The sequence below is a fragment of the Streptomyces sp. NPDC058701 genome (assembly GCF_042715295.1).
In the GTDB taxonomy this organism is placed as follows: Bacteria; Actinomycetota; Actinomycetes; order Streptomycetales; family Streptomycetaceae; genus Streptomyces.
This window is the reverse complement of the sequence record NZ_JBHXSY010000024.1, coordinates 1-49,379: the sequence shown is the minus strand read 5'-3', so window position 1 is coordinate 49,379 and position 49,379 is coordinate 1. Positions and strand designations below refer to the sequence as shown.

The 49,379-nt window shown below is 73.0% G+C and carries 47 protein-coding genes and 1 pseudogene; 22 read left to right on the top strand and 26 right to left on the bottom strand.

Annotated elements, in window-relative coordinates; all coding sequences use genetic code 11:
* Both ACFWW8_RS24020 and ACFWW8_RS24015 read right to left on the bottom strand, forming a co-directional pair.
* Nucleotides 1-3,130: helix-turn-helix domain-containing protein (locus ACFWW8_RS24020; RefSeq protein WP_386531123.1), on the bottom strand; the 3,130-nt coding region annotated here is incomplete at its 3' end.
* A gap of 162 nt (nt 3,131-3,292) precedes the next feature.
* Complete coding sequence (locus ACFWW8_RS24015; protein ID WP_386531121.1) at nt 3,293-3,655, bottom strand: hypothetical protein; 363 nt, start codon at nt 3,653-3,655, stop codon at nt 3,293-3,295.
* A 302-nt stretch (nt 3,656-3,957) separates the two neighbouring features.
* Between ACFWW8_RS24015 and ACFWW8_RS24010 the strand changes: the two genes are divergently transcribed.
* Together ACFWW8_RS24010 and ACFWW8_RS24005 are read left to right on the top strand one after the other, a co-directional pair.
* Nucleotides 3,958-5,025, top strand: a complete 1,068-nt coding sequence (locus ACFWW8_RS24010) for a nitrous oxide reductase family maturation protein NosD (protein WP_386531119.1) — start codon at nt 3,958-3,960, stop codon at nt 5,023-5,025.
* Nucleotides 5,026-5,071: 46 nt separating this feature from the next.
* Nucleotides 5,072-6,172, top strand: coding sequence for a methyltransferase (locus tag ACFWW8_RS24005; RefSeq protein WP_386531117.1), 1,101 nt, complete (start codon nt 5,072-5,074; stop codon nt 6,170-6,172).
* 99 nt (nt 6,173-6,271) lie between these two features.
* Here ACFWW8_RS24005 and ACFWW8_RS24000 read toward each other — a convergent pair whose 3' ends face one another.
* Both ACFWW8_RS24000 and ACFWW8_RS23995 read right to left on the bottom strand, forming a co-directional pair.
* Entirely contained in the window at nt 6,272-6,529 is a 258-nt protein-coding gene (locus tag ACFWW8_RS24000; protein ID WP_386531115.1) for an acyl carrier protein, read from the bottom strand.
* 11 nt (nt 6,530-6,540) lie between these two features.
* Complete coding sequence (locus tag ACFWW8_RS23995) at nt 6,541-7,701, bottom strand: SchA/CurD-like domain-containing protein (protein WP_386531113.1); 1,161 nt, start codon at nt 7,699-7,701, stop codon at nt 6,541-6,543.
* Between the two features lie 229 nt (nt 7,702-7,930).
* Here ACFWW8_RS23995 and ACFWW8_RS23990 point away from each other — a divergent pair, with 229 nt between their 5' ends.
* The 5 genes from ACFWW8_RS23990 to ACFWW8_RS23970 all read left to right on the top strand — a co-directional run bounded on the left by ACFWW8_RS23990 (nt 7,931) and on the right by ACFWW8_RS23970 (nt 11,805).
* Nucleotides 7,931-9,562 (top strand): FAD-dependent oxidoreductase, encoded by a 1,632-nt coding sequence (locus tag ACFWW8_RS23990; protein WP_386531112.1) that lies wholly within the window; start codon nt 7,931-7,933, stop codon nt 9,560-9,562.
* A 183-nt stretch (nt 9,563-9,745) separates the two neighbouring features.
* Nucleotides 9,746-10,174: a hypothetical protein gene (locus ACFWW8_RS23985; protein WP_386531110.1), complete on the top strand. Its 429-nt coding sequence runs from the start codon at nt 9,746-9,748 to the stop codon at nt 10,172-10,174.
* Nucleotides 10,168-10,401, top strand: a complete 234-nt coding sequence (locus ACFWW8_RS23980; protein ID WP_386531108.1) for a helix-turn-helix transcriptional regulator — start codon at nt 10,168-10,170, stop codon at nt 10,399-10,401. Before ACFWW8_RS23985 ends, ACFWW8_RS23980 begins: the two co-directional genes overlap by 7 nt.
* Nucleotides 10,398-11,378, top strand: a complete 981-nt coding sequence (locus tag ACFWW8_RS23975; RefSeq protein WP_386531106.1) for an NAD(P)-dependent alcohol dehydrogenase — start codon at nt 10,398-10,400, stop codon at nt 11,376-11,378. Before ACFWW8_RS23980 ends, ACFWW8_RS23975 begins: the two co-directional genes overlap by 4 nt.
* Before the next feature lie 100 nt (nt 11,379-11,478).
* The gene (locus tag ACFWW8_RS23970) at nt 11,479-11,805 is read left to right on the top strand and encodes a putative quinol monooxygenase (RefSeq protein WP_386531104.1); all 327 of its coding nucleotides are present in this window, start codon (nt 11,479-11,481) and stop codon (nt 11,803-11,805) included.
* 234 nt (nt 11,806-12,039) lie between these two features.
* Here ACFWW8_RS23970 and ACFWW8_RS23965 read toward each other — a convergent pair whose 3' ends face one another.
* Both ACFWW8_RS23965 and ACFWW8_RS23960 read right to left on the bottom strand, forming a co-directional pair.
* On the bottom strand, nt 12,040-13,290 hold the full coding sequence (locus tag ACFWW8_RS23965; RefSeq protein WP_386531102.1) for a serine hydrolase domain-containing protein: 1,251 nt from the start codon (nt 13,288-13,290) through the stop codon (nt 12,040-12,042).
* A 161-nt stretch (nt 13,291-13,451) separates the two neighbouring features.
* Nucleotides 13,452-13,961, bottom strand: a complete 510-nt coding sequence (locus tag ACFWW8_RS23960; RefSeq protein ID WP_386531100.1) for an NUDIX hydrolase — start codon at nt 13,959-13,961, stop codon at nt 13,452-13,454.
* A gap of 131 nt (nt 13,962-14,092) precedes the next feature.
* Between ACFWW8_RS23960 and ACFWW8_RS23955 the strand changes: the two genes are divergently transcribed.
* On the top strand, nt 14,093-14,626 hold the full coding sequence (locus ACFWW8_RS23955) for an SRPBCC family protein (RefSeq protein ID WP_386531098.1): 534 nt from the start codon (nt 14,093-14,095) through the stop codon (nt 14,624-14,626).
* 22 nt (nt 14,627-14,648) lie between these two features.
* On the opposite strand, the gene ACFWW8_RS23950 is transcribed toward ACFWW8_RS23955, so the two are convergent.
* Together ACFWW8_RS23950 and ACFWW8_RS23945 are read right to left on the bottom strand one after the other, a co-directional pair.
* The gene (locus ACFWW8_RS23950; protein ID WP_386531096.1) at nt 14,649-15,743 is read right to left on the bottom strand and encodes an amidohydrolase family protein; all 1,095 of its coding nucleotides are present in this window, start codon (nt 15,741-15,743) and stop codon (nt 14,649-14,651) included.
* A gap of 28 nt (nt 15,744-15,771) precedes the next feature.
* The gene (locus ACFWW8_RS23945; protein WP_386531094.1) at nt 15,772-17,127 is read right to left on the bottom strand and encodes a cytochrome P450; all 1,356 of its coding nucleotides are present in this window, start codon (nt 17,125-17,127) and stop codon (nt 15,772-15,774) included.
* Nucleotides 17,128-17,428: 301 nt separating this feature from the next.
* On the opposite strand from ACFWW8_RS23945, the gene ACFWW8_RS23940 reads away from it, so the two are divergent.
* Complete coding sequence (locus tag ACFWW8_RS23940) at nt 17,429-17,995, top strand: hypothetical protein (RefSeq protein WP_386531092.1); 567 nt, start codon at nt 17,429-17,431, stop codon at nt 17,993-17,995.
* A gap of 13 nt (nt 17,996-18,008) precedes the next feature.
* Here the strand turns inward: ACFWW8_RS23940 and ACFWW8_RS23935 are convergent, their stop codons facing one another.
* The 4 genes from ACFWW8_RS23935 to katG all read right to left on the bottom strand — a co-directional run bounded on the left by ACFWW8_RS23935 (nt 18,009) and on the right by katG (nt 23,012).
* Nucleotides 18,009-18,896, bottom strand: a complete 888-nt coding sequence (locus tag ACFWW8_RS23935) for a hypothetical protein (protein WP_386531090.1) — start codon at nt 18,894-18,896, stop codon at nt 18,009-18,011.
* Nucleotides 18,893-19,420, bottom strand: coding sequence for a SigE family RNA polymerase sigma factor (locus ACFWW8_RS23930; protein WP_386531088.1), 528 nt, complete (start codon nt 19,418-19,420; stop codon nt 18,893-18,895). Before ACFWW8_RS23930 ends, ACFWW8_RS23935 begins: the two co-directional genes overlap by 4 nt.
* Nucleotides 19,421-19,590: 170 nt before the next feature.
* A complete protein-coding gene (locus ACFWW8_RS23925; RefSeq protein ID WP_386531086.1) occupies nt 19,591-20,556 on the bottom strand; it encodes a hypothetical protein in 966 nt (321 codons plus the stop codon).
* A gap of 224 nt (nt 20,557-20,780) precedes the next feature.
* The gene (gene katG / locus ACFWW8_RS23920; protein WP_386531084.1) at nt 20,781-23,012 is read right to left on the bottom strand and encodes a catalase/peroxidase HPI; all 2,232 of its coding nucleotides are present in this window, start codon (nt 23,010-23,012) and stop codon (nt 20,781-20,783) included.
* Nucleotides 23,013-23,289: 277 nt separating this feature from the next.
* Between katG and ACFWW8_RS23915 the strand changes: the two genes are divergently transcribed.
* The gene (locus ACFWW8_RS23915; protein WP_386531082.1) at nt 23,290-23,700 is read left to right on the top strand and encodes a Fur family transcriptional regulator; all 411 of its coding nucleotides are present in this window, start codon (nt 23,290-23,292) and stop codon (nt 23,698-23,700) included.
* 52 nt (nt 23,701-23,752) lie between these two features.
* Here the strand turns inward: ACFWW8_RS23915 and helR are convergent, their stop codons facing one another.
* Both helR and ACFWW8_RS23905 read right to left on the bottom strand, forming a co-directional pair.
* Nucleotides 23,753-25,936, bottom strand: a complete 2,184-nt coding sequence (gene helR, locus ACFWW8_RS23910; RefSeq protein WP_386531080.1) for an RNA polymerase recycling motor ATPase HelR — start codon at nt 25,934-25,936, stop codon at nt 23,753-23,755.
* A 373-nt stretch (nt 25,937-26,309) separates the two neighbouring features.
* Nucleotides 26,310-26,675: a YybH family protein gene (locus ACFWW8_RS23905; protein WP_386531078.1), complete on the bottom strand. Its 366-nt coding sequence runs from the start codon at nt 26,673-26,675 to the stop codon at nt 26,310-26,312.
* Nucleotides 26,676-26,786: 111 nt separating this feature from the next.
* On the opposite strand from ACFWW8_RS23905, the gene ACFWW8_RS23900 reads away from it, so the two are divergent.
* Nucleotides 26,787-27,686 (top strand): LysR family transcriptional regulator, encoded by a 900-nt coding sequence (locus ACFWW8_RS23900; RefSeq protein WP_386531076.1) that lies wholly within the window; start codon nt 26,787-26,789, stop codon nt 27,684-27,686.
* Between the two features lie 125 nt (nt 27,687-27,811).
* On the opposite strand, the gene ACFWW8_RS23895 is transcribed toward ACFWW8_RS23900, so the two are convergent.
* A complete protein-coding gene (locus tag ACFWW8_RS23895) occupies nt 27,812-28,219 on the bottom strand; it encodes a hypothetical protein (protein WP_386531074.1) in 408 nt (135 codons plus the stop codon).
* 252 nt (nt 28,220-28,471) lie between these two features.
* On the opposite strand from ACFWW8_RS23895, the gene recQ reads away from it, so the two are divergent.
* Nucleotides 28,472-30,490, top strand: coding sequence for a DNA helicase RecQ (gene recQ / locus ACFWW8_RS23890; protein ID WP_386531072.1), 2,019 nt, complete (start codon nt 28,472-28,474; stop codon nt 30,488-30,490).
* Between the two features lie 59 nt (nt 30,491-30,549).
* Here the strand turns inward: recQ and ACFWW8_RS23885 are convergent, their stop codons facing one another.
* Both ACFWW8_RS23885 and ACFWW8_RS23880 read right to left on the bottom strand, forming a co-directional pair.
* Nucleotides 30,550-30,744 carry a hypothetical protein gene (locus ACFWW8_RS23885; RefSeq protein ID WP_386531070.1) on the bottom strand — a complete coding sequence of 65 codons (195 nt, stop codon included), beginning with the start codon at nt 30,742-30,744 and terminating at the stop codon, nt 30,550-30,552.
* A 225-nt stretch (nt 30,745-30,969) separates the two neighbouring features.
* A complete protein-coding gene (locus tag ACFWW8_RS23880; protein ID WP_386531068.1) occupies nt 30,970-31,293 on the bottom strand; it encodes a hypothetical protein in 324 nt (107 codons plus the stop codon).
* 498 nt (nt 31,294-31,791) lie between these two features.
* Here ACFWW8_RS23880 and ACFWW8_RS23875 point away from each other — a divergent pair, with 498 nt between their 5' ends.
* Genes ACFWW8_RS23875 through ACFWW8_RS23865 form a run of 3 tightly spaced genes read left to right on the top strand, consistent with a single transcriptional unit; the run spans nt 31,792 to nt 35,778 of the window.
* Nucleotides 31,792-33,015: a hypothetical protein gene (locus ACFWW8_RS23875; RefSeq protein WP_386531066.1), complete on the top strand. Its 1,224-nt coding sequence runs from the start codon at nt 31,792-31,794 to the stop codon at nt 33,013-33,015.
* Nucleotides 33,016-33,051: 36 nt separating this feature from the next.
* The gene (locus ACFWW8_RS23870; protein ID WP_386531064.1) at nt 33,052-35,184 is read left to right on the top strand and encodes a tetratricopeptide repeat protein; all 2,133 of its coding nucleotides are present in this window, start codon (nt 33,052-33,054) and stop codon (nt 35,182-35,184) included.
* A 9-nt stretch (nt 35,185-35,193) separates the two neighbouring features.
* Complete coding sequence (locus ACFWW8_RS23865) at nt 35,194-35,778, top strand: flavin reductase family protein (RefSeq protein WP_386531062.1); 585 nt, start codon at nt 35,194-35,196, stop codon at nt 35,776-35,778.
* A 130-nt stretch (nt 35,779-35,908) separates the two neighbouring features.
* Here the strand turns inward: ACFWW8_RS23865 and ACFWW8_RS23860 are convergent, their stop codons facing one another.
* The 4 genes from ACFWW8_RS23860 to ACFWW8_RS23845 all read right to left on the bottom strand — a co-directional run bounded on the left by ACFWW8_RS23860 (nt 35,909) and on the right by ACFWW8_RS23845 (nt 39,440).
* A complete protein-coding gene (locus ACFWW8_RS23860; RefSeq protein ID WP_386531060.1) occupies nt 35,909-36,874 on the bottom strand; it encodes a Gfo/Idh/MocA family protein in 966 nt (321 codons plus the stop codon).
* A gap of 87 nt (nt 36,875-36,961) precedes the next feature.
* Nucleotides 36,962-37,363 carry a VOC family protein gene (locus tag ACFWW8_RS23855; protein ID WP_386531058.1) on the bottom strand — a complete coding sequence of 134 codons (402 nt, stop codon included), beginning with the start codon at nt 37,361-37,363 and terminating at the stop codon, nt 36,962-36,964.
* 86 nt (nt 37,364-37,449) lie between these two features.
* The gene (locus tag ACFWW8_RS23850) at nt 37,450-37,782 is read right to left on the bottom strand and encodes a VOC family protein (protein ID WP_386531056.1); all 333 of its coding nucleotides are present in this window, start codon (nt 37,780-37,782) and stop codon (nt 37,450-37,452) included.
* Between the two features lie 146 nt (nt 37,783-37,928).
* Nucleotides 37,929-39,440 carry an MFS transporter gene (locus ACFWW8_RS23845; RefSeq protein ID WP_386531054.1) on the bottom strand — a complete coding sequence of 504 codons (1,512 nt, stop codon included), beginning with the start codon at nt 39,438-39,440 and terminating at the stop codon, nt 37,929-37,931.
* 62 nt (nt 39,441-39,502) lie between these two features.
* Between ACFWW8_RS23845 and ACFWW8_RS23840 the strand changes: the two genes are divergently transcribed.
* From ACFWW8_RS23840 to ACFWW8_RS23825, 4 genes and pseudogenes are all read left to right on the top strand, one after another.
* Nucleotides 39,503-40,486 carry a helix-turn-helix transcriptional regulator gene (locus ACFWW8_RS23840; protein ID WP_386531052.1) on the top strand — a complete coding sequence of 328 codons (984 nt, stop codon included), beginning with the start codon at nt 39,503-39,505 and terminating at the stop codon, nt 40,484-40,486.
* 162 nt (nt 40,487-40,648) lie between these two features.
* Nucleotides 40,649-40,969: pseudogene (locus ACFWW8_RS23835) on the top strand (VOC family protein); the annotation flags it as partial.
* A 148-nt stretch (nt 40,970-41,117) separates the two neighbouring features.
* A complete protein-coding gene (locus ACFWW8_RS23830) occupies nt 41,118-41,525 on the top strand; it encodes a VOC family protein (RefSeq protein WP_386531050.1) in 408 nt (135 codons plus the stop codon).
* 143 nt (nt 41,526-41,668) lie between these two features.
* Nucleotides 41,669-42,991: a sensor histidine kinase gene (locus tag ACFWW8_RS23825; RefSeq protein WP_386531048.1), complete on the top strand. Its 1,323-nt coding sequence runs from the start codon at nt 41,669-41,671 to the stop codon at nt 42,989-42,991.
* An 86-nt stretch (nt 42,992-43,077) separates the two neighbouring features.
* On the opposite strand, the gene ACFWW8_RS23820 is transcribed toward ACFWW8_RS23825, so the two are convergent.
* Both ACFWW8_RS23820 and ACFWW8_RS23815 read right to left on the bottom strand, forming a co-directional pair.
* Nucleotides 43,078-44,316: an MFS transporter gene (locus ACFWW8_RS23820; protein ID WP_386531047.1), complete on the bottom strand. Its 1,239-nt coding sequence runs from the start codon at nt 44,314-44,316 to the stop codon at nt 43,078-43,080.
* A 6-nt stretch (nt 44,317-44,322) separates the two neighbouring features.
* Nucleotides 44,323-45,690 carry an NAD(P)-binding domain-containing protein gene (locus ACFWW8_RS23815; RefSeq protein WP_386531045.1) on the bottom strand — a complete coding sequence of 456 codons (1,368 nt, stop codon included), beginning with the start codon at nt 45,688-45,690 and terminating at the stop codon, nt 44,323-44,325.
* A 99-nt stretch (nt 45,691-45,789) separates the two neighbouring features.
* Here ACFWW8_RS23815 and ACFWW8_RS23810 point away from each other — a divergent pair, with 99 nt between their 5' ends.
* Together ACFWW8_RS23810 and ACFWW8_RS23805 are read left to right on the top strand one after the other, a co-directional pair.
* On the top strand, nt 45,790-45,969 hold the full coding sequence (locus tag ACFWW8_RS23810) for an NAD(P)-binding protein (RefSeq protein WP_386531043.1): 180 nt from the start codon (nt 45,790-45,792) through the stop codon (nt 45,967-45,969).
* Between the two features lie 225 nt (nt 45,970-46,194).
* Nucleotides 46,195-46,560 (top strand): ArsR/SmtB family transcription factor, encoded by a 366-nt coding sequence (locus ACFWW8_RS23805; RefSeq protein ID WP_386531042.1) that lies wholly within the window; start codon nt 46,195-46,197, stop codon nt 46,558-46,560.
* Nucleotides 46,561-46,694: 134 nt separating this feature from the next.
* On the opposite strand, the gene ACFWW8_RS23800 is transcribed toward ACFWW8_RS23805, so the two are convergent.
* The 3 genes from ACFWW8_RS23800 to ACFWW8_RS23790 all read right to left on the bottom strand — a co-directional run bounded on the left by ACFWW8_RS23800 (nt 46,695) and on the right by ACFWW8_RS23790 (nt 48,523).
* The gene (locus tag ACFWW8_RS23800) at nt 46,695-47,591 is read right to left on the bottom strand and encodes a DUF1206 domain-containing protein (RefSeq protein ID WP_386531040.1); all 897 of its coding nucleotides are present in this window, start codon (nt 47,589-47,591) and stop codon (nt 46,695-46,697) included.
* Nucleotides 47,592-47,701: 110 nt separating this feature from the next.
* Nucleotides 47,702-48,094, bottom strand: a complete 393-nt coding sequence (locus ACFWW8_RS23795) for a hypothetical protein (RefSeq protein WP_386531038.1) — start codon at nt 48,092-48,094, stop codon at nt 47,702-47,704.
* 207 nt (nt 48,095-48,301) lie between these two features.
* On the bottom strand, nt 48,302-48,523 hold the full coding sequence (locus ACFWW8_RS23790; RefSeq protein WP_386531036.1) for a hypothetical protein: 222 nt from the start codon (nt 48,521-48,523) through the stop codon (nt 48,302-48,304).
* A gap of 358 nt (nt 48,524-48,881) precedes the next feature.
* Here ACFWW8_RS23790 and ACFWW8_RS23785 point away from each other — a divergent pair, with 358 nt between their 5' ends.
* Nucleotides 48,882-49,160, top strand: coding sequence for a GlsB/YeaQ/YmgE family stress response membrane protein (locus ACFWW8_RS23785; RefSeq protein WP_386531034.1), 279 nt, complete (start codon nt 48,882-48,884; stop codon nt 49,158-49,160).
* The last annotated feature ends 219 nt before the right edge of the window (nt 49,161-49,379 follow it).

The following is a 49,379-nucleotide window of genomic DNA, read 5'->3' as shown; positions in this document are numbered from 1 at the left end:
CGGTCTCGCCGTGCCCGGTGAAGGTGGCCACGACCCGGCGCCCCGCCACGTCCCACAGCCGCACCGTGTGGTCCGCCTGCGCGGTGGCCAGCAGCTTTCCGTCCCGGCTGTACGCGGCGTGCCAGATCTCCGTGAACGGGCGCGCGGTCAGCACCGGCCCCCGCAGGTCCCACAGCACCACCGACTGGTCGAATCCGGCCGTGGCCAGCAGCGTCCCGCCGGAGTCCACGGCCACGCCGAGCACGTAGTCGGTGTGCCCCGCGAACGTCGCCGTCGGCCGGCCGCCGAGCACGTCCCACAGCCGGGTCGTCCCGTCGCCGCCCGCGCTGACCACGGTCGTCCCGTCGGGCGTGTACGCGACCCCGTTGACGTCGTCGCTGTGCCCGCTCAGCGTCGCCGTCGACCTGCGGCCGGCCACGTCCCACAGCCGTACGGTCCGGTCGACGCCCCCGGTGGCGACCGACCGCCCGTCCGGTGCGAACGCCGCCCCCAGCACCTCGTCGGTGTGCCCGGACAGGACGGCCGCCCCGCGGGGGTCCGACCGCTCCCGTTCGGGGTCCGGGGCCGGGTCCCACAGCCGTACGGTCCGGTCGGCCCCGGCCGACACCAGCGTCCGGCCGTCCGGCGCGTACGCCAGCGCGTTGACCCGCCCGGTGTGTCCGGTCAGCATTCCCACGACCCGGTGTTCCCCGCCGGTCTCCCAGAGCAGGACCGTCCCGTCGGAGGCCGCGACGGCCAGGGTCCGCCCGTCGGGCGCGAAGGCCAGGGCGCGGGCGCCCGCGGTGACCGCCGGGAGCACCGCGGGCGCCGACCGCCCGGTGGTGTCCCAGACCCGGGCGGGCCCGTCCGTGGACGCGGCCGCGAGCGTGCGGCCGCCGGGGCCGAAGGCGACCGCGCGCACCCGTCCGGGCAGCGTGTGGGTTTCCGTCGTCCGGCGGTCGGACAGCCGGCGCACCACCACCCGGCCGTCGGAACCGGCCGTCGCCAGGAGGGAGTCGTCGGGGGAGAACGCCAGCGCGTTGACCGGACCGTCGTGCCCGCCGAGACGGGCGACGAACGGCTGGGACTGCGTGCTCAGCAGCGCACCCCGGGCCTCGGCGGTGTGCTCGGTCCGGTACGCCTCCCCGGCCAGCAGCATCGACCCCTCCGGCTGCCCGGCGGCGAGCGCCGTGGACTGCAGGGCCAGGGCCCGCGAACGGGCCACGCGCTCCTGGCCGAGCGCGGCCGTCCGCTCCTGGTACGCCAGGCCTCCCGCGCCCACCGCGAGGACCAGCAGGACCAGCAGCGTCGCCAGCATCCGCTGCCGCAGCCGGACCTGACGCCGCGCCTGCCGCAGCCGGCCGTCCTCCACGTCCTGGCTGGCCCGCAGGAAGGCCTCCTCCGGGGGGCCCAGCAGGCTCCGGCCGTCCAGGTCGTCCGCCCAGGAACGCGCGGTGTCCAGCCTGGTCCCGCGGTAGAGGGCGGAGGCGTCGCGCCCCTCGCGCTCCCATTCGGCGGCCGCGTGGGCCAGCTGCTGGTGGATCAGCAGGCCGGCCCGGTCGGCGTGGATCCAGCCGCGCAGCCGCGGCCAGGCGTGCAGCAGGGCCTCGTGGGTGATCTCCACGGTGTCCCGGTCCATGGTGACCAGCCGGGCCCGGACGAAGGGGTCCAGCGCGGCCGCCGCCCGGTCCGCGCCGTCCGGCGGCCCCAGCAGGGCGGTCCGGGCGACCCGGCGGCGCGTCGGGCCCGCGCCGTCGGCGACGTGCACCAGGCGGACCAGGACGCGGCGGATCGTCTGCTGCTCGGCCGGATACAGCCGGGCGAACACCGTCTCGGCCGTGCGCGCGACCGCTCCCTGGATCCCGCCGGCCTGTTCGTATCCGGCGACGGTCAGCGTGTCGCCCGTCCGCTCCTGCCAGGTGGCCCTCAGCGTGTGGGAGACCAGCGGCAGCACGCCGGAGGGGGTGCGGTCGGAGGCGTCGCCGCCCAGTCCGGCGTCGCGCAGCACCAGCGGGACCAGGCCCGGCTCCAGGGTGACCCCGGCGAGCTCCGCCGGGCGCGTGACGGACTCCCGCAGCTCCGCCACGGACATCGGGGGCAGGACGAACAGGCCCTCGGTGAAGACCGGTGCGAGCTCCGGGAGGTCCATGCAGCTCCCGGAGAAGTCGGCCCGTACGCCCAGCACCACGACGGCCGGGTCCTGCCCGGCGGCCGCCGCGCGGGAGGCGGCCGACACGACGGAGAGCACCCGTACGAAGGCCCGGCGCTCCTCCTCGTCGGAACAGAGGGTGAACAGCTCCTCGAACTGGTCGACGAGCAGCACCGGCCGGACCGGGCTGACCGGTCCGACCTGACGTGACGGGGAATCACCCGCACGGGAATCACCCGCACGAGTGTCTCCCGTCAATCGGCTGACGGCCTCCAGCAGCGCCTCGGGCCGCTCCCGCACGTCCCGTACGGTGATCCCCGGATCGCCGCCCAGCACCTTCGCGGCGCGGTCCAGCAGCTCCTGCAGGGGATGCGCGGTCGGCGTGAACCGGATCACCGGCCACGCGTCGGCGCCCGGCATCGGGAACCCCCCGACACGCCGGAAGGCCGGTACGAGACCGGCGTTGAGCAGGGAGGACTTGCCGGCCCCGGAGGGGGCGACGAGGAGGAGCGGCCCGCTGCCGACGCGCTCGAAGACCCGCTCGACGAGCTCCGCCGTGGCGCGCTCCCGGCCGAAGAACCACTCCGCGTCCCGCGCGGTGAAGGCGGGCAGCCCCCGGTAGGGGCAGTCGCCGGCGGACTGCGGTCCGGCTGCCCCCGCGGGCCGCGGGCCGGGCACGGCACCGGGCGGGCCCGTCGTCTCCCGGGCCAGCCGCAGCAGTTCGCCCCCGGCCCCCAGCACCTCGTCGCAGCGCCGCGCGACGTCGGGGGTCGCGGGCTTCGCACCGGTCTCGATCTTGCTGAGGTAGCCCTTGCTGTAGTGCGTCCGCCGGGCCAGATCGGCGAGCGACAGGCCGCGCTCCCCGCGCAGGCTCCGCAGCCGGGCGGGGAAGGCGGAGGCGTCCCCGCCGGTGGCACCGCCGGTGGTCCCGGTGGTGTTCGTGGTGTTCGTGGTGTTCGTGGTCTCGGTGTTCCGCCGGTGGTCCGGATCCGGATCCCCCAAAACATCCCCCATGGCAGAGCGCGCCCAGGCTGCGAGATGGCAGGGCCCAGGCTACAGCGGGGGTGTGACGGGGAGCCGGTCCGTTCTACCGGTACGACGAGCACAGGAACGTCCGGAGCCGCGGCCGGGCGGCTCCGGAACCTGTCCTTCCGGGGTGGGGTGCTACGGGTTCAGCCGGATCGAGTTGATCGGTCCGAGGTCGGCGTAGACGCCGGTCTTCGCCGCGATGGCGCCGCCGCAGCCCGCGCCGTTGTAGCCGGTGCAGAGGTTCGCGGTCGCACCGCCGTACTGGTTGTTGAGCACCCAGTGGCGGCCGAACTGGTTGCTCAGGTTGTGGGCCCCGTACTTGTAGAAGACGTGGGTCGGCTTCACGGCCGGGTTCTGGTCCTGGGGGTAGATGCAGACCGCCCCCTCCGGGCAACCCGCCCACGCGTCGGCGGGCTTCGCCTCGACGGTCCCGCCGAGCGCGATCACGGCAACGGCGGCAGTGGCGACGGCGGCGGCGCCGCGGATCATCTTGCGCATGTTCTCCCCTTGTGGGTCTTGCCTCGTGCTGACGCCTTCAGCCTGTCCCGGCAGCCCGCGGGGGTCGACGGGTTTCCCGTTGCCCTCCGGCCGGCCCCGCCGGGAAACCCCCTGCGACCAGGCCCGTACCCGACGTACGGTCAACGGCCCCGGGCGTACGCCGGCTGCCCCTGCGGGGGGAGGGCGCGGCCGTTCCCCGGGCCACTCCTCCGGGCGTCGAAATGGAGCCGTTTGCCCGCTCCGTGTATCCATACGCCTACCCGGTGTGGCGGGCGGCGGTGATCGCCCCTAGCTTCGGCAAGGTGACGAACCGACAGTTCAACAGCCTCGCATGCATCACCGTCGTCATGGCCGCGGGCCTCGGGGTGGTCGCGCCGCCCGCGGCCGCCGCCGGCCGTACGACGGTGCATCCGGGCGAGTCGATCCAGGAAGCGGTGGACGCCGCACGGCCGGGAGACAGCATCCTCGTGCTGGCCGGCACCTATCGCGAGAGCGTGAACATCACCAAGCCCCTGACCCTGCGGGGAGAGGGCGCCGCCACGGTGATCGCGCCGCCCGCCCCGGGTACGGCCCGCGCGGACCATGTCTGCGCGGCGTCCGGCAACGGCATCTGCGTCATAGGAGCGGCCGAGAAGACCGTCGACCGGGTGAGCATCCGCTCCCTGACCCTGACGGGCTTCAAGAAGAGCGGCATCTGGGCCTCCCGCACCGACCGGATGCGCGTCGAGCGGGTCACCGCGGAGAGGAACGGCACCTGGGGCATCGCGCAGGAGCGCTCCACGCGCGGGGTGTTCCGCTCCAACACGGCGCGGGACAACGCGGAGTCCGGGATCTTCCTGGCGAACACCATCGACCGCGAGGGCGGCGCCACCGACACCCGGGGCGCGGTGGTCCGCGACAACACGCTGACCGGCAACCGGATCGGAGTGACCGTCAGGCGGGTCCGCAACCTCTCCGTCAACGACAACGTCCTCACCGGCAACTGCGGCGGCGTGTTCGTGGTCGGCGACGAGGGCGACCCCGGCGCCGGCGACATGACCATCCGCGGGAACCGCATCCACGCGAACAACAAGTTCTGCCGCGGCAACAGCCGCCTCCCGGACATCCAGGGCGCGGGCATCGTCCTCACCGGAGCCGAGGAGACCGTCGTCCGGGGCAACTCCATCCGGGACAACGTGGGCACCGCGCCGATCTCCGGCGGAATCCTGCTGTTCAAGAGCTTCGTCGGCGCCCAGAACACCGACAACGTCGTCAAGGACAACGTCGTGACGGGGAACAAGCCCGCCGACCTGGCCAACCAGGGAACCGGAAGCGGCAACAAGTTCCTCGGCAACCGCTGCCAGGTCTCCACCCCCGCGGGCCTGTGCTGACCCGCCGTTTCCCGACGCTTCCCGTTCCCCCGAGGATCGAGGCCCAATGACCACGCTGAGCACCACCCCCACCACCCCCACCACCCTCACCGCCACCACCCTCACCGCCCCCGCCACCGTTCCGGCCCCCGCCCACACCCCCCAGCCGGCCATGCGCCTGCGGGAGCTCGTCTTCGGCGCCGCGCCCGCCGCCGCCGTGCGCGCGGCGACCCGCCTCGGCGTCGCCGACGCCCTGGGGGACGAACCCGCCACCGCGGCCGGGCTCGCGGCGGCGGTGGGCGCCGAGCCGCAGCCCCTGCACCGCCTGCTCCGCGCCCTGACCTGCTACGGGATCTTCGCGGAGACGGAGGACGGCGGTTTCGTGCACACCGAGATGTCGCGGCTGCTGCGCGAGGACGACCCGCACAGCCTGCGCTACATCTCCCTGTGGTGCACGGAGCCCTGGACCTGGGAGGCCTGGCCCCGGCTCGACGACGCGGTGCGCTCCGGCGGGAGCGTCTTCCTGGACCTCTACGGCAAGGGGTTCTTCGAGTACCTGCACCAGGACGCGCACGATTCGGCCCACGTGTTCAACCGGGCGATGACCACCTCCAGCAAGCAGTCGGCGCTGGACGTCGCGGAGCTCCTCGACCTCACCGGCGTCTCGGTGGTCGCGGACATCGGAGGAGGCCAGGGACACGTCCTGGCGAGCCTGCTGGAGAAGCACCCGGAGGTACGGGGCGTCCTGCTCGACCTGCCGGGCGTCGTGGCCGGGGCCGACCCCCGGCTGCGGGACGGCGGACCGCTCGCCGGCCGGGCCGGCATCGTTCCCGGGGACTGCCGCGAGGCCATCCCGGTCGAAGCCGACCTCTACATCATCAAGAACATCCTGGAGTGGGACGACGAGAGCACGCGCAGGACCCTGCGCAACGTCCTCGGCGCGGCCCGGCCGGGCGCCAGGGTCGTCGTCATCGAGAACCTCGTGGACGACAGCCCGTCGATGAAGTTCACCACCGCCATGGACCTGCTGCTCCTGCTCAACGTCGGTGGTGCCAAGCACACCAAGGAGAGCCTGGTCGCGCGGATGACCGAGGCCGGCCTGGCGGTCGGCGAGGTCCGTCCGGTCAACGCGTACCTGCACGCCTTCGAGTGCACCGTGCCCAAGTAGGACCCCGGGCGGGCACCGGCCGCCGCGGCCGCCGCCACGCCCCGGGACCGGCTGCGCGCCGGTCCCGGGGCGTGGCGGCACGTGGGCCGGCCCGATGGGTCAGCTCCCCGCCACCAGGGAGCTGTTGACCAGGTCGATGAACTCCCGTGGCGACGTGCAGCGGTCCGCGTCGGGCGGCAGGGGCCGGCCGTGCCGGTTCTCCAGTTCGCCGACGATGCCGAGGAGCCCGAGGGAGTCGAGGCCCCACTCGTCGAAGCCGGAGTCGGGGCGCTCCGCCATGGCGACGGGGTCCACCGTGACGCCCGCGCCCTTCTTCATCAGTACGGCCAGTTCCTCGATGGTCAGTTGTACGGTCATGGCGTCTCTCCTCAGCAGTGCGCCGGCGGGCGCCGGTCGGTGATCAGGCGCATCTCGGAGCGCGCCAGGAATCGGGAGATCTCCTCGTCGGTGGTGGGAACGCCGTCCGTGGCGCTGTCGAGGAGCCGGGCGAGGACGGCCGCCTTGTGGCTGCCCTGGACGCCCAGCGTGTGGGCGGGCCGCGCGCCGATCGGGCCGCTCAGATCGACGAGCCGGACGACGACGTCGTCCCGCTGGAAGACGGTGCTGGCCTCGATGGGGCTCGCCGGATCGTCCACGGCGGCCTCGTCCTGGCCGGCCAGCAGCCGGGCGAGGGCGGCGCCGCACCCGTCCTTGGCGGGGTAGAAGAGCGCGTGCCGCCGAAGGTCCGCGAGTTCCCGCCCGCCGGCCGCCACGTGGTGCACCGCCGGGAGCGCGGCGCGGGTGAAGAACAGCCGCGCGGACCCCGGGTCGGTCAGGTCCCGGTCCTGCTCCAGGTACGGGTTGACGGCCTCCTCGACCGCCCGGACCTCGGGCTGGCGGGACACGTGGCGCAGCGCCGCGAGGAGGTCCCCCTCCACCTCGACCGTCCGTACGACACGGTTGCCGTGCATGAACAGCGAGGTGCGGCGCAGCCTGGTGTGTTCGTCCACCCGGGCCTGCGGGGACGTGTACCCGGCCAGCAGCTTCGCGACCACGGCCTCGCTGCCCGGCTTCACGGTGAACGTCAGGGCGTGGCGCACCACGCCGTCCCCGTGCCGGGGGGCGGCCTGCAGCCGGCCGTCACGGCGCTCCGCCGTGCCCGCGTCCGCAGTGCCGGAAAAGGCGCCGCCGGGCTCCGGGGGCGAGGACTTGCCGGTCTCCCGCAGCACGCTGAAACGCAGGGAGCGGGTGTCCCGTACGCATCCGTGGAGCGGTTGCACCGTCGCGACGTGCGCCTCGCTGCTCACCCAGGCGAGGAAGGGCTGCGCGCTCTCCCACTCGCTCGTGATGAGCCACTGGGAGGGGTTCTCGATCGACTGGCACAGTTCGTCGCTGATGTGCCCCGGGACGGACGAGACCTGCCTGCGCAGCTGCTCGTACACCTCCAGGAACTGGGTCTGGGCCCCGTCGTAGAGGTCCAGCAGCAGTACGACCCGCAGCCGGGAGTCGTCGAAGGCGGACTGGGATATCCGTTCCGACAAGGTCGTCATCGTTCTCACTCCTTCGAGACCACGTGGTCGCCGCATTCCCTGGGGCGTCGTCGGTCCTCGGTGGCATCCGCCTGGGTGATCCACCTGCGGATGCGGTCGGTCAGCCCCCCGGAACGCGGGTGGCGCCACCCGAACCGATCGTGTTCCCGTCGCGCGATCGGCGCGAGAGGGGAGAACCATGCGGGTGAACGGGCGAGCGAAGACCCCCCGCACCGGGCATGAAGAAGCCATGAAGGAAAACGTCGACCACCACGTGCCCGTCCTCATCGTGGGCGGCTCCCTGGTGGGCCTGTGCACCTCGCTGTTCCTGGGCCGCCACGGCATCAGGCACATGCTGGTCGAGAAGCACGGGGGCACCTCGCTGCACCCGCGCGGACGCGGCATCAACGTACGGACGATGGAGCTGTTCCGGGTCGCGGGCGTCGAGGCGCGGATCCGGGACGCCGCCTCGGTCCTCTCCGCCAATCACGGCATCCTGCAGGGCGGCTCCCTGACCGGTGACGACTCCGAGTGGCTGTTCGAGGAGATCGACCCCGGGGGAGCGCTCGCCCGCTTCAGCCCCTCGGCGTGGTGCCTGTGCAGCCAGAACGACATCGAGCCGGTCCTGAAGGCCGTGACCCCCACGCTCGGCGCCGACCTGCGGTACGCCACCGAGCTGCAGTCCTTCGACCCGGACGCGACCGGTGTGACGGCGCACATGAAGAACCGGGACACCGGTGAGCACCTCACGGTGCGCGCGGACTACCTGGTCGCCGCCGACGGTCCGCGCAGCCCCGTACGGGAGCAGTTGCGCATCGGGCAGACCGGTCCCGGAGACCTCTTCCACAACGTGAGCATCACCTTCCGCTCCCGCGGACTCGCGGAGGTGGTCGGCGACCGGCGCTTCATCGTGTGCTACCTGACGAAGCCCGACGCGGACGGGGCCCTGCTCCCCGTCGACAACGCCGAACGGTGGGTCTTCCACGCGCCGTGGCATCCCGACCGGGGCGAGACCACGGAGGACTTCACCGACGAGCGCTGCGCCGCACACATCCGTCGCGCGGTCGGCGCGCCCGACCTGGACGTCGAGATCACCGGCAAGGCCCCCTGGCACGCCGCCGAGCGGGTCGCGCAGCGCTACGGCTCGGGCCGGGTCTTCCTCGCCGGCGACTCCGCCCACGAGATGTCCCCGACCGGGGCGTTCGGCTCCAACACGGGGATCCAGGACGCGCACAACCTGGCCTGGAAGCTCGCGGCGGTGCTGAACGGCACGGCCGGTCCGCGGCTGCTCGACTCGTACGAGGCCGAGCGGCTGCCGGTGGCCCGGGCGACGAGCGAGCGCGCCTCGGCCCGCTCGGCGGAGCACAGCCACCCCGGGTACGAGCCCGCCCCCGACGCGCGGGGCGGCCGGCCGGGCGGGGTCCTGAAGGTGGCCATGGGCTACCGCTACACCCGGGGCGCCGTCCTGGGCACCGACCCCGCCCTGCCGGTGGTCCCCGACCGGCTGCAGCTGTCGGGCGAACCCGGCACCCGGGCCCCGCACCTGTGGCTGACCGGGCCCGACGGACGCAGGTCCACCGTCGACCTGTACGAGCGGTCCTTCGTGCTGCTGGCCTCCGAGGGCACGCCCTGGCGCGACGCCGCCCACCGGGTCGCCGCCCAGACGGGCGTGCCGCTCCAGGCGTACGCCCTCGGTGCCGGACCCGGCGCCGACCTGACCCCGGAGGACGGGGCGGACTGGGCCGCGGCCCACGGTTCGACCCCCTCCGGCGCGGTCCTCGTCCGCCCGGACGGCTTCGTGGCCTGGCGCGTGACGGAGGGCGTGGGGGACCCGGAGGCCGTTCTCCACGAGGTGATGGGCCGGCTGCTCGGCCTGGACTGAACCCCGGGCGGGCCCACCGCCGAAGCCGCCCCGGCTCCTGTGCCGTTCACGGGAACCGGGGCGGCTTCGCGGCGTCCGGGACCGCGGACGCCGCCCGTAGATGTACAGAAAACTTGACACGAGGTCGCTCCTGCTTGACACTCCAGGGTGTCAAGGATTCTTTACATCAGGAGGAGGCCCGACGTGGCGGTCGAAGAGAAACGCGCCTGGACCATGCTGGTGGTGGCGATCGCCGCGTACGCGGTCTACCTGGTCCTGGTGCTCGGCCGGCCGGCCGGCGTGCCCCTCGCCGAGGCGCCCTACGCCGCCGCGCTGCTGTGGACGGTCGGTGCGGCGATCGCCGCCCAGATCGTCCTGCACGTCGTGGTCGCCTCCTTCTCGCCGGCCGAGGAGAACGTCAAGGACCAGCGCGACCGGGAGATCCACCGCTTCGGCGAGTACGTCGGGCAGTCCTTCGTGGTGATCGGCGCCGTGGCCGGCCTGCTGCTGGCCATGGCCGGCGCCGACCAGTTCTGGATCGCCAACGCCATCTACCTGGCGTTCGTCCTGTCCTCCGTCCTGTCGTCCGCGGCCAGACTCGTCTCCTACCGGCTGGGATTCCACCCGTGGTGAAGTCGACGAGGGTCACCAACACGATCCGCGCCCTGCGCTTCGCCCACGGCGAGATGACGCAGGCCGAACTCGCCCGCCGGATCGGGGTCAGCCGCCAGACCGTGATCGCCATCGAGCAGGGCCGCTACTCGCCCTCCCTGGAGATGGCCTTCCAGATCGCCCGCGTGTTCGCCGCGCCGCTCGACACCGTGTTCCAGTACCCGGACCCAGAAGGAGACACCCCGTGAAGGCGATCGTCCACGACGTCTACGGACCGCCCGACGTCCTGCGCCCCGCGGAGCGGGAACAGCCCGTGCCCGGCAGGGGCGAGGTCCTCGTACGGGTCCACGCCGCGGGCGTGGATCCCGGGGTCTGGCACCTCACCGCGGGCATGCCCTACCTGATCCGCGCCGCGGGCTTCGGACTGCGCAGGCCCAACAACCAGGTCCGCGGCATCGACGTCGCCGGACGCGTGGTGGCCGTCGGCCCCGGCGTGACCCGGCTCCGGGTGGGGGACGAGGTCTACGGCGGCTGCGGCGGCGCGTTCGCCGAGTACGCCCGTGCCAAGGAGGACCAGCTCGCGCCGAAGCCGAGCACCCTCGGGTTCGAGGAGGCCGCCGCCGTTCCCGTCTCGGGGTGCACCGCCCTCAAGGCCCTGCGCGACGTCGGCCGGCTCACCGAGGGCCAGAGCGTCCTCGTCCTCGGCGCCTCGGGCGGGGTCGGCACCTTCGCCGTCCAGCTGGCCAAGGCCCTCGGGGGCCGGGTCACCGGCGTGTGCAGCCCGGGCAAGGCCGAACTGGTCCGCTCGATCGGCGCCGACGAGGTCCTCGACTACACGACCGAGGACCCCACCGACGGCGCCCGCCGCTACGACCTCGTCCTCGACATCGCGGGCAACCGCTCCCTCACCGCCCTGCGCCGCTCCCTCACCGCCCGCGGCACCCTCGTCATCGTCGGCGGCGAGGGCGGCGGCCGCTGGATCGGCGGGAACGACCGGCAGTTGCGCGCCCTCCTGCTGTCGCCGTTCACCGGTCAGCGGCTCCGGGCGCTCGCGGCCGGCGTGCGCCACGCGGACCTGGTGGCCCTCACGGAGTTCATCGAGGCGGGCTCGCTCACCCCCGTCGTCGACGGGGTCCATCCGCTGGCCGAGGTCCCCGAGGCCGTACGCCGGCTCAGGGCGGGCCGGGTGCGCGGCAAGACGGTCGTCACCGTCGCCGCCGGATGACCGGCGCCGGGGCCGGCCGCCGGGCCGGCCGTCGGGGCGGCGCCCGGGCCGGCGGCCGCAGGATGTGCGCCGGCGGCCGGCTCCTGGCAGGCTGGCCCGCATGATCTTCATCGCCGTCAGGTTCGACGTCCGCCCGGAGCGCAGCGACGACTGGCTCACCCTCGTCGAGGACTTCACCCGCGCCACCCGCGACGAGCCGGGCAACCTCTTCTTCGACTGGTCGCGCAGCGTCGAGGACCCGAACAGCTTCACGCTGCTGGAGGCCTTCGCCGACGCCGACGCGGGCGCCGCCCATGTGGGGTCCGCGCACTTCCGGGCCGGCATGGAGGCGCTGGCCGGGGCGATCGCCACGACCCCGGAGATCATCAACGTCGAGGTCCCCGGTCAGGGCTGGAGCGCCATGACCGAGCTGACCCCCCGCGGCTGAGCCGGTCCGGACACGGGACCCGGAACCCATCCGCCGGGCGTTCGGGACTCCTTCGGCGGCGGCTCAGGAACCCTCAGGCAACCGGGCCGCCGCCTCCCGCATCTCGATCGTGTGGATCTTGCCGGTGCCGTCGTGGGGAACTCGTCCACGACGTGCACGTAGCGCGGCACCGCGATGTGCACGAGGCGCCCCCACCGCGTGCACGCCGTGCACACCCCGATCCGTCCACGGGCCTCAGCGGGCGTGGCGCTCGGGCAGGTCGACGTCGGCCGGGGCGGCCGCGAAGCCGCGCGCCGCGCCCTTCGCCGGCCTGGCGGCCGCCGCCCCGCAGAACGCGGCGTCGAGGGCGCCGCCGAGGGCCGTGTTGGCCTGGCCCCTGTTCGAGGTGTTCGCCATGGCGGCGAGGCTCCGGCGGCCGTCGCGGGTGGTGAACGCGTAGGTGTAGAAGCCCTGCACGGTGCCGGTGTGCCCGTAGACCGAGGTGCCGCAGGAGAGGTCGTAGCGGCGCAGGCCCAGCCCGTAGAAGCGGGTGCGCGCCGTGTCGGTCGGGGTCGCGGTGGTCATGGCGTCCAGCATCGGCTCCGACAGCAGCTTTCCGCCGAGCAGGGCGGACGTGAAGGTGTTCAGGTCCGCCGCGTCGGAGATGACCGCTCCGGCGGACTGGGCCCACGACACCGTCTGTTCGGTGGAGTCGACCAGCGGCGCACCCGCCTCGTCGGGGTGGAGGTAGCCGCGCGCGTGCAGTCCCCGGATGGCCGTGCCGGGATGCACGTACGAGGTGTTCCGCAGCCGCAGGGGCTTGATGATGCGGCGGCCGTACTCCTTGGCGATCCCGGTGCCGGTCACCTTCTCGATGAGCATGCCGAGGACCACGAAGTTGGTGTTCGAGTACGCGTACGCCGCGCCGGGCGGGTTCGTGCGCGGCTCGTCCAGCGAGAGCCGCACCAGGTCCCCGTACCCGAACACCTTGTTGCGGACGGCCTCGAAGCCGGGGACGGTCCGCGCGAACATCGCGTCCGTGTAGTCCGCCAGCCCGCTCCGGTGGGTCAGCAGGTGGCGCACGGTGATGCGGTCGTCGGGCAGCAGGCCGGGCAGGTACCGGCCGGCGGACGCGTCGAGGGCGACCTTCTTCTCGGCCACCAGCTGGAGCAGGACGACGGAGGTGAACGTCTTGCTGACACTGCCGATCCGGAAGCGGGCCGCCGGGTCCATGGCGGCGCCGGTGGCCCGGTCGCGCACGCCGACCGCCCTCGTCCTCGCGCCGCCGGGGCCGCTGAAGCGGGCCATCGCTCCCGGCGCGCCGGCGGCGGTCGTGTTCCGCAGCGCCCGTTCCAGCGCCGCGAGGTCGGGAGCGGGGGGCCCGGCCTGCGCGGTCCCGGCGGGTCGGGCCTGCGCCGCGTGCGCGGCGGTCGCCGGTACGACGCCGGCCACGACGGCGAGCAGGGCGGCGCCCACGGCCAGATGTCGGTCGAAGGACAGAAGCATGCGGTTCCTCTGGTCTGCCGGCGGGGAGACCCGGGCACGGCGTCGTCGCGGACTCGTGCTCCGGGAAGCGGAATTGACCGCTCCGAGCGGCACGAGCATACGGAAGATCCGGTGCCGTTCCAGCGCGTGAAACCGGCCCGCCGCGGGCCGGTGACTGCGCCTCAGGCTCCGCCGGACGGTTCCCCGGGGACCCCCAGCGCCGACGCGACCTGGTCGTGGATGAACGTGTCCCCGGCGCGGTCCTCCTTGAGCCGGGACAGGTCTTCGCGGCCGAACCAGTCGTACGCGGAGTGCTTGGCCCACTCCAGGGCCGGGCGGGACAGGTCGCCGTCGACCTCGACGAGGTAGTCGGCCTCGTGCCGCAGACCGTTGCCGTCGTCCCCGGTCCAGGTGCACACGCCGAGAAGGCGCCGCACCCGCCGCACCCGCCAGCCGGTCTCCTCCGCGACCTCCCGCACCAGGGCGTCCAGCAGCGACTCGCCGGGCTCGACGTGACCGCCCGCGATGTCCCAGCAGCCGGGGAACAGCCGCCGGTCGGGGCCGCGCCGCTGCGCGAAGGCCCGGCCGCGGCCGTCCAGGATCACCGCCCCCACCGCCCAGAGCTCCCCGTCGCCGGGCACGGGCACCTCGACGCTGGGGGCCACGTCCACCCCGTACTGACCGGCCGTCATGTCCCCACGGTACGCATCCACCGACCCCCGGGGGAGTCCTTGCCGCGACCGGAGGGGCGGCATCGGGTTACCGGGGGGTAGCTTCGGGGGTGGTCAGGCGATAGCGTCGGCCCCCCGGAGATCGGAGTGCCATGCCCCGTACGTTCAGCGTGTCCGACAGCGTCCTCGTCGGCGCCGACCCCTCCACGGTCTACCGGCGCGTGTCCGAAGTCACCCGCATGGGTGACTGGAGCCCGGAGAACCTCGGGGCCACCGTGCCCGGAGGCGGCGACGGGAGCGCGTACGTCGGGATGGTGTTCGAGGGCCACAACAAGCGGGGCCCGTTCCGCTGGACCACGCGCTGCACGGTCACCGCGGCCGACCAGGGCCGGCTGTTCCGGTTCCGGGTCCACGCCATCGGGCTCAGGCGGCCGCGGCTGCCGGGCCCCATCGCCACCTGGGAGTACCGGTTCGAGCCGGTCGCCGAGGGCACCCGCGTCACGGAGACCTGGACCGACGACCGGCGCACGTGGCCCGACGCCGTGGCCAACGCCTTCGACCGGGTGGCGACGCGCGGACACACCTTCGCCGACTTCCAGCAGCGGAACATCCGCACCACGCTGCGCAACCTGAAGGCGGCCCTCGAAGCGGCGCCGGGAGCGGCGCCCGGAACCCCCTCGCCGTGACGGTCCGGGGGCCGGGCGGCGGTCAGACCGTCGCGAGCTGCGGGATCAGGCGGAGCGCGTTGCCCCGGTAGATCCCCTGGAGCTGCTCCGGGGTGAAGGCCGGATCCGCTTCGAGCGCGGGGAGGGCCAGCTCCGTGACCGTGTCGGCGGGTGCGGCGGGCCAGTCGGTGCCGAAGAGGATCCGGTCGGCCGGCACGTGGGCGAGGAGGGTCGCCGCGGGAGCCATGGGACCCGCCGTGTCGTAATAGAAGCGGCCGAGGTGGTCGCGCACCGCGCCGGGGTCGATCGGCGGGTCGCAGAACCGCCCGAGGGCCTGCATGCGGGTCGCGATGTACGGCAGGAAGCCGCCGGCGTGCGGCAGGATCACGGAGATGTCCGGGAAGCGGTCCAGCGTCCGCCTGCTGATCATGTTGACGGCGGCGCGCGTGGTGTCCAGCAGGAAGTCGCACATGAAGTTCGGGATGCCCGGCACCGTCGCCGCGCCGGGCGGGCCGCCCGGCAGGTTGTGCGGGTGGGTGTCCACCACGGCCGAGCGGTCGTTCAGTTCGCCGAACAGCCGGTCGTAGGACGGGTCCCCGAGGTAGACGCCGCCGTAGTTGGCCGTGACGTTCACGCCGACGGCGCCGAGCTGACCGAGCCCGCGGCGCACGGCCCAGGACGAGGCGTCGGGATCGTCCAGGAAGAGCGGCGCGTAGAACGAGAAGCGGCCCGGATGCGAGTGCACGACCTCGATCATCGAACGCAGCGTGATGTTGACGGCCTCGCGCAGCTGGGCCGACGAACGGTAGCGCGCCGGCAGCATGGGCTTGAGGACGGCCGTGGCGATGCCCGCGCCGTCCATGAACCGGACGGTCGCCGCGGTGTCGAGGCGCGTCCACGGCGGCAGTTGCCTCGCCTCGATCAGCCCGTGGTGCTCGGCCCACTCGCGCCACTCCGGCGCGCAGAAGTGGTGGTGCATGTCGATCTTCGACGGGGCCGAACGCTCCCCGTCCTGTCCAGGGGTGTGATCCCCCGGCGCCGTGAGGACGAGGTCACCCGTGCCCACGGACGCCATCAGCGGTTCGTCCGCCGCCACCGGCGGGAGGGGTCGTGCGGAGGTGCGCGCAGAGTCCGGCATGCCAGTCCACCGTCCGTCGGGTGCGGGTCTACTTGCGGGAGGCCACGGGTGCGGCCGCGGGGGCCGTAGCGGCCGCGGAGCCCACGGGCTCCGGACCGAGGTTCACGGCCGTACGGGACGGGTCCAAGACGAGCCGCAGGTGCTGCAGCCCGCGGAACGCCGCCACCGGCCCCTTCAGCCACGCCCCCTCGGCCTCCTCGTCGTCGGCCGTCCGCATCTGCGGGAACTCCCGCAGGAGGCAGGAGAGCGCGATCTCCAGCTCCAGCCGCGCCAGCGGCGCCCCGAGGCAGTAGTGCGTGCCGTGCCCGAACCCCAGATGCGTGCCCTGGATGCCCTCGCGGGTCACGTCCAGGACGTCGGGGTCCGTGAACTTCTCCGGGTCCCGGTTCGCCGAGGTGATGGCGATCTGCACCAGGGAGCCCTCGGGGATCAGGGTCCCGCGGATCTCGACGTCCTCGGCCGCGTACCGGAAGGTCGAGGTCTCCACCGACCCCTCGAACCGCACGATCTCCTCGACCGCCTGCGGGATCCGCCGCGGGTCCTCCCTCAACCGCCGCAGCTGGTCGGGCCGCAGCAGCAGGTTCAGGACGGTGTTCCCGATCTGGAACGCGGTGGTCTTGTGGCCCGCGAAGAAGATCACCCACATCGACGAGACGAGCTCGGCGTCGTCCAGGGCGTCCTCCGCCCGGATGAGGTCGCTGAGGAACGAGTCGGACGGGTTCTCGCGGGTGTGCGCCACCAGCCGTCCCAGACGGTTCTGCAGCCACTCCTCGGCCGCCCTCAGCTCCTTCTTCAGCCGGGGGTCGAACCGGGCCCGCGTCACGACGGAGAACTGCTCCAGGATCTCGCCGCGGTCCGCCTCCGGGATCCCCATCAGCTCGCAGAGGACCGCGATGGGCAGCGGGAACGCGAACGACGTCATCAGGTCGACCTCGTTCTGCTCGCGGCAGTCGCGCAGCAGGCCCTCCGCGATCTCCGTGATCCGCGGCCGCATGGCCTCCACCCGCCGGGGCGTGAAGGCGCTCCGCAGGCTGCGGCGCAGCCGCGTGTGCCGCGGCGGGTCCGAGAAGAGCACGTTGTCGTCGAGCGCGTCGAAGAAGCTGCCGTACACGGCGTGGTACGTCTCGATCGCCCCGCGCATGTCCTTGCTGAACCGCGGGTCCGAGAGGGCGTCCCGGGCGTCGTCGTAGCGGGTGATCAGGTACGTGTCGACCCCGTGCGGCGGCGTCAGCCGGCACACCGGGGCCTGCTCGCGCAGCGCGGCGTAGGCGGCATGGGGGCACGCCCGGTACTCCGGCGCGCCGGCGGACACGGCCGACACGATGTCGTGCAGTGCCCCGCCGCCCGGCGGAGCCGCCTTCGTTGCCGCGTTGTCCTGCGTCATGTTCCGCGCCCTCCGTGACACTCGGGTTCCCGGACCCAGCGCTTCCCTACGGGAGCGGGCCGCGAAACGGCCCCCGCCCGATCGGGTGAGCCGCCCGGCCCGCCCGGTCCGGGACCGCCTCGGCACCCGCCCGGCCCGGCGTGAGCAGGGCGGGACTCCACCGGGGAGCCCGGGCGGCGGCGCCCGCCGAGGTCCGGCCTTCGGCCGACCGGCCGACGGCCGTACGGTCCGCCGCGGTGACGGGTGCCCGGGGCCGGGGAAGGGCCTGTGCGTGCAGCCCACCGCCCAGAGGAGACCGCGCATGGCCCGACGTCCCGCCCTGGTCCTCACGACGGCCGCCGCGCTCGCGCTGGCCGCCGCCGTTCCCGCCACCGCGTCCGGTCCCGCCGGCGCCGAACGCGGCAGAGCGGCCGCCGAACGCAGCGTCGCGTACCGCGCGACCGCGCCGTATCTGATCCACGCGAAGGGGGTGAAGGCCGGCTACGTGCCGGACAAGTACTGCGTCGCGAACCGGACGGGCCCGGGCGCGCTCGGCTACCCCCACTTCAACCACGGGTACGACAACTCCGTGGACCCGTCGAAGCCCGCCGCCCTGTACTACGAGGACGACGGGCGCGGCGGCAAGCGCCTCGTGGGCGTCCAGTGGCTGGTCTACGACCGGGACCAGAACCCCGCCACGGACGACGACCGCCCCAGCCTGTTCGGCCGCGCCTTCAAGGGCCCGCTGCGCGGCAACTTCCCCGGCCAGCCCGTCCACTACGCCCTGCACCTGTGGCTCTGGAAGGCGAACCCGAAGGGGGTGTACGAGACCTACAACACGGCGGTGGCCTGCCTCCCCGGCACCACCCGCCCCCAGCCGGCCGCCTGACCCGGCGCCCCGCTCAGCCGGTCCGGGCGAAGTCGCCCCACACCGATGCCCTTCCGTCCGGGCCGCCGCCGCGGACCGCGGCGGCCTCGACGCCGTAGGAGTCATCGTTGGCGTCGCGCCCCCCGGTGGCGTGGTCGTACTGCCCGGCGAAGAGGTGCTCGCCGACCGGGACCGTCCGGCCCGGCTTGAGCGTCCACCGGTAGACGAGGAAGCCGCCGTTCGTACGGACGGAGACGGCGAAGTCGCCGGCCGGGAGCGACTGCCTGCTCCCGGTGTTCCGCACCCCGTCGGTCAGGGCGATCCGCAGCTCGACCGTGAGCGCGGTGAGCGGACTCGACGTCTTCAGGGTGACGTTGCTCCGCGCCCGGCGGACGGTGCTGTCGGGATCGACGGAGCCGTCGGCCCACAGCGGGCCGTCCTCGGTACGCGAACCGGCCGCGGGCGGCGTGGCGCGCGAACCGGCGGACGGCGCCGGGGAGGGGGTCCGCCCGGCGCCGGGCCCGGGCCCCGTTGGAGTCGTGGAGGGCGGCGGCGACGCGGGCGGCGACCCCGTCCCCGTCCCGGTCGGGGCGGTGGAGGGGGACGGGGACCCGGTCGCGGGCGGGGCGGGTGGGGGTGACACGGAGGCCGGCGGGGCCGGATCCGTGGCGACCTGCGGCGGTTCCGGGGCCCGGAACACCGTCGCCACCGCGAAGCTGCCCACCGCCAGGGCACCGGCCGTCGCCAGGGTCGCGAGAACGACCCTCGGCCAGGACAGGACCCCGCCGCGCCCGCGCCCGAACGGCCGGGCAGGGGGCTCCGGGCGGGCCGTGCCGCGCTCGACCCGGGCGAGCATGCGGGCCCGGTCGGGCCGGTGGGCCGCGGCGCTCTCGCGCAGCAGATCGCGCAGTTCGTCCGTCACCGGCTCCTCCTCCCCACCAGCTCGTCGGCGGCCCGTGTGCCGAGCAGCCGCTGCAGTTCCGCCGTTCCCCTGGAGGTCTGGCTCTTCACCGTGCCGACCGATATCCCCAGGGCCAGGGCGGTGTCCTTCTCCGACAGGTCAAAGGCGTGGCGCAGGACGACACAGGCGCGCTTGCGGAACGGCAGCCGGTCCAGCGCGGCACGCACGTCCATCACGGCCGCCACGTCCGGGCCGTCGGTGCGCTCCGGGCGGTGCGACCAGAACTGCAGTACGCGCCGTCGCTCGCGCACGCTGCTGCGGATCCGGCCGCGCGCCAGGTTGGCGACGACCCCGCGGGCGTAGGCGGCCGGGGAGTCGGCGCGGCTGATCCGGTCCCAGCGGTGCCAGAGCGCGACCATCGCGTCGGCGGCGAGGTCGTCGGCGGCGTCGGCCTCTCCGGTCAGCAGATGGGCGAGGCGGGCGAGTTCGGCGTGGTGGCGCTCGAAGAAGGCGTGGAAGTCCGCGGACGCCTCGTCGGTGGTCATGGCCTCGGTACGGCCTCTCGGTGCGACGGGGGCGCCAACCGGCGGATGCGGGAGCGTAGCAGCTCGTTCGAGCGGCTGTTCGGCCGCTTCCCGCTCCGGCCGGCGGGCGCCGGACGGACCCCGGACGGGGTCAGGACGCAAACGGGTCCCGGTCCGCGTGACGGCGTCCATCAGCCCGCCGGGTTCCAGCCGTCGGTGCCGGCCAGGTAGGTGCGGGCGGTGTAGGAGGCGGTGGCACTCCCGGCGTTGCCGTACGTGCCGCCGCCGGCCTTGGGGGTGCCGGACGGCGCGGGGGCGGAGGGTGAGGGCGCGGCGGCGGTGGGCGCGGGGGCCGGGGCGGAGCCGGTTTCGGTGAGGAGGCCTGCGCCCGCCTTCGCCGCCGGTTTCGCGGGCAGCCCGGCGGCGGGTTCCAGGCAGGCCGAGAGGGTGGGCTTCCGGGAGACGGACGTTTTGAGCATCCTGCCGGGGTTGGCGGCGTTGTACGCGGCGACCGGGTCGGCGGGCTTGCCGTCGACGAGGTTCCCGCCGCCCGCCACCGCTCCCGTACCGTCACCGATGAGCAGTTGGGAGACCTCGCGGTCGGGCGACAGCGTCCAGTGGTTGTTCTCCGCGACGACCTGGGCGCCGGCCCGGGGGTTGATGCTGTGGCGGTGCGCGTAGCCCTCGCGCTCGGCCGTGGCGTAGAGGTTGTCGTACAGGTGGATCCTGCCCGCCCGGGCGAGCGGGGCGCGCTGGACGACGTTCACCACCAGGCTGCCGCCGGTGATGCCCGCGCCGGTGCCGGGCACCCCGATGACGGTGGTCCGCGCCGGCATGCTGAACACCATGCGGGCGGCCTGCCGCCCCTGCGCCGCCTTGCGGGCGTCCTCCTGCGGGCCGGCGGGCAGCTTGGCGCGCCCCCGGGCGGCGGGGTCGTAGGCCCGGAGGTAGGCGTCGAGGGAGTAGCCGGTGCCCGCGCCGCTCGCGGCCCAGCCGTCCCCGGCGGGCAGGGCGCCGCGGTCGAGGCCCGCGGGGGCGGTGGCGCCGGCGGTCACGATCAGCGGGACGGCGCCGAGAGCGACGGCGACCACCGTGGCCGCTCCGGCCAGGGCGAGCCTTCCGCGGGCGGTGGGACGGCGGTGGGGGGAAGCGGGCATCCGGGGTTGCTCCTCGGGGTGGGGTGCGCTGTTCCCCCTTCAGTTGCCGCCGGAGCAAGGAAGGTTGCCGCGTTCGGGCCGAAAGATCGAACGGGTCGCACTCCGGCGCCGTGCCCGCCCGGCCGGGCGCGTGCGGGAGCCGTGGCCCCGCGCAACGGCGGACGCCCGGGCCGCGGCCGGTGGGGCCGGGCCCGGGCGTCGTGATCACGACCCGGATGCCTGGATCAGACCAGGTCGAACCGGTCCAGGTTCATGACCTTGACCCAGGCGGCGACGAAGTCCTTCACGAACTTCTCCTTCGCGTCGTCGCCCGCGTAGACCTCCGCGACCGCGCGCAGCTCCGAGTTCGACCCGAAGACGAGGTCGGCGCGGGTGCCGGTCCACTTGACCTCGTTCGTGGCGGAGTCGCGCCCTTCGAAGGTGTTCGCGTCCCCGGACGTCGCGGTCCACGTCGTGCCCAGGTCCAGCAGGTTGACGAAGAAGTCGTTCGTCAGCGTTCCGGGCGCCGTGGTGAACACGCCGTGCGCCGACTGCTGGTGGTTGGCGCCCAGGACGCGGAGACCACCCACGAGCACGGTCAGCTCGGGGGCGCTCAGGGTCAGTAGGTTCGCCCGGTCGAGCAGCAGGTACTCGGCCGGCAGCCGGTTGCCCTTGCCGAGGTAGTTGCGGAACCCGTCGGCGGTCGGCTCCAGCGCGGCGAAGGACTCCACGTCGGTCTGCTCCTGGGAGGCGTCCACACGGCCCGGTGCGAAGGGGACCCGTACGTCGAACCCGGCCTCCTCGGCGGCCCGCTCGACGGCGGCGCCGCCGGCGAGCACGATCAGGTCGGCGAGCGTGACCCGCTTGCCGCCCGTCTGGGCGCTGTTGAAGGACTCCTTGATCCCCTCCAGCGTGCGCAGCACCACCGCCAGCTGGTCGGGCTCGTTGACCTCCCAGCCGCTCTGCGGCTGCAGGCGGACGCGGGCGCCGTTGGCGCCGCCGCGCTTGTCGCTGCCCCGGAAGGAGGAGGCCGAGGCCCAGGCGGCGGACACGAGCTGGGACACCGACAGGTCCGAGGCGAGGACCTGCTGCTTCAGGGCGGCGACGTCCGCGTCGGTGACGAGCTCGTGCGTCACGGCGGGGAGCGGGTCCTGCCACAGCAGCGTCTCTGCCGGGACCTCGGGGCCGAGGTAGCGCACGACCGGGCCCATGTCGCGGTGGGTCAGCTTGAACCAGGCGCGGGCGAAGGCGTCGGCGAACGCGGCCGGGTCCTGGTGGAAGCGCCGGGAGATCTGCTCGTAGGCCGGGTCGATCCGCAGCGAGAGGTCGGTCGTCAGCATCGTCGGCGCGTGCGTCCGGGCCGGGTCGTGGGCGTCCGGAACGGTACCCGCTCCGGCGCCGTCCTTCGGCCGCCACTGGTGCGCGCCGGCGGGGCTCTTGAACAGCTCCCACTCGTAGCCGAAGAGGATGTCGAAGAAGCTGTTGTCCCAGGTGATCGGGGTGTTCGTCCAGATGCCCTCAAGGCCGCTGGTGATCGCGTCGGCGCCCTTGCCGGTGCCGTACGTGTTCTTCCAGCCGAAGCCCTGCTGCTCGATCGGCGCGGCCTCGGGGTCGTCGCCGACGTGGTCCGCCGGGCCCGCTCCGTGGGTCTTGCCGAAGGTGTGGCCGCCGGCGATCAGCGCGACGGTCTCCTCGTCGTTCATCGCCATCCGGCGGAACGTCTCGCGGATGTCGCGGGCCGCGGCGAGCGGGTCCGGAGTGCCGTTGGGGCCCTCGGGGTTGACGTAGATGAGGCCCATCTGGACCGCGCCGAGGGGGCTCTCCAGGTCACGGTCCCCGGTGTAGCGCTCGTCGTCGAGCCAGGTGGTCTCCGGGCCCCAGTAGACGTCCTCGTCGGGCTCCCAGACGTCCGCGCGGCCGCCGGCGAAGCCGAAGGTCTCGAAGCCCATCTGCTCGAGCGCCACGTTGCCGGTGAGGATCATGAGGTCGGCCCAGGAGAGGCTCTGGCCGTACTTCTTCTTGACAGGCCACAGCAGGCGGCGGGCCTTGTCGAGGTTGCCGTTGTCCGGCCAGCTGTTGAGGGGCGCGAAGCGCTGCTGTCCGGCTCCGGCACCGCCGCGGCCGTCGCTGATGCGGTAGGTGCCCGCACTGTGCCAGGCCATCCGGATCATGAACGGGCCGTAGTGGCCGAAGTCGGCCGGCCACCAGTCCTGCGAGGTGGTCAGCACCTCGGCGATGTCCCGCTTCACCGCGGGGAGGTCGAGCGTCTTGAAGGCCGCGGCGTAGTCGAACTCCTCGCCGAGGGGGTTGGCCACGGCGGGGTTCTTCGCGAGGATCTTCAGGTTGAGGCGCTCGGGCCACCACTGGCGGTTGCCGCCGCCCTGCGTCGGGTGGGGGGCGCGCCCGTGTGCGACGGGGCAGCCACCTCCGCCCTCCGTCTTGGCGTCTACGACGATTGCGTCATGGTTCTCAGACATGGGAATCCTTCCGGACCAGGCGGATCACGGTGCTCAGGACGTGCGTGCGGGTGGAGCAGCCGGGGCGCCGTTGCGACGTCGCGCGGCTCCGCGGCGTGGTCCTTCACGGCTCTGTCTCCTGCCGCTCCGGATTCTTCCTGCCCCTTGGCTATCTACGGAACCGATCCTACGATGGACAGAATCCAAGTCAAGAAGGACACCAATCCCATATTTCATCGGATCCCGGACGAGCTTCGTGAACTCCGGGGTCCCGCCGAACCTGAACGGGTGAGCCGACATGAGTGACCTGCTGGATCGGCTGCGGGGGCGCGGCTGGCGGTTGACCGCCCAGCGGCGCGTCGTTGCGGAGGTCCTCGAAGGCGACCACGTGCACCTCACGGCGGACGAGGTGCACGCGCGTGCGGTGCTGCTGCTGCCCGAGATCTCCCGGGCGACCGTCTACAACGCGCTGGGCGAGCTGGTCTCCCTCGGCGAGGTCGCTGAGGTCTCCACCGACGGCCGCGCCAAGCGCTACGACCCCAACGCGCACCACCCGCACGAGCACCTGGTCTGCTCGCGCTGCGGCCTGATCCGCGACGTCCGTCCGACGGGCGACCCGCTGGCCGACCTCCCGGTGGAGGGGCGGTTCGGCTTCGCGGTGTCCGGGGCCGAGGTCACCTACCGCGGGCTGTGCCCCTCCTGCGCGTAGGCCGTCCCCTCCGCCCCCGGCGGCGTACGGCCGGTGCGGTCCGCGGCCGGTGTCAGGGGCTGGTGAGGACGACGAGCTGCCGGGTCGCGCGGGTCATCGCGACGTAGCGGTCGACCGCCCCCTCGACGCCCTCGCCGAACGCCCCCGGGTCGACGAGGACGACCAGGTCGAATTCGAGTCCCTTCGACAGTTCCGGGGTCAGCGACCGGACGCGGGACCGCCCGCGGAACGCGCCGCCGACGGCGGCGCCGGCGACGGCGCCCCCTGCGCCGATGACGCAGGCTGTCCCCTCGGCGTGGGCGGCCAGCCAGGCGTCGAGCACCGCGTCCAGATCCGCGGCGGACCCGTGCACCACGGGGACGCCGGCGCTGCGGACGGAGGCCGGCACGTTGGCGTCGGGGAGCGCGGCGCGGATGGCCGGCTCGGCCTCCGCCATGACCTCTTCCGGGGTGCGGTAGTTGATGCTCAGGGAGGCCACGGTGACCCGGTCCAGCCCGACCCGTTCGAGCCGTTCCTCCCACGACTCCGTGAACCCCCGCCGGGCCTGCGCGCGGTCGCCGACGACGGTGAAGCTGCGGGACGGGCAGCGCAGCAGCAGCATCTGCCACTCGGCGTCCGTCAGTTCCTGCGCCTCGTCCACGATGACGTGCGCGAACGGACCGGCGAGCAGGTCCGGTTCGGCGGCCTCCCGGGCGCTCCGGTCGACCAGGGTGTCCTGCAGGTCCTGTCCGCGCAGCATCCCCACCGCGCCCTCGCTCTCGTCGATCAGGACGTTCTGCAGCATGCCGTCGACGGCGTCGGCCCGGCGCGCGCGCTCGGCGGCGTCGGCGGCCTCGTTCGCCCGCCTGCGCCGGGACGCCTCGGGGTCTCCGAGCCGCTGCCGCGCCGCGTCCAGCAGCGGCATGTCGGACACCGTCCAGGCCCCGGCGTCCGCGCGCTGCAGCCGGCGCACGTCGTCGTGGGCGAGCCCGGGAGCGCACGCGCGCAGGTAGGCGGGTACCGACCAGAGATCTCCGACCAGCTCGCCCGCGTCGAGCATCGGCCACGCCCGGTGGAGGGTCCGGATCAGGTCGCGGTCCTGCAGCAGCGACCTGCGGAGCAGGTGGGGCGGTGCGCCGCTGTCGTCCTTGTCCATGAGGATCGTGAGGAGCTCCTCCAGGATCTGCTCGCGCGCCTCGTTGTGCGGCGTGCCCGGTTCCACCGCCTCGAAGGCGGTTGCCCAGTCGTCGGCGCCCAGCCACAGGTCGGACCAGTGGCTCGACACGGTCATCCCCTCGGTGGGCGGCTCCTCGTACATGCCGACGGCCGGTTCGATCGCCCTCACGAGGTCCACGGACGACTTCAGGCGGGCCACCTCCGGGTCGGCCTCGACCGGCGCCCCGGCTCCTTCGGGGACGAGGTCGCGCAGGGTGCAGGTCTGCACGCCCTCCTCGCCCAGGCTGGGCAGGACGTCGGCGACGTACGCCAGGTAGGGCTGGTGCGGGCCGACGAACAGGACACCGCCGCGGCGGTGCCCCAGGCGGGGGTCGGAGTACAGGAGGTGGGCGGCGCGGTGCAGCGCGACGACGGTCTTGCCCGTGCCCGGTCCGCCGTCGACGACGAGCGCGCCGCGTGACCCCGCCCGGATGACGGCGTCCTGGTCGGCCTGGATGGTGGCGAGCACGTCGCGCATCCGGGGCGACCGGTTGACGCCCAGGCTCGCGATGAACGCGGACTGGTCGTCGAGCGCCGCGTGGCCCTCCAGCCCGTCGGCGGTGAACACCTCGTCCCAGTAGTCGCTGATCCGGCCGCGGGTCCAGCGGTACCTGCGGCGGCTCGCCAGGCCCGCCGGGCGGGCGTGGGTCGCCGCGAAGAACGGCTCGGCCGCGGGGGAGCGCCAGTCGACCAGCAGCCGGCGCCCCGCGCTGTCGGTGAGGCCGAGCCGCCCGATGTACACGGGATCGGGGTCGTCCGCGCGGACGAAGTGCCCCAGGCACAGGTTCAGGCCGAAGCGGCGCAGGGTGCGCAGCCGGCCGGTCAGCCGGTGGATCTCGGAGTCCCGGTCCATCGCCGCCCGGCCGATGCCGCCGGGAGTCCTGCGCGCGGTGTCCAGGCTGTCCGACAGCTCGGCGATCGACTGTTCCAGACTCCGCGCGATCGCGCTGAAGTGCCGTTCGTCGGCGTCGATCAGGACGGGATCGGCCTTCGCGGAGAGGCCGTCGGGGAGGTCGAACGCGCTGGTGGTCACGGGGTCCATGTCAGCGGCTCCGAACCGGCGCGGCCGCCGGGGCGGCGGCGGGCGGTGCGCCCGCCGCCCGCGGTCCCGTGCCCCGCGTCCGGAACCGGGGGGTGCTGCGCACCGCCGATCCGCCGTCACCGTACGACCCGTCAACAGACAAAAGCCCTCGCACTTCGTGAATCTCCCATTCCTGCAGGTTCTGGCCTCGGCCCGTGATTCTGCCCCGGGGCCGGGGCCTTGCCGCAAGCCCCCCACCGCGCTATAACTTGAGAGTGGCAAGGAGTGCCAACACCTCCTGCCCTTCTCGTTCCCTCGGGACGGACACCCTCCCTCCACCGGTCGACTCCCCACCGGTCGCGTCGTGTTCGACCCGTGCGTGCGGCCCGCGGAGTCAGGGGGCGGGGCGGGTGAACTCGGGCTGGTCGAGCAGGCGCAGCCAGCTCCCGTCGGGCTGACGCCGGACGACCTGCGCCCGGGCGCCGGATCCGTCCCTCGGCGGAGTGGAGGTGAGGGCGACGCCGTCGCTGACCAGCGTCGGCAGCGGCTGCTCCGGCTCGAAGCGGGGGCGGTCGGCGAGCACCTTCTCCCACAGCGCGCGGATCGCCTCGCGGCCCACCGTCCGCTCGCCCGGCGGGTAGGCCAGTACGGCGTCCTCCTCGTACAGCGCGGCGACTCCGGCCGCGTCGCCGGCGTTGGACCGCTCGACGAACAGGCGGGTGATGTCCTCGGGGTGCACTGCCTTCTCGTACTCCGGCACGACTGCCTCCTGGGGTCGGGCTCTTGGCTCGGCTGTCCGTACGTCCCAGGGTGGTCCGCCGTCGTCCAGAAGTCCAACAGCTGGTTCTGCTGGCAACTAGAATTGCTGTTCATGGAGCTGAGGCAGTTGGAATACTTCGTGGCGGTCGCCGAGGAGCGGAACTTCACCCGAGCCGCCGAGCGGGTCCGCATCAGCCAGTCCGGCGTCAGCGCCCAGATCCGACGGCTGGAACGCGAGCTGGGTGCCGAGCTGTTCGACCGGTCGGCACGCACCGTCACCCTGACCGTCGCGGGAAAGGCGGCCCTCGGTCACGCCCGCGCCGCCCTCGCCGCGGCCGGGGCCGTGGGACAGGCGGTCGGGGAGGTCGCCGAGCTGATCCGGGGCCGGATCACGGTCGGCATGGTCACCGGCTGCACCGTCACGCCGCTCTTCGAGGCGCTCGCCGCGTTCCACCGGGCGCATCCCGGCGTGGAGCTCTCGCTGCTGGAGGACACGTCCGACCGGCTGGTCGAGGCGGTCCGCGACGGCGCCGTCGACCTGGCCCTCGTCGGGACCGCGACCGCCGCCCCGGAGGGCCTGGAGGCACTGACGATCATCAGCGAACGGCTCGTCGCGGCCGTCGCGCCCGGTCATCCCCTGGCCGGCCGGCGCCGGGTCCGCCTGCGGGACGTCGCCGCCCACCCGGTCGTGTGCATGCCACCGGGTACCGGCCTGCGGACGGTGTTCGACCACGCCTGCGCCGCCCAGGGTCTGCACCCCGCGATCGCGCTGCAGGCCAGTGCCGCGGACGCCATCGCCGATCTGGCCGCCCGCGGCCTCGGCGTCGCCGTCCTCAGCGACTCCATGGCGGAGGCCTACCGCGACCGGCTCACCGCCCGCACCATCGACGACGTCGACGCACCGGCCCTGCTCGCCCTGGTGTGGAGGGCCGCGCCCGGTCCGGCCGTGCGCGAGCTGCTCGCGCACGGCCGCCGGGCCTTCGCCGCCGGGTCCGGGCCCGGGCCCGGCTGACGGGCCGGCCGGTCAGGCGCCCGACCCGGGCCAGAAGACGGTGAGGACGAACGACGACACCGGCTCCCGGGTGCTCACCGCGAGCGACGCCCCCGGAGCGGCCCGGGAGGGCGCGCCACCGGTGATCACCGGCCGGGGCTTCGGTGAACCGTACGGGCGGACTGCACCTGGCCGTCCGAGACGCCCACGGTGTAGGCGCGCGGGGTCGCGGAGGTCTTCGCGTACGCGGGCGAGCCGCCCAGGGGGAGCAGCTTGCCGATGTCGTAGGCGACGCCGTTGCCGGTCATCGCGTCCGGGGTGTCGGCACGCGGGCCGGCCCCGGCGATGCTGCCCGCCCCGCTCGTCGAGACCCGGTTCATCTGCTTGCTCGGGCCGAACTGCAGCACCTTGCCGCCCGACGCGGCGTGGAGCCACATGTGGTTGTCGGCGCGGTAGGGCCCGGCCGGGTCGGCCGCCAGCGCGGGGCCGAAGGCGATGAGCAGGTGGGACCGCCGTAACGCGCGGGTGACGGCGGGGGAGTGCCTGGACTGCAATCGGACCTCCTGGAGCGGGCGGGTGCGGCCCGTAGAACATGGGGCAGACGGGGAGGAACTCACCCTGAATGAGCGAGAGTTGGCGTGGAAGGGGGAGACCCGTCGAGGGCGCCGCCCGTACTGCGCAGCGGCAGCGGCCAAGGGCGTCCCGGCCGGCCGCGCCGATACCGGGGCGGTGCGCGGGCGGGGCGGTCGTCCACAGGCCCGGGCGGACGGCGCCGGGGTGTCGGCGGGTGCCGTTAGGCTTCGAGGATGGCCCTTCCGGACGCTTCCCCCGATACCTCCGATGCTCTGCAGGTGCTGCACCGCGTCTTTGGATACAGCTCCTTCCGCGGTGAGCAGCAGGAGATCATCGAGCAGGTCGTCGGCGGCGGCGACGCCCTCGTCCTCATGCCGACCGGCGGCGGAAAGTCGCTCTGCTACCAGATCCCCGCGCTCGTCAGAGACGGCACGGGCGTCGTGATCTCGCCGCTCATCGCTCTGATGCAGGACCAGGTGAACGCGCTCACCGCCCTCGGGGTGCGGGCCGGATTCCTCAACTCGACGCAGGATCCGCACGAGCGGCAGGCGGTCGAGCGGGCGTTCCTCGCCGACGAGCTGGACCTGCTCTACCTGGCGCCCGAGCGGCTGCGCACGGAGAGTGCGCAGCGGCTGCTCGACCGCGGCAAGGTGTCGCTCTTCGCGATCGACGAGGCACACTGTGTGGCGCAGTGGGGACACGACTTCCGGCCCGACTACCTCGCGCTGTCCATGCTGCACGAGCGCTGGCCGAAGGTGCCGCGGATCGCGCTGACCGCGACGGCCACCGAGGCCACCCACGCCGAGATCGTGGCGCGGCTCGGTCTGGAGGACGCCCGGCACTTCGTCGCCAGCTTCGACCGGCCGAACATCCAGTACCGCATCGCCCCGAAGAACAACCCCCTCAAGCAGCTGCTGGAGCTGATCCGCACCGAGCACGACGGCGACGCCGGAGTCGTCTACTGCCTGTCGCGGGCCTCGGTGGAGAAGACCGCGGCCTTCCTGGTGGAGCAGGGCATCGACGCCGTGGCCTACCACGCCGGGATGGACGCCCGCGCGCGGGCGGCGAACCAGTCGCGCTTCCTCCGGGAGGAGGGCGTCGTGGTGGTCGCCACGATCGCCTTCGGCATGGGTATCGACAAGCCGGACGTGCGCTTCGTGGCCCACCTCGACCTGCCGAAGTCGGTCGAGGGCTACTACCAGGAGACCGGCCGCGCCGGCCGCGACGGCGAGCCGGCGACGGCGTGGCTGGCCTACGGCCTGCAGGACGTGGTCCAGCAGCGCAAGCTCATCGAGGGCTCCGAGGGGGACGACGCCCGCCGCCGGTCCCTGGGCATGCACCTGGACGCCATGCTCGCGCTGTGCGAGACGGTCGACTGCCGCCGGACGCGGCTGCTCGCCTACTTCGGGCAGTCCGGCGAACCGTGCGGCAACTGCGACACCTGCCTGACGCCGGCCGAGTCCTGGGACGGGACGGTCGCGGCGCAGAAGCTGCTGTCGACCGTGTGGCGGCTGGCGAACGAGCGGCGGCAGAAGTTCGGCGCCGGTCAGATCGTCGACATCCTCCAGGGCAAGAAGACGGCCAAGGTCATCCAGTTCGACCACGACGGGCTCTCCGTGTTCGGCATCGGGGCGGACCTGAGCACCGCGGAGTGGCGGGGGGTCGTGCGCCAGCTCCTGGCGCAGCGGCTGCTGGCCGTCGAGGGCGACTACGGGACGCTCGTGCTGACGGAGGACAGCGGCGAGGTGCTGGGAGGCCGCCGCACCGTCCAGATGCGCAAGGAGAAGGCGGCCGCCGTCCCGTCCCGGAAGGAGTCGGGGTCCCGCTCCGGGAAGGGCGCCCGGGTACCGGTCGACCTGCCTGCCGAGGCCGAGCCGGTCTTCCTGGCCCTCCGCGCCTGGCGGGCCGCGACGGCGCGCGAGCAGGGCGTGCCGGCGTACGTCGTCTTCCACGACGCGACGCTGCGGGAGATCGCGACGCGGCTTCCCGCCACGGTGGAGGAGCTGGGCACGATCGGCGGGGTCGGCGAGGCCAAGCTGACGAAGTACGCCCAGGGCGTCCTCGACACCCTGGCACAGCGCGATGCCACCGGGCCCGCCCCCGCCGCGTCGGCCCCCGCGCCGTCGCCGGCCCCGGCCGGTTCCACCGCCGCCCCCGCGGCGGCCGGGCCGGCGGCGGAGTCGGGGGCTCCGGACGAGGAGGAGCCGCCGTACGACCTGGACGAGCCGGCCCCCTGGGACGACTGGCAGTAGCGGCGCCCCCGCGGCGTCCCGGAGTTCCGGAGCGTCGCGGGGTCCGCGTCGCCGTACGGTCAGACCCGGCTCGGACGGGAGTCCGGCAGGTCCTCCGGCAGCGGCATGCGCAGGTCCTCCAGGCCGGGAGCAGCCAACGACCCCAGGCGGCGGGCCTGTTGCGTCATCTCCTCCACCAGGCGACGGCCCGTCCGGGCGTTGCCGAACGTGCGGTCGCGCGGCAGCGCCGCCACGCACGCGTACAGCGCTGCCACGGTCAGCGGCGGGCAGTCGTACCCCGAGTCGGCCGCCTGCGAAGGTCCTCGCAGCGGCGGCCACGTCGGCCGGGCCCCATCGAGGTCACGTCGCCGGGGCGACCGCCCCACCGGTACGGAACCGGCCCCGGGCAACCCGTACGCCTGCGCTGTGACGGCCGGCACTGCACCGCCGCGCCGCAACGGCCTTGACCCTTCTCGCCGACGGGGCCCGCCCGGCGTCCCTCAGACCCCGGGGAAGGGGCCGGCGGGTGGCAGAGCGGCCTCCCGGAGCGCCGCGACCGCGTGCAGGGTGCCGCCCGTGCGGCCGGCGAGCTGACCGCGGGGGGTCCGGACGCTCCACAACGTGTCGGAGGATCGCTCGGCCCGGCCGACGGGGAACGGCCGCGTGATGTCGGTGATGTCCTGGATGACCACGGCCCCACCGGACTTCGCGGCGCTGTAGCAGCGCCCCATGCACTTGAAGACCCAGGGATTCGCACTGATCTCGCCGAGTCCCGGGGCGCTCGCGCCCTGATCGGGCTTGGCGCCGGGAACCAGACCCAGCATCACGCCTCCACTACGCAGTGTGTCTGATGTGCGCCCCATGGTAGCCGCGGCGCAAGAGCCGACACCTCCCGCCCGGTAAAGGAATGGACTGGAAAGACCCAGGCTTCTGTCAGGTTCTGCACGGCGTCCGGGAGGGGACGCCCCCGGGAAGAGACGCCCCGGGGGAGGGGTTTGGCGGGCTTTTGGGGAAACGATGGCGGCCCTCGCAAAGATGAGCCCGTCCGCATCACCCACTGGTTGTAGGAGGTGTCCTGAATGAAGAAGATCCAGGTACGCAAGGCCGGTCCGGTCCGCCTGACCTCGTCTGCTTGCAGCGTCTACACCAACCCCAACTGATCCTGATCAGTTGAGTCCTGGCCTCTGGCACGCCAGGGCCGCGGTGCCGTCGTGCCTGCGGGCAGCCCGAGGCGACTCAGGCCGCCGCCGGCACGACGGCGCCTCCCGGGGAGGCGGTCACCCGCCCGTGCCGGATCCGGACCGGAAGCCGAGGGAGACCCCATGCCGGAACACGGCATCCGCAGCACCGCCGACACGCCGCTGCCGTTCCACACGCTGGTCTACCTGGAGGACGGCGACGACGTCACCATCGGGCGGCCCGACACGGACTCCTACGCGATCTTCCCGGCCGACGGGGCCCACCTGGTGCGCCGTCTGGCGGACGGGGCCACGCCGGCGCAGGCCTCCGACTGGTACGCCGCCGAGTACGGCGAGCAGGTCGACGTCGAGGACGTCATCGGAGCCCTGCGCGAGCTCGGGTTCGTCCGCGAGGACGGCGAGGAGCCCGCGGAGGCGGAGCCGGTGCGCTGGCAGAGGCTCGGCCGCGCGATGTTCTCGCCGCCCGCCTGGGTCTGCTACGCCCTCGTCGTGGCCTGGGCGCTGCTGCGCACGGTCCAGTCCCCGGACCTCGTACCGACGGCCGAGGACCTGCTGTTCAGCGACTACTACGCGGTGATCAGCCTCGTGCTGCTGGTCGCCGCCGTCCCCCTCATCGCCGTGCACGAGGCGTTCCACGCCCTGGCCGCGCGGCGCCTCGGCGTCCGCTCACGGACCCGGCTGTCGTACCGCTTCTACTTCCTGGTGGTCGAGACGGCACTGGACGGCCTGGTCGCCGTCGAGCGCAGGAAGCGCTACCTGCCGATCGTGGCCGGAATGGTCGCCGACTGCGTCCTGCTCGGCCTGCTCATCACGGTGGCGGACGTGTCCCGGGGCCCCGGCGGGGCCGAAACGGTGACCAGCCGCGTGTGCCTGGGGCTGGCCTTCGCCGCCCTGCTGCGCCTGTTGTGGCAGTTCTTCCTCTACCTCCGCACCGACGTGTACGTGCTGATCACCACCATGCTCGGCTGCGTGGACCTGCACACCACCTCCGTCCGCCTGCTGCGCAACCGGTTCCTGCGGTGGTGCGGGCGGACCGACCGGCTGGCGGACGAGTCCCAGTGGCACCCGGTGGACCGCCGGGCGGCACGCTGGTACTCCTGGCTCATCGTGGCCGGCTACACCGTCAGCCTCGGCACCTTCGTGCTCGCGCTCGCCCCGGTCTTCGTGCGGATGGTCTCCGGTGCGATCGACCGGTTCGGCGCCGGGGAGGGATCGAGCTGGACCGAACTCCTGGACTCCTCGGCCTTCCTCTTCCTGACCTTCGGCCAGATCGCCCTCACCATCTGGATCGCCGCCAGGGAACGCGTGCGCGCCCGACGGTCCAGGACCCACCACGTCATCGACTGACGCGTGCCCCCCTCGGCCCCCGTGAAAGGTACGTTCATGACCGGCCACTACTGGATATCGGCTCCCCGGCGTCGCGAGCGCGACCGGCTGCGGGCCGGCCTCGGACTGCCCTCCCCGCTGACGGTGGTGGACGCGCACCGGCGCCTCCGGGGCCCCTACACGGCGGCCGGCGAGCTGCTGCGCCACGTGGCGCCGGACGCGCTGCGCCGACAGCCGGAGCTGGCCGTACGCCACTACATCGAACTCCAGGAGAGCACACCGGAGCTGGCGCCCCTGGTGCCGCCGAAGGAAAGGGCGCTGGAGCAGAACGCGAAGGCGCCGGGCGAGGCGACCCGGTACCCGGCCCGGCTGCACTCGCTGCGGGTCGCGCACGGCCTGGTGGACTTCCTCCTCGCCGCGCTGGCCGGGGCCGGGGACGGTCCGCGCACCCTCGTGGTGGAGAACGTCCACCACGCGGACGTCACCGACCGGGAGTTCCTCGCCGCCGCGCTGCGGCGCATCCCCGCGGAGCTGCTGACCCTCGTGATCGCCACCGACACGGACACCCTCGCCGACCCTCCCGGCATGCTGTCCGTCTCCCTCCCCTCGGAACTCGCGACGCGGACCACCCGCATCCACGGCCCGGGCACCGCGTCCGGCCCCGGGCCCGACGGCTCGGACGACCGTACGCAGACGCCGCTCCAGGCGGCCGCCCGGTACGTCGAGGGGGAGTGCGTCGACGACGACCCCGCGCTGCACGCCGCGTACCGGGCGATCAGCGACGAGGAGCGCGCCGGCCTGCACGACCGCAGGGCCGAGGCGCTGGCCTCCCGCGCGGAGGCGGAACCGTCCCTCAAACTCGGCGCCCTGCCGTACCACCTGCTGCGGGGCAGCGACTCCGACGGCGCCGGCCTCGACGCCCTGCGCTGGGCGCAGGGCCGCTGCAAGTACTTCGGCTTCTACCACGCCGCGGCCGAGATGGGCGAGGAGGGCCGCCACCGGGCGGATCCCGTCACCCGCCCCGACCTCTGGTGGCCCTTCACCCGGGAGACGGGCGTGTGCCTGGCCGCCGCGGGCAGGCCGGAGGAGTCGGCCGCGGTCCAGGAGGAGGCCCGGGCGGCGACCGCCATGCCCAAGCACCACATGAGCCTCGCCTACGAGACGGGCATGCTCTACGCCCGCCACTTCCCGCCCGAACTGCGCGACGACCGGCGGGCCAGGGCCTACGTCAACCAGGCCATCGCGATCTCGGACCTGCTGCCCGACCCCAAGGAACGCGCCTTCTACTCGGTGTTCAACCGCAACGGGCTCGCCCTGGTGGAGGTCAGGGCCGGCCGACCGGACGAGGCGTTGCGACTGCTCGACGAAGGGATCGAGAGGCTGGACCGCGAACTGGGCATCGGCGAACGGACCTGGCACCGCGTGGGCCTGCGCTACAACCGGGCCCAGGTGAACGGCATGAGCGGCCGGCTGGAGGAGGCCCTCGCCGACTACGCCTCGATCATCGACGCGGACAGCGACTTCGCCGACCACTACTTCAACCGCGGCAGCATGCTGCGCCGGCTGGGCCGCGTCGAAGAGGCCATCGCCGACTACGAGAGGGCACTGGCCCTGGAGCCGCCCTTCCCCGAGGCGCACTACAACCGTGGCGAAGCCCTGCTGGAACTCGGCGACGCCGAGGCAGCACTGACCGACTTCGACCGGACCCTGGAACTGGAACCCGGCCACCTCGAGGCGCTGCTCGCGCGCGCCGGCCTGCTGGCCGACCGGGGCGACGACAAGGCCGCACTGGAGGACGTGACGGCCGGTCTGCTGCTCGACCCCGAACACCCGCACCTGCTCTGTCTGCAGGGACGCCTGTGGGCCGAGGACGGCCGGACCGCCGAGGCGCGCGACTCCCTCGCCGAGGCTCTGCGCCTCGACCCCGAGCTGGCCGAGGCGTGGGCGATCAAGGCAGAACTCGCCTACCTCGACGGCGATCTGGACGCGGCGCTGGCCGATTTCGACCGTGCGGTGGAACTCGAAGGCCGTCCCGATTTCCGGTTCAACCGGGGTGTGGTGCACGAAGCGGCCGGCAGCTTCGAACGGGCCGTGGCCGACTTCGAGGCCGTCCTGGCCGTCACCGACGACTCCGAGGCGCAGAGCCGCCGGGAGACCTGCCTGCGCGCGGCCGAACGCGCCCACGCGTAGGGGGGCCGGATGGACCTCCGACAGCAGGAGAAGCAGCGGCGGGAGCGCGCCCGCGCACAGGGCCCCGGCCGGGACGAGGGCCGTGGAGCCGGTCCGGCGGACGGGTTCACGGAGGCGATGTCCCGGCTGGTGTCAGGGGTGGCGGTCGTCTCCGCCCGGCGGGACGACGGGCGGCCCTGCGGTCTGCTCGTGTCGTCCCTCTGCTCCTACAGCGCGGCCCCGCCGTCGATCCTGGTGGCGCTCGCCCGCAGTTCGCGGACCTGTCGGGAGCTCGCCGCGGGACCGGGCGCGCACTTCGGCGTCCACCTCCTGGCACGCACCCACACCGCCCTGGCCCAGACCTTCGCGGGCAGCTCCGAGGACAAGTTCGCCGACGTGCTCTGGGAGTGGGACGGACAGGTTCCCCGGCTGGTCGGCGTCCCGGTCTACGCGAAGTGCCGTACGGGCGTGCTGCTCCCGCACGGCGACCACGTGATCGTGGTGGGCGAGGTGCTCGACTGCGCGGTGGCGGAGGCCGAGCCCCTGGTGTACTTCCGCCGACGCCTCGACTGGACTCTGGGCCCACCCGCACGCGTTCGCCCCTCCGCCGGCTGACCGGCCCTGCGGAAGAGAATGCTCCCGGCCGGCTGACCACTGACACACACAGGGTGACGGCGGCGAGAGAAGACGCACCATGGATCCCCGCATACCCTCCGGGGTACCGCTGGTGGGGCCGGGTCTCCCGTCAGGACTGATGTGCCACCTGTGGGGTGGTCAACCGGTGGCTGACATCGAGCGTCAGGCGGAGAGCTTCCAGTGCGCCGACCGGGTCGATGCGGTTCTTCTCGCGGCCGGCGAGGCAGGCGAGCACGTGGTCGATCATCTGCGCGTAGGGGGCGGCGCCGGGCAGGTCGATACGCCGTTGCTCCTGGTCGGTGTATTCGGTGAGCTGGGACGTGCCCCGGTTGGTGTCGTCGGCCCGCATGCCCAGTTCCAGTACGGCATCGGCGAACGTTGCCCGGAAGCCTCCGCCCATCTGGTATGGCCGGGGCATCAGCGACGAGGACGAGCAGCGTGCCATCGCCTCGGGGTAGGTGAGCACCACCTCGGCCGCCGATCCCCGCCCCCCGGGCTTCTCGACCGCGGTGACCTGAACGGCCCGCGGGGCACCGAGCAGGCTGGTGACCAGGTCGAAGTCGGCGTGCATCATGTCCATCGCCAGCGAGTCCAGGCCCAGGTCGTAGCCCGGCCACAGCAGTGCGGTGCGGCCTTCGACCTCCAGCGACAGCAGCGCGCCGTAGCGCTGGTCGGCGGCGGCCTCGCGCAGGAAGACGTTGGCGGGGCTGAAGCGGGAGAACATGTCCACGAACACCTGGCGGCCCGCGGCCCGCTGGGTGTCGATGACGCGCTGGGCGTCGTCCATGGAGGTGGCCAGCGGCAGTTCGACCAGGACGTCCTTGCCCGCTTCCAGGGCGCGGACGGCCGTGTCGGCGTGCAGGTGGGTGGGCAGGCAGATGTCGACCAGGTCCACCGACGGGTCGGTGATCAGGGCGTCCAGGTCGGTGGTGGTGGCGAAGCCGAATTCGTCGGCGATCTTCCGCAGTTTCGCCGTTGTGCGGCCGAAGACGATCACCTCGTCCACATCGTCGCGGGTGGCGTAGACGGCGGCGTGGGCCTGGCCGAAGCCGGTTCCGAGCAGTGCGATCTTCATGGGGTTCTCCTTCGATCTCGTATGGATGGATGGATGGATGGAGGGCCGGGACGGGGCAGCCTCGGGGTTGCCCCGCCCCGCGGCGGGTCAGGAGGTGTGGGTGGGCATGGAGAACAGGCCGAACCGGTTGCCGTGCGGGTCGCGCAGGCGGGCGAAGACCAGGCCGTCCGGGTTCGCCTCCGGGCCGTGCTCGACGCGGGCTCCCGCGACGGTGGCCGCTGCGGCGGTGGCGGGCACATCGGTGACCAGGATCGACGGCATCGCGTAGTCGCCCCCGTCCTTGCTGGCGCTGTGGTCCCACAGACGGCCCGCGGGCCATTCGCCGCCGGTGAAGATGTTGAAGTACGGCTTGCCGCCCGCCGTTTCGTCCTTCTCGAAGCGCCAGCCGAACGCCTCGCCGTAGAAGTCGATGGTGGTCTGCGGGTCGGTGGTGCCGATCTCGAACCAGGCCATGGAGCCGGGCCGGGGCCGGAAGGCGGTCGCCTCCATGTGTTCCTCGGTGGCCTGCGCCCGCTCGGCCAGGTCTTCGGAGCTGCCGCGGGAGAAGAGGGAGAAGGTGTTACCGCGCGGGTCCTTCAGGCGGCGAATACCGTCACCTCGCCGACCGCGCTGGCGGGGAAGACGACCTCGGCCCCGAGGGCGGCGAGTCTGTCGACGTCGGCCTCGACGTCGGCTGACAGCATCGACAGGTTGACGACCTCACCACCGGTGTCGCCCTGCTGGATGGCACCCATGGGCCACGGCGCGCCGGGAGCGATGATGCGGGTGTAGGTGCGGCCGTCGACGGAGGAGTCCTGGTCGACCTCGAAGGACCAGTCCAGAACAGGGCCGTAGAAGTTCTGCACCGTAGCGGGGTCTGCCGTGCCGATCTCGAACCAGACGACGGAACCCGGGGACATGAAGCTCATGGGAGAAACCTTTCACTGAGAGGGGCCGTACCGGCTGGGCAACCGGCCGGGGGAGGTGGGAGCCCTTGGAGGGTGAGGGCACGGTGCCCAGGTCAGGACCCTGGCGGGACCTCGTGCAGTCCAGGTGGACGCCAGGGGCGGGGTTGTCAGGAGACGAGCTGCGGCTCGCGTTCCGCCTCCTTCTTCGTCGCACGGTCCGCAGGCGTGGTACCGGCCCGGCGGGGCAGGGCGAACAGCAGCGCGAAGGCGGCGGCGAAGGCTGCGGCCACGTACCACAGGGAACCGGTGAAGGCCTCGGGCATGGCGTGGGCCTGGGTGGCCGGGTCGCCGGGGCCGAGGTGGCCGAAGAAGATCACCGAGGACAGGGCGACGCCGACGGCCTGCCCGAGCTGCATCGTGGTGGCGCTCAGCCCGGAGGCGGACCCGGCGTGCTCGTGGGGCACCTCGGAGAGGACCAGGTCGGTCAGCGGGGCGATGATCAGACCCATGCCCAGGCCCATCGGGACCAACGGCACCATGGTCTGCCACAGTGTGATGCCGGACCCGTAGCGGGTGGCGAACACGGCGAAGAGCAGCATCCCGGCCACCGCGAGCAGCGCGCCGCCCTGGAGGGCGCGCCGACCATGCCACGGTACGAGTACCTGCATGGACAGGCCGGCGCCGGCCATCATCGCCGCCGACAGCGGCATTCCGGACAGTCCGGCCTTCAACGGCGAGAAGCCCAGTCCGAGTTGCAGGTACAGGGTCCAGGCCAGGAAGAACACGCCCGAGGCGAGCCCGAACAGCAGCTGCACGCTCTGCCCGCCGGCGAAGCTGCGGCGGGAGAACAGCGAGAGCACCACCAGCGGCGAGCCGCCGTGCCGCGTCAGTCGCCGCTCCCAGGCCACGAACAGCGCCAGTACGGGCAGCGAGGCGGTCAACGATCCGTACGTCCAGGCCGGCCAGCCGAGTTCACGGCCCTGGGTGAGCGGCAGTACCAGAAGCAGCAGTCCCACCGTGGCCAGCGCGACGCCGATGCCGTCCAGCCGCTGTGCCCGCTCGCCCTTGGACTCACGGATCAACAGCCACCCGGCGACCAGTCCCGCCGCACCGAGGGGGAGGTTGACCAGGAAGATCGGGCGCCATGCGAGCTCGAACAGGTTCCACTGCACGAGCAGGGCTCCGACGAGGGGGCCGGCCAGGGTGCCCAGCGCCATCACCGCGCCGTAGATCCCGAAGACCTTGCCGCGCTCACTGGTGGGGAAGGTGACGTGGATGATCGACAGGACCTGCGGCACCATCAGCGCGGCCATGGCGCCCTGGGCGATACGCCCGGCCAGCAGGATCTCGGGGTTGCCCGCGATGCCGCAGATCAGGGAGGTGAGCGTGAAGCCGGCCACCCCGAGCAGGAAGACCTTCTTGCGGCCGAACAGGTCGCCCAGGCGCCCGCCGGTGATCAGTCCGAGGGCATAGGAGAGGGCGTATCCGCCGGTGATCCACTGGATCTGGGACAGCGAGGCGCCGGTGTCGGCCTGGATGTCGGGGATCGCGATGTGCACGACGGTCACATCGACCGCATCCATGAACGACGCGATCAGGACGACGACCAGCGCCGCCCAGCGCCGCGGATCGGCTGGCGCCGCTTTCATGGGGGATTCAAGGGGTTTGTTCTCGGACATGCCTCCACGTTAGAACCCCTTTAGGACACCTCACGTCCTTGAAGTCCGGCACACTGGCCGCCATGACGACCGATATGCCCGCCCGCATGCTGCGCCTGCTATCCCTGCTGCAGACCCGCCGGGAATGGGCCGGTCACGAGCTCGCCGACCGGCTCGGCGTCACCGGCCGTACGGTACGCCGAGACATCGACCGGCTGCGCGAACTGGGCTATCCCGTCGACGCGACCACCGGCCACGCCGGCGGCTACCGTCTGGCCTCCGGCACCGCGATGCCCCCGCTGCTGCTGGACGACGACGAAGCGGTGGCCATCACGGTGGCCCTGCGCACGGCCGCCGGCGGGCTTGGCGGCATCGAGGAGACCGCCCTGCGGGCGCTGGCGAAACTCGAACAGGTCCTGCCGGCCCGCCTCCGCGGCCACGTCACCGCCTTGCAAGCGGCCACCAGCACGATCACCTGGGAAAACCGCGGCCCCCGCGCCGAGGCCACCACGCTGACGGTCCTGGCCACCGCCTGCCGAGACCACGAGATCATCACCTTCGACTACACCACCCGCGAGGGCACCCCGGCCCCGCGCCGCGTCGAACCGCACAGTCTGGTCGCCTCCGGGGGCCTGTGGTACCTCGTAGCCCACGACATCGGGCGCGACGACTGGCGCATCTACCGCCTCGACCGTCTCACCCGGCCCTCACCCACCGGCCGCCGGGTCGCGCCCCGCACAATGCCCGAGCCCGGACCCGACCCCGCTTCCTACGTGGCGGCGAAGATCGCCACCGCCCCCGTCCGCTACCGCGCCGTCGCGACCGTGCACGCCTCCGCCGACAGCGTCCTCGCCCGAACCTGGGCCCTGGCCACCCGCGTTCACCCCGTCGACGAGAGCACCTGCACCCTCGACTGCTCGGACAACTCATTGCCCCGCATCGCCCAGACCCTCACCTCCCTCACCACCCTCGAAACCGACTACACCCTCGACGCCGACCCGGCCGTCGTCGACTACCTGCGCGCCACCTACCAGCGCAGCCTGCGCGCCGTACATCGAACAGACTGAGACCGTCCGGACCGGACATGTGCGGTCCGACGGTGGATTCATCCACTTCTAGGACGCCAGGTGTCCTAAAGGCCCTCTAACGTCGGAGACATCGGGCGAGACGCCCGTTTTGCCCCCAGGCGGCCCGGCCGTCTGCCGCCCCCGGCACTATGGAGGACCCACATGGCCAGCACTCCCGGTGAGAAGAGGAGCCCGGGTGCCGGCTCGGTCGCTTCGCACGCGATGTGGGCCGACGACGGCAAGAGGCTCGCCGCCTTCTACGCCGCCGCCCTGGGACGGGAGCCCGGCCAGGCATACCCCGACGAGGACGGCAACGCGGTCGCCTTCCCGGTGACGGACGGCCATGCGATGTACATCTTCTACACCGCCCAGAGCTTCAAGGCGCCGGACTGGCCGGCCGAGGAACTGGCCTTCCACCTCAACCTCGCTTTCGACGACGTCGCAGCGGCGGAGAAGCGGCTGCTGGAGCTCGGCGCGACCAAGCCCGACCACCAGCCCGGCGGGGAGCTGTGGACCGTCCTGCTCGATCCCTCGGGCAGCCCTTCTGCATCAGCGCCACCAGCTGAGACCGCAACGGTCGGATATCGACGGCCGTCCCGTCCGTACGATTCGAAAGCCTCCGGAGGAAATCATGCCGTTCGCCCCCTGCCTCGGCGTCAAGGACACCGCCACCAGCATCGCGTTCTACGAGAGGCTCGGCTTCGAGGTGGACTCCAGCACCGCCCGCCCCGGCGACGACATCCACATGCTCCTCTTCGAGGGCTCGTTCTGCGGCATGCTCTACCGCAACGCCGACCTCCAGAACTGGCTGCCCGTCCTGGCCGACCTTCCGGTCGGCTTCACGGGCATGTTCTACCTCGCCGTCGATGACTTCCATGCGGCGCACGACCGCATCGCCGAGCACGCCGAGATCGTCAAGGACACCGTCACCGACCACAACGGCCAGCGCGAGTTCTACTTCCGGGACCCGGACGGCTACATCATCGGCATCAACGACAACGCCGCCCTGCAGGCCAGCGACCTCGCCACATACGCCTGACCCGCCGATTGCCCGCAGCGAGCGCACACGCCGAGGTGGCAAACGGCCACGCGCGTGACCCACCCGGTCGTGCCAGGGCGCGTCGCCCGGCCCGATCGACGCCGTACCGACCACGACGACGGGCGACCAGAGGAAGGAACGCTGTGCGAGGCATCGTGTCCCCGCTGCGTGAGGACCTGCTGACACTCAGGGCCGATCCGCTGCCACCCCCGAACCTGCCCCGGCGGCTGAAGTACCTCCCCCACGTCCTGTTCGCCGTGGCGGCAGTCGTCGTGATCATCACCGACACCGATCAGCTGGGACACCGCAACGGCCTCGGCCCGGCATACGGCTTCCTGCTCGCTCTGGCGCAAGGCGTAGCCCTGTTCCTGGCGCTGAACCGCCCCGGGGCCGCCTGGTGGCTGTCCCTGGCCGCAACCGTGACCGCCACCGCGGCCAGCGCCCCCCACCTGCTGTGGAACACCCCCTGGCCCTTCACCGTCCCGGGGCTGTGTGCGCACGCGGCGGTCCTCCTGCTGCTCGCCCTGCGCGTGCGCGCCCGAGCGGCCTGGGGCGCGCTCGCCCTGTCCGTCCTTCTGCCGGGTGCGACCGCACTCCTCACCGCTCGGTCGGCCGCCCCTCACTCCAACACGGTGACTGCGCTCGTCCTGTTCTCCCTGATCGTGCTCCTGGGAGTCACCGTGCGCGGCAGGCGCCGAACCCAGGCGGAACTGGAGGCGCAGTCCGACCTGACGGCCGAGGAGCGCGCCCAGCGCGTCCTGCTGGAAGAACGGGGCCGGATCGCCCGGGAGCTGCACGACGTGGTGGCCCACCACATGTCCGTCATCTCCATCCAGGCGCAGGTGGCCCCGCATCTCATCGACGACCCGGCACAGCTGAAACAGAACCTGGCCGGCATTCGCCACAACGCCCTGGACGCGCTGACCGAGCTGCGCCGTGTCCTGGGGGTGCTGCGGTCCGACGACGCCCATGACCCCAGTGCCGCCCGCTCGCCGCAGCCCACCCTTGCCGACCTGCCCACCCTGGTCGGCAACGTACGCGGTGCCGGACTGTCCGTCACCACGCAGATCACCGGCCAACCGCCGCGACCGCTTTCACCGGGTGCGGAACTCTCCGCGTACCGCATCGTGCAGGAAGCCCTGAGCAACTGCCTTCGCCACGCCCCCGGTTCGCAGGTCCGCCTCTGTCTGCAGTTCACTCCGAAGGGACTGGAGATCGACGTGACCAACACGGCCCCGGCCCGGCCGGCCGCCCCCTCCCCGGGCGCAGGGCACGGACTGCTGGGGATGCGGGAGCGCGTCGCCATGCTCGGAGGCGCACTCACGGCCGGACCCGTCACCGACGGCGGCTTCCAGGTGAAGGCCTGCCTCCCCGCCGTGAACGAGACGTCGTCGATTCCAGCGTCCGCGAGCGCGCTCTGCACCCGCTTCACCGCGTCGGTCTCTTCGCGCGTGTCCTCTACCTGAGATCAGCGTGACCGGGGAGACCTGGTCGTTCGCGTACGCCTCCCGGCGCCCGCGTCCCGGGCATGGCCGCCAGCCGGCGGGGAGCGCTATGCGAAGTGCGCGGTATGCGGTGTGGTCCGGGGCGTTGAGCCGAGGGAGATGGCTGCGGCGGCGAGCGACAGGGCGGCGAGGAGGAGGAAGAGGGTGGGGTAGCCGCCGAGGGGTGCGGCGAGGGCCGCTCCGGCGAAGGGGGCGAGGGCGGCGGCGAGGGAGGCGGGGGCGCTGAGGAGTCCGGAGAGGCGGCCGTAGTGGCTGGTGCCCCAGCGGTCGGTGACGGCGGTGGCCTGGAGGAGGGTGAGGTTGCCGCGAACGGTGCCCGCGAGGATCGCGAGGAGGGCCAGGAGGGGGAAGGGGCCGGGGATGAGGGCGAGGGCTGCGGTGGTGGCGCCGCCTGCGGCGATGAGGGCTGCGGTGCGGGTGGTGGTGCTGGTGTGGCGGGCGAGGGTGGCGTAGAGGGTGCGGCCGAGGGTTTGTCCGGCACCCCCGAGTCCGAGGATCCAGGCGGCTCCGGTGGTGGTGGCGCCGCGTTCGGTCAGGAGCGGGACCAGGCCCATGACGACGGAGTACATCGCGAAGCCGGACAGGGTCAGCGTGGCGGCGAGGAGCAGGAAGGGCCGGCTGCGGGCGACCGGGGGCGGGGGCGCGTGGGGTTGGGGTCCGGGGAGTGCGGGGGCTGCGGGCCAGGGGCCGCGCAGGGCGAGGGCGTGAGCGGGGATGGTCACGGCCCCGAGGATCGCGGCCAGGATGACATAGGTGGTACGCCAGCTGAAGTGTTCGGCGAGCGCGGCGGTCAGGGGTGCGAAGACGGTGGAGGCGAGCCCGCCGGCCAGGGTGACGATCGTGAGGGCGCGGACACGGTCCTCTCCCCACCAGCGGGTCAGGGCGGCGAACGCCGGGTGGTAGAAGGTCGCGGCCATGGCCACGCCCGCGAGGAGCCATCCGGCGGTGAAGACGGCTCGGTTGGGCGCGGCCGCGATGGTGAGCAGCGCGAGGACGGCGAGGGCGGAGCCGGCGGTCATGACGGTGCGCGGGCCGCGGCGGTCCAGGGTGCGGCCGATCGGGATGCCCGTGAGCGCGGAGACGAGCAGGGCGGCGGAGAACGCCGCGGTGGTGAAGGCCGGGGACCAGCCGGTGTCGGCGGTGATCGGTGAGTTCAGGACGGGGAAGGCGTAGTAGACGATGCCCCAGCTGGTGATCTGGGTGGCGCACAGGGCGGGCAGGGCGGCGCGTGGCCGCGACTGGACCCCCGTCCCTGTCGCGGCCACGCCGGTCTGGATGTGTGGCATGCCGGGTCAGCAGCCGCCGGATGTAGCGGCCGGGGCGCCGATGGGGAGGGTGGCCGGGGCCGCGCAGCAGCCGCCGGTGTCCTCGGCGGCCGCGGGCTCGTCGAAAAGGCCGGCGCCGCCGCAGACACCGGTTTCGGGGAGGGTGAGTTCGACGCGCTGTGCAGCTTCGTGGTCTCCGGCGAGGTGGGCGGCGATGGAGCGGACCTGTTCGTAGCCGGTCATGGCCAGGAAGGTGGGGGCGCGGCCGTAGGACTTCATGCCGGCGAGGTAGACGTTCTTCTCCGGGTGGGAGAGCTCGTTCACGCCGTGGGGGTAGACGGTGCCACAGGAGTGCTGGTTGGGGTCGATCAGCGGAGCGAGGGCGATGGGGGCTTCGAGGCGCTCGTCCAGGCCCAGGCGCAGTTCGTTGACGAACGTCAGGTCGGGGCGCAGGCCGGTGAGGACGATGACCTCGTCGACCGGGTCCAGGCGGCGTCCGTCTTCGGCGACGAGGACCAGGCGGCCGTCGGTGTCGCGTTCGACGGCGTCGGTGCGGAAGCCGGTGACGGCGTCGGCGTGCCCGTCGTCGAGGGCTGCCTTCGCGGCGACGCCGAGGGCGCCGCGGGCGGGGAGCTGGTCGGCGCTGCCGCCGCCGAAGGTGGCGCCGGAGATCCCGCGCCGGAGGATCCACGCCGCGTGCGTACCGCTGCCGTCCGCGGCCTTGGCGAGGGAGGCGAGGGAGGCCAGGGCGGTGAACGCGGAGGCGCCGGAGCCGATGACCGCGGTGCGCCTGCCCGCGTACCGGGCGCGGACGGCCGGGTCCTTGAGGTCGGGGACGCGGTAGGAGATCCGGTCGGAGGCGGCCTGTTCGCCGAGGGCCGGGAGGCCGTCGCCGCCGATCGGGCCGGGGGTGGACCAGGTGCCGGAGGCGTCGATGACGGCGCGGGCCAGGAGCCGCTCCTCGCTGCCGTCGGCGTTGACGACGCGGACGGTGAAGGGCTGCGCTTCGCGGTCGGCGTCGACGACGCGGTCGCGGCCGGCGCGGGAGACGCCGGTTACGGTGGCGCCGTACCGGACGCGGTCGCCGAGGACGTCGGCGAGGGGCTGGAGGTAGAGCTCGGCCCAGTCGCCGCCCGACGGGTAGGTGGCGCCGTCGGGCGCGGTCCAGCCGGTGGGGGCGAGGAGCTTCTCGGCCACCGGGTCGATCACCTCGGACCAGGTGGAGAAGAGGCGTACGTGGGCCCAGTCGCGGGCGGCGGTGCCCGCGGTGGGGCCGGCTTCGAGGACCAGGGGGATCAGGCCGCGGGCGGTGAGGTGGGCGGCGGCGGCCAGGCCGACGGGTCCGGCGCCGATGACCACGGTGGGCAGGTCGGTGGTGGTGGCAGGCGCGTTCACGGCAGGCTCCTCATTTGTTTCGACATCCGTCGATGGCTTGCGTTGCCAGCATGCCACCTGCTTCGATGAGCGTCAACATAGACGTTCATCAAATCTGGGGTGGTCGTGGAGCACGTGGGCGTAGCGGTCATCGGAGGCGGCCAGTCGGGCCTGGCGGCCGCGCACGCATTGGCCCGGCGGGGCCGCGTGCCAGCACTTCTGGCTGGCCCGAACCGGCCTGGACACCGCTCCGCTGGGCCGCCTCCTGTGCACCCTGTCGGCTCAGCCCGTCCTCGATGACGGCCGCTACCGCGCCGCCCTCGATGCCGGCGCATCAGAGCGCCGCCCCATCTTCCAGGCCTGCACTTCGTCGGGCCGGAGTGGCAGCGCAGCCTGTCCTCGAACTCGCTGCGCGGCGTGGGCCGGGACGCCGAACGCGCCGCCCGGCAGGTGACCGCGCACCTCCGGTCCCGGTGACACCCTCGCACCCCCGCCGGCTGATTCGACATATGTCAACATAGGAGTATGTCGAATGTGAAGGTTCTCCCGCTGCTGGAGTCCGAGGCCGTCGCACCCTGCTGCCCGCCCCTGACCGAGCGCCCGCTGACGGCCGAGGAGGCCGGGCGGACCGCCCTCATGTTCAGGGCGCTCGGCGACCCGGTGCGCCTTCGGCTGTTCTCCGCCGTTGCCTCTCACGAGGGCGGCGAGGCGTGCGTGTGCGACATCTCCGATGTCGGCGTCTCCCAGCCCACCGTCTCCCACCACCTCAAGAAGCTGCGCGAGGCGGGGCTGCTGTCCTCCGAGCGGCGCGGCACTTGGGTGTACTACCGGGTCGAACCGGCGGTCCTCGCGGCGATGGGCCAGCTCCTGACCCGAGCGGCCGCCGCATGACATCGAGAACGCCCTCGGCGTGTGGCCGTACCACCTGCACGGCCTGATCCGCTCTACCGACTGCGGCGCCGACGGCCAAGCCGACGACCGCTGGACAGCGCGCGACGGGGAGCAGGCAGCCCAGCGTGCAGCTGTCAGCTGGTACTGCGGGGGGTCGGTTGATCCGCCGAGGCGTCGTGTTCGGGGGCCTTGCGCCAGCGGGCTTCGCAGAACGAGTAGATGCCGAACACGAGGAGGCCCAGTGCCGCGGCGATCAACAGCACGGGCCCGGCGGGCGTCTCGGCGAACGAGCGCAACGTTTCGTCCAGGCCCTTCGCCTGGCTGGCGTCGAAGCGCACCGCGGCGAGCAGGACGAACACGCCGGCCACCGCCGCTACCACTCCGCACGCAACGCCGCCGATGATGCCGAGGCCCGCGACGACGCGCCGTGTCGTCGGGCTCATCTCGCCCGTACGGAGATTCTTCTCGAATTTCCGCATCAGGCTGCGGACCACGACAACCACGCCCGTAACGGCCAGGGCGGCCCCGAATACGCCGACGAGGACACGCCCGAGGGGCAATTCCAGCACCCTCGCGGTGTACTCCTTCGACGACGCGTCACCGGGGCGTGTTCCGGCGGACCCGCCGCCGACCAGCGCAGTCTGCATCACGCCGACGCAGATCACGGCGTAGAAGACTCCGATGCCCAGAGAGCCCAGGCGCCGGGGCCACGAGTCACCGCCTGCCGTCGCCTGCCCGAAGGCGGCCTCGGACAGTCGCCACAGCGCCATCGCGGCCAAGCCCGCCACCAGGGCCCACAGCAGCACCTTTCCGAATGGCTGCTCGGCGATGGTCCGCACCGCGCCGGACCGGTCGGCCTCCTTGCCGTCGCTGTCGCCGCTGAAGCCGATCCGTACGGCGAGGACCCCGACCAGGACGTAGATCACTCCTCGGGCGCAGAGCCCGAACCGGGCCGCGACCTCCATGGCGCGGCTGTCCGCCACGCGCTGCCCCTGGGTCTTGGCCCGGGCGGCTCCCTTGTCGATCGTCATACTTGGCACCTCCCCGCGTCCTGCTTGATCTCGACACGTGCACGCGTTCGGCCGGGCGGCCTCCCGTCCACGCTGGCGGCCGCAGTGCGGTCCCGGAGGCCGGTGGGGAACTATCCCGCGCTGCGGGTGCCGGGCGGGTCTTGGGGGTCGACGCCGGTGGAGGCGGAGGCATCCTTGGTTCCGCTGGGGCGCTGGGAGCGGCCTCGGCGGCCGGTGTCGTGCATTCCCTTGTCGGTGGCGCCCTTGCCCTGGTCCTCGCCGCGGCTGCTCAGGCTCTCGGTGGGGTTGCCGTGGGGGTTGCCCGCTTCTTCCTTGGAGACGGTCCTGCCGGGTCCCTCGGCCGGTGCGTACGTGTCGGGGTGGAAGGAGCGGTGGGCGCTGGGGTTGTCCTGTTGTTCGGTCTGATCGACATCCGGTGACCAGCCGTGCTGCTCGGTGCCCTTGTACGGGCCCGGGCCCTCGCCGTGGGTGGGCTGGGACGGCTTCGGCTGCTGCTTGGCCATGGCTGACCTGCTGTTCTGTATGCGGACGGCGTAGGCCGCTCGGACGCGAGCCGCCCTGCCGCTGATACCCCGATTGTCCCACCGTCGGGCCTCAGGCCGCCTTCCCAGCCCGGCAGGGGCGCGGCCGCACGGCGCCGCGGTCTCCCTTGTTGCCCGGTATCCCGACCGGCACGCTGAAGCTGCCTGGGTCCGTCGCAGGCGCCACCGCTACTTGTTGCGCGCCTCGCGCATGCGACGCCCCGCCTTCTCCGCTCGGCCCATGTACCAGTCGCGGAACTTCCACATGGCCACGATGAACGGCGCCGTGCCCAGCCCGAGGAGCAAGGACCGACCCCACGGCTCGTGACGGCCGAAGTGCAGATACAGCGTCGACCCCAAGAAGGCCAGGACCGCCAGCAGCAGCAATTTCACCGGTCTCGAAAGGTTCATACGACATCGGATGCCCCGATCCGGCCTCAGATCACGCGGGTGCGCGGGTTCGAGGGAAGGCGGTGTCAGCGGCTTGCCCCCGGCTGACGGGCGCCGGGCGACTCGGGTCCGCCGGGCCGCGCTCCCTCTTGACGCGCGACGGCTGGCAATCGAGGAGGACAAACCGCTGCCGAGGACGCCGCAGTGGTCGGGCCACCTGGGCTTGACGGCCACCTCGGCTTGTGGGAGGGCTGCGGCATCAACCCGGGGGTGTCGCCTCCCGCAGCGTAATGATCATGATCCTGGGACGTTTGGAAACCCCGGTGTGGAGAAGACGATCGTTCACACCAGCTTTATTCACCGAGGTAGGAGACGCATCATGGGCATTCTGGCTTGGATTCTCATCGGGCTGCTCGCCGGTCTCATCGCGAAGGCCCTGATGCCGGGCAAGGACCCGGGCGGCATCATCATCACCATGCTGATCGGTGTCGCGGGCGGTCTGCTCGGCGGCTGGCTCGGCAAGGTCATCTTCGGCGTCGATTCCATCGACGGCTTCTTCGACCTCTCGACCTGGATCGCCGCCATCATCGGCTCCGTCATCCTCCTCGCCGTCTACCGACTGGTGACCGGCAACAAGCGCAGCCACCGCCACGCCTGAGCGACCCAGCCCCACCCGTCGGCGCAAACGGCCCCCTCTTCCGGGCAGCCTCCAGGGATCGTCGCAACACGTGATCACTGGCGTGCCTGGGGAGCAGCGCAAGCAGTGCAAGCAGTGGCCCGGGCGGGGGGTGCCGGCCGGGGGCCCGCGGGGGGGGTTTAAAAAAAAAACGGCCCCCCCAACCGGGTGTGGTTGCGGTTGGAGGCGGGGGGGTGTTGG

Coding starts and splice junctions, on each gene's coding strand:
- ACFWW8_RS24015 (WP_386531121.1), bottom strand. CDS start 3,655: ATGCGCAAGATGATCCGCGGCGCCGCCGCCGTCGCCACTGCCGCCGTT.
- ACFWW8_RS24005 (WP_386531117.1), top strand. CDS start 5,072: ATGACCACGCTGAGCACCACCCCCACCACCCCCACCACCCTCACCGCC.
- ACFWW8_RS24000 (WP_386531115.1), bottom strand. CDS start 6,529: ATGACCGTACAACTGACCATCGAGGAACTGGCCGTACTGATGAAGAAG.
- ACFWW8_RS23995 (WP_386531113.1), bottom strand. CDS start 7,701: ATGACGACCTTGTCGGAACGGATATCCCAGTCCGCCTTCGACGACTCC.
- ACFWW8_RS23990 (WP_386531112.1), top strand. CDS start 7,931: ATGAAGGAAAACGTCGACCACCACGTGCCCGTCCTCATCGTGGGCGGC.
- ACFWW8_RS23970 (WP_386531104.1), top strand. CDS start 11,479: ATGATCTTCATCGCCGTCAGGTTCGACGTCCGCCCGGAGCGCAGCGAC.
- ACFWW8_RS23965 (WP_386531102.1), bottom strand. CDS start 13,290: ATGCTTCTGTCCTTCGACCGACATCTGGCCGTGGGCGCCGCCCTGCTC.
- ACFWW8_RS23960 (WP_386531100.1), bottom strand. CDS start 13,961: ATGACGGCCGGTCAGTACGGGGTGGACGTGGCCCCCAGCGTCGAGGTG.
- ACFWW8_RS23955 (WP_386531098.1), top strand. CDS start 14,093: ATGCCCCGTACGTTCAGCGTGTCCGACAGCGTCCTCGTCGGCGCCGAC.
- ACFWW8_RS23950 (WP_386531096.1), bottom strand. CDS start 15,743: ATGCCGGACTCTGCGCGCACCTCCGCACGACCCCTCCCGCCGGTGGCG.
- ACFWW8_RS23945 (WP_386531094.1), bottom strand. CDS start 17,127: ATGACGCAGGACAACGCGGCAACGAAGGCGGCTCCGCCGGGCGGCGGG.
- ACFWW8_RS23940 (WP_386531092.1), top strand. CDS start 17,429: ATGGCCCGACGTCCCGCCCTGGTCCTCACGACGGCCGCCGCGCTCGCG.
- ACFWW8_RS23930 (WP_386531088.1), bottom strand. CDS start 19,420: ATGACCACCGACGAGGCGTCCGCGGACTTCCACGCCTTCTTCGAGCGC.
- ACFWW8_RS23925 (WP_386531086.1), bottom strand. CDS start 20,556: ATGCCCGCTTCCCCCCACCGCCGTCCCACCGCCCGCGGAAGGCTCGCC.
- katG (WP_386531084.1), bottom strand. CDS start 23,012: ATGTCTGAGAACCATGACGCAATCGTCGTAGACGCCAAGACGGAGGGC.
- ACFWW8_RS23915 (WP_386531082.1), top strand. CDS start 23,290: ATGAGTGACCTGCTGGATCGGCTGCGGGGGCGCGGCTGGCGGTTGACC.
- helR (WP_386531080.1), bottom strand. CDS start 25,936: ATGGACCCCGTGACCACCAGCGCGTTCGACCTCCCCGACGGCCTCTCC.
- ACFWW8_RS23900 (WP_386531076.1), top strand. CDS start 26,787: ATGGAGCTGAGGCAGTTGGAATACTTCGTGGCGGTCGCCGAGGAGCGG.
- recQ (WP_386531072.1), top strand. CDS start 28,472: ATGGCCCTTCCGGACGCTTCCCCCGATACCTCCGATGCTCTGCAGGTG.
- ACFWW8_RS23880 (WP_386531068.1), bottom strand. CDS start 31,293: ATGCTGGGTCTGGTTCCCGGCGCCAAGCCCGATCAGGGCGCGAGCGCC.
- ACFWW8_RS23875 (WP_386531066.1), top strand. CDS start 31,792: ATGCCGGAACACGGCATCCGCAGCACCGCCGACACGCCGCTGCCGTTC.
- ACFWW8_RS23870 (WP_386531064.1), top strand. CDS start 33,052: ATGACCGGCCACTACTGGATATCGGCTCCCCGGCGTCGCGAGCGCGAC.
- ACFWW8_RS23865 (WP_386531062.1), top strand. CDS start 35,194: ATGGACCTCCGACAGCAGGAGAAGCAGCGGCGGGAGCGCGCCCGCGCA.
- ACFWW8_RS23860 (WP_386531060.1), bottom strand. CDS start 36,874: ATGAAGATCGCACTGCTCGGAACCGGCTTCGGCCAGGCCCACGCCGCC.
- ACFWW8_RS23855 (WP_386531058.1), bottom strand. CDS start 37,363: ATGGAGGCGACCGCCTTCCGGCCCCGGCCCGGCTCCATGGCCTGGTTC.
- ACFWW8_RS23850 (WP_386531056.1), bottom strand. CDS start 37,782: ATGAGCTTCATGTCCCCGGGTTCCGTCGTCTGGTTCGAGATCGGCACG.
- ACFWW8_RS23845 (WP_386531054.1), bottom strand. CDS start 39,440: ATGTCCGAGAACAAACCCCTTGAATCCCCCATGAAAGCGGCGCCAGCC.
- ACFWW8_RS23840 (WP_386531052.1), top strand. CDS start 39,503: ATGACGACCGATATGCCCGCCCGCATGCTGCGCCTGCTATCCCTGCTG.
- ACFWW8_RS23830 (WP_386531050.1), top strand. CDS start 41,118: ATGCCGTTCGCCCCCTGCCTCGGCGTCAAGGACACCGCCACCAGCATC.
- ACFWW8_RS23820 (WP_386531047.1), bottom strand. CDS start 44,316: ATGCCACACATCCAGACCGGCGTGGCCGCGACAGGGACGGGGGTCCAG.
- ACFWW8_RS23805 (WP_386531042.1), top strand. CDS start 46,195: ATGTCGAATGTGAAGGTTCTCCCGCTGCTGGAGTCCGAGGCCGTCGCA.
- ACFWW8_RS23800 (WP_386531040.1), bottom strand. CDS start 47,591: ATGACGATCGACAAGGGAGCCGCCCGGGCCAAGACCCAGGGGCAGCGC.
- ACFWW8_RS23795 (WP_386531038.1), bottom strand. CDS start 48,094: ATGGCCAAGCAGCAGCCGAAGCCGTCCCAGCCCACCCACGGCGAGGGC.
- ACFWW8_RS23790 (WP_386531036.1), bottom strand. CDS start 48,523: ATGAACCTTTCGAGACCGGTGAAATTGCTGCTGCTGGCGGTCCTGGCC.
- ACFWW8_RS23785 (WP_386531034.1), top strand. CDS start 48,882: ATGGGCATTCTGGCTTGGATTCTCATCGGGCTGCTCGCCGGTCTCATC.